The following is a 54,959-nucleotide window of genomic DNA, read 5'->3' on the forward strand; positions in this document are numbered from 1 at the left end:
AGTTCGCGCCCGGTCTTGCGCTCGTGCGTCCGGCTGGCGGCGGGGTACCGTCGCTTGCGGGTCGCTTCACGCGCGGGCGGGTCGAAGACGGCCTCGCGGCGCGGACCGAGCACGTCGCGGGCGAGCGCGTCGCACCGGCGGCGCTCGTCACCGCGTTCGACGAGGCCGACGGGGACGTCGACGAGGACGCGCGTCACCCGCTCCTCGTACCGCACCCAGACGTCACCGATGCCGTCGAACACCGCCGCGTGGTCGAACGTCGCGCCGTCGAAGACGACGGCGAGCCACGGGCCGGAACACCAGACGGCACCGACGAACAGTCCATCGTCCGTCATCGAGTGCGTGTCCGCGACGAGAGACCAAAAGCGTGCGCCGTCGTGTCGTTCGAGAGAACGAAGCGCCGGACCGACGCCCGCAGTTATTTAGCGGTGTCCTCGGACCCACCCGTATGCGCTTCGGCATCCTCAGCACGGCCGGCATCGCCCTCGAATCGGTCGTCCCCGCCATCCAGCGGAGCGAACACACGGCGTTCGCGCTCGCGTCGCGGGACGGGTCGCGCGCGGAGCGGGTCGCCCGCGAGCACGACATCCCGCGCGCCTACGGGAGCTACGAGGCCCTCCTCGCGGACGAGGACGTGGACGCGGTGTACAACCCGCTCCCGAACGCACTCCACGCGGAGTGGACGAAACGCGCCGCCGACCACGGCAAGGACGTCCTCTGTGAGAAGCCCCTGACCGGAGACGCGACGGCGGCCCGAGAGTTGTTCGACTACTGTGCGGAGCGGGACGTGACGCTGATGGAGGCGTTCATGTACCGGTTCCACCCGCGGACCGAGCGCGCCGTCGACGTCGTCGAGCGCGAACTCGGGACCGTGACGAGCGTCGACACCGCGTTCTCCTTCCGGCTCGACGACGAGGGGGACATCCGACTCGACCCCGACCTCGCGGGCGGGAGCGTCATGGACGTCGGCTGTTACGCGGTCAACGCGGTGCGGTTGTTCCTCGGCGAGCCGCGGCGGGTGTCGGCGGTGACGGTCGACGACCGGAACGCAGGCGTCGACACCGCGATGGCCGCGGTCTTCGAGCACGACGACGCGACCGCGCGGGTCGCCTCCGGCTTCGACAGGGCACAGAGCCAGTACTACCGCGTCGAAACCGAAGACGGGTGGCTCCAGGCCGACCCGGCGTTCGGGACCGACCCGACCGAGTCGGTCACGCTCGAGTGGCACGTGGATGGGCGGACGGTCGTCGAGGAGTTCGAGCCCGTCGACCACTACCGGGTCCAGGTCGAGGCGTTCGCCGACAGCGTCGACGCGGGCGAGGAGCCACGAATCACGCGCGGGGAGACCCTCGGGAACATGCGGGTCATCGACGCGATCTACGAGAGCGCGGCGTCGGGAGCAGCCGTCACGGTAACCGAAGAGGGCGACGACGAGTGAGAGCGTGCGGACGGCACGAACGCCGGTGGCCGACGCGCGGCCGGGTCAGTCACCCTCGGCACGGCCGCGTTCGGGGGCCAGCCAGGAGCCGCGTGTGCGAAGCATCGTCGAGGGGAGACAGTACGTCGAGCCGGGACGTCACACGGGGGCGAATCCAGTCGCGCCGTCGACGAGCCCGCTCGTGTGTCGAGAGAGGGACAGAACGCCGCAAGTGTTATATCCCCGCATCGTCTCCCCGTATTTGCAATGGCGACCGGTAAGGTTGATTTCTTCAACGACACTGGCGGTTACGGTTTCATCTCCACCGAGGATGCAGACGAAGACGTGTTCTTCCACATGGAAGACGTCGGCGGTCCGGATCTGGAGGAAGGCCAAGAGGTCGAGTTCGAGATCGAGCAGGCTCCCAAGGGCCCGCGCGCGAAGAACCTGACCCGCCTGTAACTGCAGAGGCACACCACCCGAGGTATCGGCGTTCGACAGCCAATTTTCGACCCATTTCGACGGCCGGCGAGCGACGGCTACCCGTCGCGGACGAACACGGTCTTCAACCGACCGCCACAGGTCGGACAGCAGAGCGTCTGCCACCGGTCGGCGTCGAGGGCACCGTACGTCTCCGTGCGGATGGCGTCGCCACGAGCGACCGTCCTCGGACACGTGTCGCAGTGGAGGGCGTCCTCGCTGGTCATCGACGGGAGTTCGTCCGCGTGGGACAAAGCGGTTCGGCATCGACTGACCGCGGCGATAGTTATCACTTAAGATAATCGTCGCACAACGCTTACGTACGGTTCAGCCGACTCTCGACCAATGCAGCGAGGTCCGCTCGCCGTCGTTCTCGTCCTCGTTATCATCGGCAGCATCCCGGCACCGGTGGTCGCAGCGGAGCCGACAGTCGACCTCGCCGTCGACGGCACGCCGGCGGCTTCGGGTGACCGAGTGGTGGTCCCCGAAGACCCCCTCCTGTCGGTGAACGCGAGCGCGCGGACCACCGTCGAGCGTGTCGTCGTCCGCGTCGACGACGCCACGGTCCGGACGTGGGTCCCGGGAACCCAGACGATGTCGGAGTCCCTGCGGCTCGACCTCGCCAACGAGCCGCAGGTGGTGCAGGTCATCGTCACCGGCTCCGACGGGAGCGTTGCGGCGAGTCAGGTCACGGTCGAGAAAGACGAGGTGGCCCCGTTCATCGGGTTCGAAGCGCCGTTCGAGAGCGACCCCCTCGGACAGCCACCGGCGTCAGTCAGCCTGTCGGAGTCGAGCGTGACGCTCTCGGGGACGCTCTCCGACGCCTCGACCGTCGAGTTCGTCCGCATCACCCGACAGCACCGCTCACAGAGTGCCATCGACTACAAGGTGGTGAGCCAGACCCACGTCGTCCGTGACCCCGGCGAGCGCTTCTCGCAGGAGCTCTTCTTTGGGCCCGGCGTGAACACGGCGCGCGTCGTCGTCCAGGACGAGTTCGGGAACAGCCGGACCTACCAGCTCACGTTCGAGATTACGGACACGACCGAGCCGGGGCTCTCGCTCGACGGCGTCCCCCGGGAGACTTCGTCGTCGACGGTGTTCATCAACGGGACCGCGACGGACAACGTCCAGGTCGGCACTGTCTCGTACGGCGTCTTCGGCGAGGTGGCTCGCCGCTCTATCGTCGTCGGACAGGGACCCGGCGCCGACCCCGCCCGCGAGCAGGTCCGATTCAGCCACGAGGTCGAACTCGTGCCGGGACCGAACCGCATCACCGTCTGGGCGACCGACACGAGCGGGAACGAGGTCAAAGAGCTCGTCGTCGTCGACTACGCCCGGAACGTCGTACCGACGGTCACGGTCGACGAGACCCGGACCCATCTCGTCGCCGACAGCGAGGTACACGTCTACGGCGCTGCACGCGACGGCCGCGTCAGCGCCGTCTCCGTCGAGACTGTCGACGAGGGTGGAGCGGTCGTCGACTTCGAGCAGGTGTACGACGGGGGGGACGTGTGGAACGACGTCGCGTTCGAGGAAGAACTCGCCCTCGCCGACGAGGGGGAGACGACGGTCGTGGTCCGTGCCGTCGACGCCGACGGCACCGAACACGTCACGCGGTACGCGGTGCCGACCACGCCAGCGGAGGGCGGTGACGGCGCTGGTGACGCCGAAGCTGCGACCGCCACCGAGCAGGTGGGAGCGGACAGCACGACGGCCGAGGAGGGTGCCGAGGCGAACAAGGCGGGCGAGACGACGCAGTCGTCGACGGCGGTCGAAGACGGCGGCTTCGGCGTGTTCGCCGTCGCAGCGCTCCTCGTCGTGGTGCTCTCTGCGGCTCGCCTGCGCGATGTGACGGTCGAGATTCCCATCGAGAAGTACGTCGATATGGACGACACGCAGGTGTCGCTGCCGTCGCTGTCGTCGTTACCCTCGCTCCCGCGGCTCCGGCGCTGAGTCCTCGTTTCAGCGGGTGGCCCGGCTGTGCATCCCGCTCACCTCGTCGACGTCGAGCGCCCAGCCGAGGATGTCCCGCATCGGTTCCGATTCGGCGAACAGCGTCGGGAACCACGCGTTGTCCTCTAGCGCGTCGCGGACGGCGGGCCACTCGTCGTCGTCGACGACGCGAAGGGTCCCCGACGCGATGACCGTCCGCCACTCCTCGCGCGAGGGGACGTCGAACGCCAGGAACGAGGCGCGTTCGGTGGCCTCGCTGAACCGCTCTTTCCTGCTCTCTTCGCCCGGTCGGAGGAAGACGAAGTAGAGCCGCTCGGTCTCGGGGTCGCAGCCGTAGCTGATCGGAATCCCGTAGGCCACCCCGTCGGCGGCGAGCGAGAGGACGCCGAACCCCTGCTCGGTGAGGAACTGCCGGGCGGCCTCGTCGTCCATCTCGTTGCCCTGGATGCTTGGGAACGTCTTCATACTGCCACAAACGTTACCGAGTGACATAAGCGAAGCTGACAGTTCTCTCGGACTGAGAGGGCGCGTGGTTTTTCTTCACGCCCGGGTAAACGGGGACGTGAGCGTCGAGACACTCCATCGACCGGCCCACCGTGACGCGCTCGTCGCCCTGGAACGGGCGTTCGACCGGGGCGACATGGTCGTGGTCTTCGGCCGCTGTACGGTGGAGTACGACGGCCGGGCATCGAGTTCGCTCGGCCCCGGTGACCGGCTCCTCGTCCTGAAACCCGACGGGTCGGCACTCGTCCACACCGACGAGAAGCGCACGCCCGTCAACTGGCAGCCGCCGGGAAGCGAACACCACGCGAGCGTCCGCGAGGGTCGACTGCGCGTCCGGTCGAAGCGGACGACCCCCGACGAACGGCTCGACGTTCGATTCGAGCGCATCGACCAGCTCTCGGCGTTCGCCGTGTCGGAGCGTGCGGAGCTCGCGTTGACTGGGAGCGAGGAGGACCTCCGGACCCGAATCCTCGACGACCCCACACTCGTCGAGGCGGGGTTCGAACCGCTCGAGACGGAGCGAGAGACGATGGCCGGTCCGGTCGACGTGTTCGGGCGCGACGACGAGGGGCGGGCGGTCGTCGTCGAGTTGAAACGCCGGCGGGTCGGGCCGGGCGCGGTCAGACAGCTCCAGGGGTACGTCGACGCCGTCAGCCGCGAGACGGGTGACGAGACGGTCAGGGGCGTGCTCGTGGCCCCCTCCGTCACCGACCGGGCGGCGGCGCTGCTGGAGGAGAACGGGTTCGGTTTCGTCGCGCTGGGGCCGGACGGCGAACGGGACGCGGACGAAGCGTCGGCCACGGGCGACTCGCCCGAGTCGTAGACCGGGGGGTCAGTCGAGGCCCGCCAAGCGACGGAAGTTCGCCACGGTGCGGGCGGCCGTGACGTCGCTGAAGTCCCGCGAGCCCACCCACCCGAAGTCGCGTTCGACTCGAGAGAGCACGTCGGCGGTGAACTCCGGGTGGTACTGCGTGGTCCAGACGGGCGCGTCGATGTGCCGCGAGGCCAGGTGCGGGTAGTAGTCGGCGCTGGCGATGGACTCCATGCCGTCGCCCAGGTCGGTGACGTGGTCGCCGTGGACCATCGGGAACGTCGGGTTCACCGCGTCGAATAGCGGGTCGTCCGCGAGGTCGGCGTCGACGAGGCGGGCGGTGAGTCCCCGATGTTCGACGCGACCGCCGAGCGCGTCGTTCACCAGCTGGTGGCCGAAGCAGACACCGAGGGTCGGAATCTCCGCGTCGACGAGCCGACGGACCAGGTCCGTCGCGTCGTGAATCCACGGCCTGTCGTCGGCCTCGTACACGCCCGCCGTGCTCCCGGTGATGACGACGGCGTCGACGCCGTCGAGCGACGGGCTCTCGCCCCGAGAGGGGTAGTGATGGTGCTCGTGTGCCGGGAGCAGTTCGCGGAGCGCCCGCGGGAGATACCCGTAGGCGTCGGGGTCGACCTCGGTGTCGCAGACCAGGAGCATCACTGCGAGAAGAGAGCGCAGGTGACGAGAGCGCTTCGATGTTCGAGACAGGGCCGATGTTCGAGACGGGGCGCGCGACACACGACCGCACGCTCGACGAGCACGGGGCCGGGCGCGTACGTTCACGATATCCTGATTTTGGGAGCCGTTAACACGTCTTAATCGGTTCATACTTAACACATCAGCTGTCGTGACTGTCTCTCATGGCATGGCGACCAGTCGAAGTCTCGTGTCCGTGCTGTGAGACGACCGTCCGGACCGACCTCGATGCGGTCCTCCCGGACGGGGGCGGAGAACAGCTCCAGGGACGCGACCTCGCGTGTCGCGTATGTGACCACGAGTTCGAAGTGCTGTACTTCTGAGCCGTCGGACCCGCTGGACGCGAGCCGTCACACGGCGAGCGCGACGGTGTCGCCTCCCGTGTGGGGGAGCGACAGTCCGGCCGAACACGGGTGTGAGACCGGGAAACCAACCCACGGCGCGAGGGCGCTTCGAAGCCCTTTTAGCCCGCGTGGACGTTCGCCAACGCAAGTAACCATGGCAGATAAACCGGCCTCCATGTACCGGGAGATCGATACGTCCGCGTACACCCGACGGGAGTACATCACGGGCGTTCCCGGCTCGAAGATCGCACAGTTCAACATGGGCAACCTCCAGACCGGCCCCGACGACTACCCGGTCCACATCAGCCTCCGCGTCGAGGAGGAGTGTCAGATTCGCCACGGCTCGCTCGAGTCGGCGCGCCTGTCAGCGAACCGCCGCATGCTGAAGCACGTCGGACAGGAGAACTACAAGATGATCCTCCACAAGCACCCCCACCACGTCATCCGCGAGAACAAGCAGGCGACGGGTGCGGGTGCCGACCGTGTCTCCGACGGGATGCGCCAGTCGTTCGGCAAACCCGTCGGGACGGCTGCCCGCATCATGAACGGCGAGGTCGTCTTCAGTATCTACTGCCAGCCCGAGCACGCCGACATCGCGAAGGACGCGCTCCGCCGCTCGTACAACAAGATGTCGCCGCCGTGCCGCATCGTCGTCGAGAAGGGCGAAGAACTCCTCGTCGCGTAAGCGCCGACGGGCCGGCCAGGGGCCGTGCACTGACCGCCGGCGAACGCCGAGAACGCGAACCGTTTTTCTCCCGTCGTTCCACCGAGCGTGTATGCTCCGGTTGGCAGTCACCACGCAGGCGGAGACGTTCGAACGGATGCGCGACCCGCTCTGTGACCGCGATATCGAGACCGTCGCGCTCCGGTCGAAAGGGCGCGCGCTTCGTCTCACCGACTCGAGCGACCTGCCAGCCGTCGACGTCGGGTTCGTCTTCCCCTCCCGGCCGATGGAGGGCGGCGCGCTCGACGCGCTGCTCGGCGTCCCGTGGGTGAACGACCGCGACGCGGTCTTGACCTCACGGAACAAGGGCGGCGTAATCGCTGCGCTCGCAGACTCGGGACTACCGGTGCCGGAGACGACCATGCTGTCGAACCCCGTCTCGGAGGCCGACCTGCTCGACGCGGTCTCGGGCCTGTCGTACCCGCTCGTCGTGAAGCCAAACTCCACGACGCGCGGTGTCGGCGTCACCCGGGTCGAAGACGAGGACTCGCTCCTCGGCGTCGTCGACTACCTCGACCTGGTCCACGACTACCGCGCGACGGGCGACAAGTCGTATCTCGTCCAGGAGTTCCTCCCTGGTGCGCGCGATTACCGCGCGATGGTCGTCGACGGCGACTGTTACGGCGGGGTCGAGCGCCGCCTCCCCGAGGCCGCACGCGAGCGTGGGCGCTGGAAGCACAACGTCCACCGTGGGGCCGAAGCCGAGTCCGTCGCCCTCCCGCCGCGGGTTCGCGACCTCGCCGAGGAGACGGCCGCGGCGCTCGGTATCGACTACCTGGGCGTGGACGTCCTCGTCTCGGAATCGCGGGTCGTCGTCAACGAGACGAACGCGCGACCGACCATCGACCACGCCGACAAGTACGACGACGGGTTCTACGACGCGCTCGCGAGGCTCGTCGAGCGACGGGCGAGCGAGTGAGAGAACGAGGAGGGCCTACTCGACGTCGATGGCGGCGGAGTCTTCGACCTTGTCGAAGGTCACCTGGAGGACGCCGTTGTTGAACGACGCGGAGGCGGAGTGCTCGTCGACGCGCGCCGGGAGTCGGATGCGCTCGTCGTACTCGCGTCGGTCCGACGCGGCCGAGACGGTGAGTGTCTCACCGTCGCATTTGAGGTCGATCGCCTCCTTCTCCACGCCCGGAAGGTCCGCGACGAGGCGAACGGTGTCACCCTCGTCGAAGACGTCGACGTGGGTCTCGGAGGCGAACCCGGTGGTATCGCCGCCAGTCATTTCGCTCATCATCCGTTCGATCTCACCGAAGATGGAGTCGAACGGATCGTCACGGTCGTCTCTTCGCATAGACAGGGGTATGGGTTTTCGTACCAAAAGCCTTCTGTAATCCGAATCATCTGCGAGAATCGGGGGCGGGCGATGGACGCGACGGACACGAACGAAGCCGCCCCGCTGAGCCCGTCGGTGTCGCGAGTGCACAGTTCCGAAACAGATTTAGTCCGTGGTTGAGGATATGTACCCGTAACTAACTCGCTTATGAGTGAAAAATCGTACCTGAGTGCCGGTGACGACGTCCCCGCGGAGGAGGTCGTCAGGGTGGGACTCAACGGCTTCGGGCGCATCGGTCGCAACATCTTCCGAGCGGTACAGGAGAACCCGCGAATCGACCTGGTCGGCATCAACGACGTCATGTCGTTCGACGACATGGCGTACCTCGCCAAGTACGACTCCGTCATGCCGCGGCTCGACGGCGTCGAACTCGACGAGGACCAGCTCACCATCGGGGGGACCTCGGTCGACCTGTACAACGTGCAGTCGCCCGCCGAACTGCCGTGGGACGACCTCGACGTCGACGTGGCCCTCGAGTGTACGGGCATCTTCCGCACGTACGAGGACGCCTCGGCACACCTCGAAGCCGGCGCGGACAAGGTCGTCATCTCGGCCCCGCCGAAAGGCGACGAGCCCGTCAAGCAGATCGTCTACGGCGTCAACCACGACGAGTACGACGGCGAGGACGTCGTCTCCAACGCCTCGTGTACGACGAACTCCGTGACGCCGGTCGCGAAGGTGCTCGACGAGGAGTTCGGCATCATCGCCGGTCAGCTCACGACGGTTCACTCGTACACCGGGAGCCAGAGCATCATCGACGCGCCGCAGGCCAAGCGCCGCCGCGGCCGTGCCGCCGCCGAGAACATGGTTCCCACGAGCACGGGCGCCGCACAGGCGACCACCGAAATCCTGCCCCAGCTCGACGGGAAGCTCGACGGGATGGCCATCCGCGTCCCGACGGTGAACGGCTCGCTCACCGAACTCGTCGTCAACCTCGAAGACGAGCCGAGCGCCGAGGAGATCAACGACGCGTTCATGGACTACGCAGCCGGCGAGATGGCGGGTGTCCTCGGCGTCACCGACGACCAGATCGTCTCCCGCGACATCCTCGGAAACCCCCACTCGTCGTACGTCGACCTCGACTCGACGAACGTCGTCGCCGGCGGCACGCAGGCGAAGATCCTCACGTGGTACGACAACGAGTACGGGTTCTCGAACCGGATGCTCGACGTCGCCGCGTTCCTCACCGACAACTGAGACGAGACCGAGCGCCGCCGCCGGGACCGACTCCCGAACCACACTTTCACCCCGACCCGAGAGCGCCGCCGCCCGCCCGAACACGGCGACCACCCCGACCGAATCCGCACACGACTAAGTGCCCGTCACGCGACGGTTCGGATACATGTTCGACACACTCGACGACCTCGACCCCGACCAGCGCGTCCTCGTCCGCCTCGACCTGAACTCCCCCGTCGAAGACGGCGTCGTCCAGGACAACCGCCGCTTCGACAGACACGCCGAGACGGTGCGCGACCTCTCCGAAGCCGGCCACCGCGTCGCGCTCGTGGCCCACCAGGGACGCCCGGGTGGTGACGACTTCGTCTCGCTCGAACAACACGCGGACATCCTCGCCGAGCACGCCGGCGTCGACGTGGACTTCGTCGACTCGACGTTCGGTGACCGGGCGATAGCGGCCATTCGTGACCTCGAGGCGGGCGACGTGCTCCTCCTCGAGAACACCCGGATGACCGACGACGAACTGCCCGAGAAGGAGCCCGAAGCCCACTCGAAGAGCGAGTTCGTCCAGACGCTCGCCCCGGAGTTCGACGCGTACGTCAACGACGCGTACTCCGCCTCGCACCGCGCGCACGCCTCTCTCGTCGGCTTTCCCCTGGTCCTCCCGGCGTTCGCCGGCCGGGTGATGGTCTCGGAGTACGAGGCCAACTCCGCCATCGCGACGAAGGAGTTCGACGGCGACGTGACGATGGTCGTCGGCGGCACCAAGGCGACGGACGTCATCTCGGTGATGAACGCCATCGGCGACAAGGTCGACACCTTCTGTCTGGGTGGCATCGCCGGCGAACTGTTCCTCCGCGCGGCGGGGAACCCCGTGGGAGAGGACATCGAGGGGATGGACCTCTTCGACGACCAGTGGGAGACGAACCACGAGACCATCGAGGAACTCCTCGACGAGCGCGGCGACCAGATCGAACTCGCCGTCGACCTCGCCTACGAGGACGAGAACGGTGAGCGCGCGGAGAGTCCCGTCGCGAGCATCACCGAGAAGGACCGCGCCTTCCTCGACGTCGGCTCCGACACCGTCGCCGAGTACGACCCGCTCATCAGAGACTCCGAGGCCGTCTTCGTCAAGGGCGCGCTGGGGCTGTTCGAGGACGAGCGCTTCGCGACCGGCACCGTCGGAGTACTCGAAGCCATCGCCGAGACGGACTGCTTCTCCGTCGTCGGCGGCGGCGACACCTCCCGCGCCATCGAGATGTACGGGCTCTCGGAGGACGACTTCTCACACGTCTCCATCGCCGGCGGGGCGTACATCCGCGCGCTGACGGGCGAACCGCTCGTCGCGGTCGAACTGCTGAAGCACACGTAAGCGGTCGAGTCGGACGCGACGCGTCGGTGATGACGCCCCAGGTTCGGTCTCGGGCGCAAGCGGCGGCGTACCGTCGGAGCGGCGAGAAACGGACGGCGACGGCGTGAGTGAGAGACGGAGGTCGCAGTGACGGCTCTCCGGGCCGTTTTCAGTCGTCGGCGGGCACGTGCTGTTGGCTAAACCCCGCCGGGTCACCGCTGATACCGACGCCCAGACGGTCGTCGGTGAGCCGCATCGACTCGTCTTGCGGTTCGAGACCCATCACGGCGCGGATGGCGTCGACGTTCTCGGGGACGACGTCGGACTCCTGGTGGATGGCCTGGAACAGGTAGAGGTCTCTTCCCCGCACACCGATGGACTCGCCCCAGATGCAGTTCTCCCAGAGGTCGCCGCGGGGACGGCCGGCGTCGAGCGCGAAGTTCTTGAGTTTGCCGACGCCGTCGATGCCCATCCCCTCGGGGATGACGTAGAGGCGGTTCTCCCCTTCGAGGAGGGCCTGGACGTGGGCGGCGGTGACGCGCTCGTCGAGCGTGACGTTCAGCGCGTGGACGTGCATCAGCGTCGCGGGCACCTTCATGCCCATCGTGTCGATGTCGAGGTCGGCGAAGATGGTCTGGACGTCGGGGCCGTGGTGGGAGGGGACTGAGATGGGATTGGGAAGGATGTCGTTGATGGGGCCGCGCGTGTTCTGGCCGGGGTCGCCACCTCTGCGGACCAGGGTACAGCGGACCTTCTCGATACCGTACTCCTCCTGAAGGGGAGCGATGACGCGAGAGAGCCCGGTGGTGTTACACGAGACGACGCGGACGTAGTCGGCGTCCGTGGCGTCGTCGAAGTTCGAGCGGGCGTTGAAACTCACGTCGGCGACGTCGGCCGACTCGCCGCCCTGAAACAGCGCGGGCGTGTCGTGGGCCTCGTAGAGCGCGCGGTTCTCGGCGCCGATACCGGAGGGCGTGGCGTCGACGACGATGTCCGCCTCGGCGACGAGTTCGTCGACCGCGCCGGCGAGGTCGAGGCCGGCCTCGGAGAACAACGGGGTCCGCTCGGGAATCGCCGCGTACAGCGGATAGCCGCGCTGGACGGCCGCGTGGGCCTCGTAGTTCGGCTGCGTCTTGGCGACGCCGACGACGGTCATGTCCGGCTGCGCGGCGACGGCGTCGGCCACGCGCTTCCCGATGGTCCCGTATCCGTTTATTCCGACCTTCAACATACTCGCTCATCCACGGGACAGGTAATTAGTTATTTCGGACAATAACGGGGAGAAATTAATTCCTACGCGAGTAACGCCTCCGATGATTTCAGGCCCTCAAAAGAGAGATTTAGCCAGCGTCGGGTGGACAGAACGGCGAACCGGACGAGGGAGAAGACCTAACCGAGTCAACCACCTTCCCGGCGGTATGGACGTATCCGACACACAGCTCTCGGAGGCCGCCGAGACGGCGGTGACACAGTGTCTCGCCGTCGCCGACGGCGAGGCGTTCGTGGTGGTCACGGACGACAAGCGCCGACGCATCGGCGAGTACCTCTACGAGGCCGGGCGCGAGCGGACCGACGACGTCGTCATCGTACAGTACCCGCCGGGCCCACAACACGGGGCCGAACCCCCCGCCGCCGTCGCCGCGGCGATGCGTGACGCGGACGTGTTCGTCGCCCCGACGACGAAGAGCGTCAGCCACACCCGCGCCCGGTCGGCCGCCTGCGAGAACGGGGCGCGCGGCGCGACGATGCCCGGCATCACCGAGGCGGTGATGGTCGCGGGGTTAGACGCGGACTACCAGACCATCTCCGACCACTGCGACGCGGTGTACGAGCAGGTCGCGGGCGCGGAGGAAGTCCGGGTGACGACCGACGCGGGAACCGACATCACCTTCGAACCGGGGAGCCGCGAGTGGCACTCCGACACGGGGCTGGTCCACGAACCGGGAGCGTTCTCGAACTTACCTGCCGGTGAGGTGTTCGTCGCGCCCGAGACGGCCACCGGAACGTACGTCGTGGACGGAACGATGCGACCGCACGGGCTCCTCGATGACGAGCTGAGATTCGAGGTCGAAGACGGCTTCGTGACCCACATCTCCGACGACGCCGTCCGCAAACAGGTCGAGGAGGGAGCCGAATCGGTCGGTCGGGACGCGTACAACCTCGCCGAACTGGGCATCGGGACGAACGTCGGCGTCACCGAACTCGTCGGCTCGGTCCTTCTGGACGAGAAGGCGGCGGGGACGGTCCACATCGCCATCGGCGACGACGCCTCGATCGGCGGCGACACCGAAGCGCCCCTGCACCTGGACGGCATCATCAAGTCGCCGACCGTGTACGCCGATGGAGAGGAGGTGGAACTGCCACGATAGCCACTATCGACGCACTGTTTCACACAGATTATGCTTCGAGTCGAAGCAGAGAACGACTAACGCGTCGGTATCAGGACAGTAAGGACCCGTTCAGGACCGTTCCGGTGGCGGCTCTACGGACTGTAGGGGCGTCACGCCCCGGTCGGCGGTCCGAACCGCGCCGGACCGTGCCACAATCCCCCATAGAAACGGCAAAACGTGCCCTTTTCACGCGTGGGCGAAGTAGACGAGCGCATATGAGCACGATTCCCGACGCCGGCGAGCGTGTGCCGCTCGCCTGTCCGTCCTGTTCGCCCGAGGAGCAGACGGTCCACGAGGTCATCAAGCCGGACGGGCACTCCACCGTCCGCTGTACGGAGTGTGGACACGTCCGCAAGGAGAAGATCGAGAAGCCCCGAGAGGTACCCATCGACGTCGTCGTCTCCCAGGACGGCGACTCGCTGTCGACGACGGTCGACGCGCCCGCCGAGGACACCATCGCCGTCGGTGAGGAGTTCATCGTCGACACACCCGAGGCGCTGATGCAGGTCCGGGTCACGGCCATCGAGGTCGGCCCCGAACAGCGTGTCGACGAGGCGACCGTCGAGGACGTCCAGACGCTCTGGAGCCGCGTCGTCGACAACGTGACAGTCAACGTCACCATCCACCCGAACGACGGCCGGAAGGACGCCTCGCGCAGCCTGAAGATGCAGGTCCCCGGCGACTACGAGTTCGTCGTCGGCGAGGTCGAATCCGCGGGAGGAGAGGAGTTCGAGATCGACGGGATCCACGTCCGCACCGACTCAGACGCCGACAACTACCGGTTCGACAAGTTCGACCACGAGGGCGATATGGTGTTCGCCAAGGACGTCAAACGACTCTACGGACGCGACACGAAGACGGCCGCCTGGTCGGCCTGGTAAGCCGGGCGTCGACCCCCCGTCGAGTGGGTCGCCTGAGGCTGGTTCTCCCTCGACTGTTTCCCGCCGACGGAGTCACTGCACGGCCAGACGCTCGCTCGCCGGCGGCGGCCGCTCACCCGCCAGCGGTCAGCGACGCTGCCGGGGGTCTCTGTGCAGGCTGACGACACCCGTCACAAACGTTTTACCACTGTATCATACAACCTAGTGGTGAGCAATGAGCTCGACCGATCGGACGTTCAGCGACGTCGGCGAAGCACAGGTGACGCGAGCTATCGGCCAGGAGTGGACGGAGGAGTTCATGGACTTCTCCGACAGCGACGTCATCGTCGTCGGGGGCGGCCCGTCCGGGCTGATGGCGGCGAAGGAACTGGCCGAGCGCGGCGTGAAGACGATGGTCGTCGAGAAGAACAACTACCTCGGTGGCGGGTTCTGGCTCGGCGGCTTCCTCATGAACAAGGTGACGGTCCGCGACCCCGCACAGTCGGTACTCGACGCGCTCGAGGTGGACTACACACGCGCCCAGGACACCGAGGGGCTGTACGTCGCCAACGGGCCGGAGGCGTGTTCGGGGCTCGTCAAGGCCACCTGTGACGCGGGCGCGAAGATGCAGAACATGACGGAGTTCACCGACATCGTCATCCGCGAAGACCACAGGGTGGGAGGCATCGTGATGAACTGGACCCCGGTCCACGCGCTCCCACGGGAGATCACCTGTGTCGACCCCATCGCGGTCGAGAGCAAGCTGGTGATCGATGCGACGGGTCACGACGCCGTCGCCGTCTCGAAACTGCAGGAGCGCGGTGTCCTCGACGCCCCTGGACTGTCGCACGCCGCCGAGCACAACACCGGGATGGACCAGACCGAAGCGGGAGCGTACGGCGCACCGGGTCACGACTCGCCCGGCCACGACTCGATGTGGGTCGGCGAGAGCGAGGACGCCGTGGTCGAACACACCGGCCTCGTCCACGAAGGACTCGTCGCCACCGGGATGGCAGTCGCGACGACGTACGGCCTGCCGCGGATGGGACCGACGTTCGGCGCGATGCTCCTGTCGGGAAAGCGCGCCGCGCAGGTCGCCATGGACGAACTCGGCGTCGACGGGCCCGCGGTCGAGATGACGACGCGAACGCCCGCGGACGACTGACACCGGTCCGAGAGCGAGGGTCGACACCGTCGTCTGCGACCGCACGTCCACGACCGCTGCGGACGACGACAAATGGTAACACAGTAGAAACCCAACGGGAGGTATGGTCCGTGACGAGGAGGACCTCGCGGCCGCCCGCGGCCGCCTAGTCGACCGACTCGTCCACCGTGGGTACGTCGAGCGCCAGTCGACGGCTCGTGCGCTTCGGGCGGTCCCGCGTCACGAGTTCGTTCCCGAAGGACGTCGGCGGGAGGCGTACGCCGACCGGCCGCTCGCCATCGGGAACGGACAGACCATCAGCGCGCCGCACATGGTGGCGGTGATGACCGACCACCTCAGCCTCGGGCGGGGCGACAGGGTCCTCGAAATCGGCACCGGCTGCGGCTATCACGCGGCCGTGACGAGCGAGGTCGTCGGCCCGGGGAACGTCTACAGCGTCGAGTACGACGCCGACCTGGCTCGGGAGGCACGGGCGCGGCTCGACCGGCTCGGCTACGACGTGTACGTGAGACACGGAGACGGGCGGGACGGGTGGCCCGAACACGCGCCGTACGACCGCGCGTATCTGACCTGTGCCCCGCGGGTCGTCCCCGGGTCGGTCGTCGACCAGGTGCGGGTCGGTGGCCGCGTGGTCGCGCCCGAAGGGGCCGGGCGACAGACGCTCGTGGCGCTGACCCCGACGGAGACAGGTGTCGAACGGACGACACACGGCGGCGTCCGCTTCGTGTCGATGCGTGGCAGCGCCGACGGCTCGTGAGCGTGTCGGCAGTGCGGAGCGTTTTCACCCGCTCGCACCGAGACTACGTCCATGCCGACCCGAGACGGCTCCGGTCCCGACCACGAGGAGTTACTGTTGTTGTGGACAGCCCGCCGAACCGGTGTTCTCGACGCGCTGACGACCGCAGCCGGTACCGCCTCGGCAGTCGCCGACGAGACGGGGCTCGACCGCGAGACGGCTGCACGCGTGGTCCGACTACTCGACGAGTACGGCTACCTCCACCGGATGGGAGACGAGTACGAGGTGACGAACCGAGCACTGGGCTTCCTCGCGACGCGTGACGTCCGCTCCATCGGGGCGACGCCGCACGCGCTCGACCGACTCGACGCACTGTCCGAACTCGGGAGCGACACCACGGGGGCATCGCCGCTTCCGCCCGGAGACCGTACGCTCCGCCACCGGCTCGGAGCGCACGCCGCGACACCGAAGGCGGTGGTGCGCGCAGGGGTCACCGCCGCGATTCACGCGGCACCTGACGCAGAGCGGGTCGTCGACGTCCGCGGCGCGTCAGGGGTAGCCGCCGCCGAGTTCGCCCGACGTGGGCACGCCGTGACGCTCGTCGAATCGGAGGCCGTCCTCGACCACGTCGGACCGATGCTCGCGGGGCAGGGTGTCGAGACGGCCGCTGCCAGTTCGGTCACGAGTGTGCCCGTCGAAGACGCCGACCTCGCGCTCTTGACAGCAGTCCTCCAGCGCTATCCGCCAGCGACGAACCGTACACTGCTAGAATCGACACGCGACGCGCTCGACGCGGGCGGAGTCGTCGTCGTGCTCGAACCGCTTCGCGGCGACTCACCGGCGGCGCGACGAGTCGCCGTCGAACGGCTCGCTAGCGGGCACGGGGACGCGTACACGGAATCGGAAATCCGGACGTGGCTCGCCGAGGCGGGGTTCGTCGACGTCGAGCGACGTGACGTCCCGGAGACGGACTGGCAGGCGGTCGTTGCCCGCCGCGAGCGTGGCGTTGATTAGGGTCGGGGGCTGAGACGAAGGTATGGACACCGCGGTGGTGCGTGACGACATGGTCGACGGCATCGAGCAGCGCGCGCCGCTCGAGGAGGCCGTCTCCCAGGCCATGCGGACGGTCCCGCGCCACGAGTTCGTCGAGGACCGCCCGTACGACAATCGCGCTTCTGAGTTCGCGGGGACGCGCGTCCTCGCGCCGGGGCTCGCCGGACGACTCGTTTCCGCGCTCTCCGTCGACCCGGACGACTCGGTCCTCGTCGTGGGCGTCGGCGTCGGCTACACGGCCGCCCTCCTGGCCGAACTCGTCGGCGACCGGCAGGTCCACGCGGTCGACATCGTTCGACCCGTCGTGTACGAGTCACGCCGGAACCTCGAACGCGCGGGGTACGGCGGCGTCCTCGTCGACTGCCGCGACGGAGCCGGCGGCCTCCCCGAGTACGCCCCCTACGACCGGATTCTCGTCGAGGCCGGCGCGGTGCGCCCGCCGAAGCGACTGCTCCGCCAGCTCACCTCCGAGGGGAGACTCGTCATGCCGCTCGGCGGCGGCGGACGGGAACAGACGCTCGTCGCCGTCGAGAACGACGACAGTGAGGGAGCAGTGGTCGACGAGTTCGGCCCGGTCAGGTTCCGGCCGCTCCTGGTCGACGGCGAACAACGGAGTTCACCGCGCAACCGGACCGACCGCGAGGACGCCGAGTTCGCGAAGCAAGGCTACTTCGCGCCCACCGGCTGGGAACAGGAGTGGATCGACTGGGACGAACACCTGTGAGCGCCGCTCACGCTTCTGCCCCGCGGACGACGAGTATCTCCGTGTTGCCGCGGCGGTCGACGTACTGACTCCCCGCGGGCGGCTTGACCTCGACGACGACCGTTCCGTCCTGTTGGTGTGCGAGGAGCGACGGCGTGATTTCCACGCTCGCGACGCCGCGCTCGTCGGTCTCTCCGGTCACGACTCCCTCGTCCAGCGAGGCACCGCCGCCCGTGACGACGACCGTCGCGCCCGGGACCGGGTCGCCGTCGGGGTCGACGACGACGAGGTCGACGGCCTCGGACCCGGGGCCGATGACGTCTGGCTGCGGGCGGACGTCCAGTTCCGCGACGGCGAGTCCCTCGACACCGGTGAGCATGTTCAACATCAGGCTGAGACTCGCGACGCCGACGACCAGTGCGACGACGAGTCGGACGGGCAGTCCCTCGATGGCCCGCTCGTCCCGCCGGAAGCGCGACAGCCCGAGCGCGCATCCGAACACGTCGAACACGTCGCGTCCGTTGCGTGGTGGGTGTACCATACCGCTCGGTGGCTGCCTGTTCGTATTTGAAGCCTCGTCCGAACGTTTAGATACGTGGACGAGCCCACCCCGGGACGATGCCCACACACGTACTCGGACGGTCCGACATTCGAGTCGAGGCGGCGAACGGACCGGTCGGTGCGCTCGGGCGGTACCGGGCGCGCGACGGGAGCCACGGTGCGGACGTCGCCGTCGACCTCGACCGCCCGCACGCGGTCCTCGTCGTCGGCAAGCGGGGCTACGGCAAGTCGTACACGCTCGGGGTACTCGCAGAGGAGTGTGCGCGAACACCGGGTGTCGCGCCGGTCGTCATCGACCCGCTTGGCGCTCTCCGTGGACTCGGCGCGTGGGGGCGCGTCGTCTCGGACCCGGCGGTGTGCGCGTCAGCCATCCCGCCGCAGTCGTGGCCCGAGCTCGTCGGTCTCGACCCGACTGCGCCCGCCGGAGCACTCGTCTGGCAGGCGGCGGCGGCTGCGGACACGCTCTCGGGGATGCGGGAACACGTCGAACGGGCGGACGGGGAGCCCGGGGCGAAGCGAGCGGCGACGAACCATCTCGGCCTGGCACAGACGTGGGAGGTGTTCTCGCCGACAGGGCTGGACGCGGCGGCGCTCGTCGCGGACGGGGTGACGGTGCTCGACTGTGCGGGGCTGCCGCCGAGCGCCCGCGACGCCGTGACGTTCGCCGTCGCGCGGGCGGTGTACGAAGCGCGCGTCGCGGACGACCTCGACTGCCTCCCGTGGCTGTTCGTCGACGAGGCGCACGTCGCGTTCGACGGTGTGGCCGGGGCGGCACTCGAAACCCTCCTCACCCGGGGGCGCGCGCCCGGCGTCAGCCTCGTCTGTGCGACCCAACGACCCGGGGCGCTTCCTCCGGTCGCCCCTTCGCAGGCCGACCTCCTCGTCGCCCACCGCCTCACCGCGGAGTCGGACGTGTCGGCGCTTCGAGCGTGCGAATCGACCTACGTCGACGGGACCCTCCGAGAGCGCCTGCCGACGGAACGGGGAGAGGCGCTCGTCGTCGACGACTGCACGGAGTCGGTCCACGTCGTCCGCGTCCGCGAGCGCGAGACGGAACACCGGGGAGCGAGCCCGCGAGCGAGTTCGCTGTGAGCGCCGAGACCGACGCGGGGGCGCGAACCGAAAACGCCGAGTGACGGCGACCGGTCCGGGGAGGTATGAGACCAATCGACCCGCTGTACGTGGGCGTCGGCGGGTTCGTCGGAGCGGTCCTCCGCTGGGGGGTCGGCGTCCTCGTCCCGGGTGCGCCGGGGACGCTCGTGGTGAACGTCCTCGGGAGCGTCGCACTCGGTGCGCTCGTCGCCGTCGCCCCCAGCCATCGGACGCGGGTCCTCGTTGGGACGGGGCTGCTCTCCTCGTTCACCACCTACAGCACGTTCGCCGTCGAGACGGCCGCACTCGTCCCGACGATGGGCCTCCTGAACGTCGGCGCGAACTACGTGCTCGGTATCGCCGCGGCCTTCCTCGGCATCGCCTGGGGGAGTCGGCGATGACGCCGGACCCGTCGCTCTCGACGGCGCTCCTGGTCGGCCTCGGTGGGACGCTCGGCGCACTGGCGCGCTTCGGCGTCGACACCGTCCTCGGCGGCCCTCGAGGGGTGTTCGTCGTGAACGTCCTCGGGAGCGTCGCGCTCGGCGCGCTCGTCACGGCCCCCGTCGACGGTGCGCTCCTGCTCGTCTTCGGCACCGGGTTCTGCGGCGCGTTCACCACCTTCTCGTCGTTCGCCGTCGGCGTCGTCGAGCGTGCACGGACGGGCGAGCGACTGGTCGCAGTCGGCTACGCGCTCTGGATGCTCGTCACCGCGCTCGTCGGGGTCGGACTCGGCGGGAGCGTGGTCAACGCCCTGTGCTGACTCGGCCTCAGCCGTCCGTGTCCGTGTCCGAGCGCCACACGAGCCCCGCGATCTCTCCGCGGAGGACGACTCGCTCCTCCGCGTCGGCCCACGCACTCGCGGTGCGGCGGCACTCGACAGTCGCCGTCAGGTCGTACCGGTCCGTCCGTGTCTCGACGCGCTCCGTCGTCCACTCACAACGGACGGTGTCGCCGGCGTAGACGGGGGTGAGGAACTCGAACGTCATCGTCCGGGCGAGGACCGCGAGTTCACCGCCGATCTCCGTCGAGAGCGTCGCCGTCAACAGTCCGTGGACCATCGGCGGGTCGCGGTCGGTGTGGATTGCCTGTGTGTCGCGCGAGAGGGCGGCGAACTCACAGACCTCCTCGCGGTCGAACGTGCGCTCGACGACGTGGACGTCGCCAGCTTCGGGGGGAGACATCGAACGGGGCGGGATTCGAGGGTGGGGGAGAAAGGTTGTGGGGTCGGCAGCAGCGGGCGGGCGAGGGGTCGCGAACGGCAGGTGCGAATCGGCCGGGGAGGTCGTCGTGACTCGCTCCGCTCGTCTCGCAGGGTCACATCTCTTCGTCGCGTCTGTGCGACTCTACAGGTGGCGAGCGACACGCACAGCGGTCGCTTGCTGTGTTGTGTTCGGCAGAAACGCCCGGAGCGGGATTGTGAACCACGGTCGTTCCGCTCACTGCGTTCGCTCTACTCCCTGTTTCAAACCCGCTCGCTCGGCTCACAGTCCGAACTCGCTTTCGCTCGGCGATGAAACGCCTCGCTGGGGAGTTTGGAACAAAGAGCGCCCGGAGCGGGATTTGAACCCGCGTCACGACCGTGACAGGGTCGTATGATGGGCCACTACACCATCCGGGCTAGCCAGTCCGCAAGTGAAACGACAGCGCCCGGAGCGGGATTTGAACCCGCGTCACGACCGTGACAGGGTCGTATGATGGGCCACTACACCATCCGGGCACTACGCACTCTCCAGTATCCGGGTTTCGTAAATAAGACTTCCCATCTGAACACGGCGTGTGAGACGCTATCGTCGGTCGCTCCGTAAGGCATTTACTTCCGGTTTCCGTGTGTGTAGCTACCAGTCCGCTCGTGGTCGGTGAGCGGCGCTACCCGCACCAGTTGACAAGCGTTAAATGGCTGGCCCAAGAATCCCGCTGTAGTATCTCGTGAGAGCTTCTTCCCATCCACCCCGACATCCATGGTCAACGTAAGCGAACACACCCTAGTCCCAGAGCATACCATCCTCGACGAACCCGAAGTCGAGGAGATGATGGCCGAGTACGACGTCGAGCGGGTGAATCTCCCGAAGATCCGCACGTCCGACCCGGCGCTTCCCGACGAGGCCGAGGTCGGCGACGTCATCGAGATCGTCCGCGACTCGCGAACGACAGACACAGCGGTCGTCTACCGATTGGTGATCGAATGAATCGACAGTCACGACGCACAATCTCCAGAGAGTACTTCTCACAGGAACGGCTCGCAGAACACCACTTCCGCTCGTTCAACAACTTCCTCGACCGCGGCATGCAGGAAGTCGTCGACGAGAAAGAGACCATCGACACCGACATCGGCGACAAAGAGGGCGAAGAGCCGGTGTGGGTCGAACTCGGTGACATTCGTGTCGAGACCCCGCGCGTTCGCGAGGCCGACGGCTCGGAGGAACTCCTCTTCCCCCAGGAGGCCCGCCTCCGCAACATCACCTACGCCGCGCCGGTGTTCATGGAGATGTCCATCGTCCGCGGCGGCGAGGAGGAAGAGGAGGTCGTCCTCGACTCCACCGAGACCAAGGTGGGCCGGATGCCCATCATGGTCGGCTCCCGGAAGTGCAACATCTCGGAACTCTCGGACGCCGACCTCGTCGAGATCGGCGAGGACCCCGTCGACCCCGGCGGCTACTTCATCGTCAACGGCTCCGAGCGCGTCCTCATGACCTCGGAGGACCTCGCACCGAACAAGATCCTCGCCGAGTACGACACGAAGTACGGCGACGAGATCCAGGTCGCGAAGACGTTCTCCCAGCGCCGCGGGTACCGCGCGCTCGTCCTCTGTGAGCGCAACCGCGAAGGGCTGCTCGAAGTCTCGTTCCCCTCGGTTTCGGGCTCCGTGAACTTCGTCACGCTCGTCCGTGCACTCGGTCTCGAGTCGGACGAGGAGATCGTTCACCGCGTCTCGGACGACCCCGAAATCGTGAAGTTCATGCTCGAGAACTTAGAGGAAGCGCCGGTCCAGACCGAGGAAGAGGCCATCGAGGCGCTCGGCAAGCGCGTCGCCGGCGGGCAGGGCAAGAACTACCAGCTCAAGCGCGCCAACTACGTCATCGACCGCTACCTCCTGCCGCACCTCCACGAGGAGGGCGTCGAGGAGGAGGAAGTGCGTATCAACAAGTCGTACTACCTCTGCCGGATGGCCGAGGCGTGTTTCGAGCTCGCGCTCGGCCGCCGCGAGTCCGACGACAAGGACCACTACGCGAACAAGCGGCTGAAAGTGTCGGGCGACCTGATGCGCGACCTCTTCAGAACAGCACTGAACAAGCTCGCACGCGACGTGAAGTACCAGCTCGAGCGGGCGAACATGCGGAACCGGAACCTCACCGTGAACACCGTCGTCCGCTCCGACGTGCTGACCGAACGCCTCGAACACCCCATCGCCACCGGGAACTGGGTCGGTGGGCGCTCGGGCGTCTCACAGCTGGTGGACCGGACGGACTACATGGGCGTGCTGTCGCACCTGCGGCGGCTGCGCTCGCCGCTGTCGCGCTCGCAGCCGCACTTCGAGGCGCGCGACCTGCACGCGACCCAGTGGGGTCGCATCTGTCCCTCCGAGACTCCCGAGGGGCCGAACTGCGGGCTGGTGAAGAACTTCGCACAGGCGATGGAACTGTCACAGAACGTCGAGGACGAGAAGGCGCTCAAACGGGAGCTCGCACACATGGGCGTGCAGGGCATGCCTGGGCTCGAGGGCGTCGAACCGACGACACCGGCGGACGATTAAACAATGGCGCAAGCACGAGAAGCGAAAGTATACGTCAACGGGAGCCTGGTCGGGACCCACGAGGACCCCGACGAGCTCGCAGAACAGATCCGCGAAGCACGACGACGGGGAGACGTCTCCCAGATGGTCAACGTCTCGGTGAAAGACCGGACGCGCGAGGTCATCATCAACGCCGACGCCGGACGCGCCCGGCGTCCACTCATCGTCGTCGAGAAGGGCGAACCGCTGCTCGACGACGAACACATCGAGGCGGTCGACAACGGTGACATCGCGTTCGACGACCTCGTCGACCGCGGCCTCGTCGAGTTCATCGACGCCGAGGAGGAAGAGGACATCCTCGTCGCCGTCGACGAGGAGGACATCGAGTACCACCCCGACGACCCCGACAAGCAGAACACGACGCACCTCGAGATCGACCCGCAGCTCATCTTCGGGATCGGTGCCGGGATGATTCCGTACCCCGAGCACAACGCGTCGCCGCGCATCACGATGGGTGCCGGGATGATGAAGCAGTCGCTCGGGCTGCCCGCGGCGAACTACCGCATCCGGCCCGACACGCGCCAGCACCTCTTGCACTACCCGCAGCTGGCGATGGTCAAGACCCAGACCACGGAGCAGATCGGGTTCGACGAGCGTCCCGCGGCGCAGAACTTCTGTGTCGCGGTCATGAGCTACGAGGGTTTCAACATCGAGGACGCGCTCGTCATGAACAAGGGCAGCGTCGAACGCGGTCTCTCCCGCTCGCACTTCTTCCGGACCTACGAGGGCGAAGAGCGCCGGTACCCCGGCGGACAGGAGGACCGCTTCGAGATTCCGAGCCAGGACGTCCGCGGCGCGCGCGGTGAGGACGCGTACACCCACCTCGACGAGGACGGCCTCGTCAACCCCGAGACGGTCGTCGACGAGAACTCCGTCCTGCTCGGGAAGACGTCGCCGCCGCGCTTCCTCGAAGAGCCGGACGATATGGGCGGCTTGAGCCCACAGAAGCGGCGCGAGACCTCGGTGACGATGCGCTCGGGCGAGTCCGGCGTCGTCGACACCGTGACGCTGATGGAAGGTGAGGACGGCTCCAAGCTGGCGAAGGTCTCGGTGCGCGACCAGCGTATCCCCGAACTCGGCGACAAGTTCGCGTCCCGTCACGGCCAGAAGGGCGTCGTAGGACACCTGGCACCACAGGAGGACATGCCCTTCACCGAGGACGGCGTCGTGCCCGACCTGGTGCTCAACCCCCACGCCCTCCCGTCGCGCATGACGGTCGGGCACGTGCTGGAGATGCTCGGCGGAAAGGTCGGCGCACTCGAGGGACGGCGCGTCGACGGGACTGCCTTCCAGGGCGAGAACGAGGAGGAACTCCGCGGCGCGCTCGAAGACCACGGCTTCAAGTCGTCGGGCAAGGAGGTCATGTACTCCGGCGTCACCGGCGAGAAAATCGAGGCCGAAATCTTCGTCGGCACCATCTTCTACCACAAGCTGTACCACATGGTGTCGAACAAGCTGCACGCCCGTTCGCGCGGGCCGGTGCAGGTGCTCACCCGCCAGCCGACCGAGGGACGCGCCCGCGAGGGTGGCCTCCGTGTCGGCGAGATGGAGCGTGAGGTGCTCATCGGTCACGGTGCCGCGATGGCGCTCAAAGAGCGCCTGCTCGACTCCTCCGACAGAGAGGACGTCTACATCTCCGCCGATACCGGGATGGTCGCCGTCGAGGACGTCGACCAGCGCCGCATCTACGACCCCATCACCGGCGACGAGGACAACATCCACGAGATCGAGGTGAGCTACGCGTTCAAACTCCTCCTCGACGAGATGGTCGCGCTCGGCATCCGACCGCGGCTCGAACTCGAAGACGCAGTCTAACCCTCCCTCCACCCACACACCCACAACACATGTCAATGCAGACACCCAAGGAACTCGGCGGCATCCACTTCGGGCTGATGGACCCCGAGACGTACCGCGATATGTCCGCGACGAAGGTCATCACCGCGGACACCTACGACGACGACGGCTACCCCATCGACATGGGGCTCATGGACCCCCGGCTGGGCGTCATCGACCCCGGCCTGCAGTGTCGGACCTGCGGGCAACACTCGGGATCGTGTAACGGCCACTTCGGCCACATCGAACTCGCCGCCCCCGTCATCCACGTGGGCTTCACGAAGCTCATCCGCCGCCTGCTCCGGTCGACCTGCCGCGAGTGTGGTCGACTCGCGCTCATCGAGGAAGAGCGCGAGGAGTACCGCCAGCAGCTGAAGCGGGCGAAAGAACTCGGCGAGGACCCCAACGACGCGCTGAAGGCAGCCGTGCGACAGGCGCGGAAGGCCAAGCGCTGTCCCCATCCCGACTGCAGCGCCCCACAGCACGACATCAAACACGAGAAGCCGACCACGTACTACGAGGTCCAGGACGTGCTCGCGGCGGACTACTCCGAGCGCATCGCCCAGGCGATGCAGCCCGACCCCGACGACGAGGACGACCGCGGGATGGCTCCGCAAGAGTTGGCAGAGAAGACTGACATCCCGCTCGACCGTGTCAACGAGATCCTCTCGGGGACCTTCCGCCCCAAGTCCGACGCCCGCAAGAAGATCGAGAAGGCGCTGAGCGTCGACCTCACCGAGGAAGACATGAACAAGCTGATGCCCTCGGACATTCGGGACTGGTTCGAGGACATCCCGAACGAGGACATCGAGGTGCTCGGCGTCGACTCCGACCGCGCGCGGCCGGAGTGGATGATCCTCACCGTCCTCCCCGTCCCCCCGGTCACCGCCCGTCCCTCCATCACGCTGGACAACGGCCAGCGGTCGGAGGACGACCTCACCCACAAGCTGGTCGACATCATCCGCATCAACCAGCGGTTCATGGAGAACCGCGAGGCCGGTGCCCCGCAACTGATCATCGAGGACCTCTGGGAACTGCTGCAGTACCACGTCACTACGTTCATCGACAACGAAATCTCGGGCACGCCGCCGGCGCGACACCGCTCCGGGCGGCCGCTGAAGACGCTCAGCCAGCGCCTCAAAGGCAAGGAAGGGCGCTTCCGTGGCTCGCTGTCCGGGAAGCGCGTGAACTTCTCGGCTCGGACCGTCATCTCGCCGGACCCGACCCTCTCGTTGAACGAGGTCGGCGTCCCCGAGCGCGTCGCTCGCGAGATGACGCAGACGATGAACGTCACCGAGCGCAACATCGACAACGCGCGACAGTTCGTCCGCAACGGTCCCGAGGGCCACCCCGGCGCGAACTACGTCCGACGGCCGGACGGCCGTCGGCTGAAGGTGACCGAGAAGAACTGCGAGGAACTCGCGGAGAAGGTCGAACTCGGCTGGGAGGTCAACCGTCACCTGATCGACGGCGACATCGTCATCTTCAACCGACAGCCGTCGCTGCACCGGATGTCCATCATGGCCCACGAGGTGGTCGTGATGCCGTACAAGACGTTCCGGCTCAACACCGTCGTCTGTCCGCCGTACAACGCCGACTTCGACGGCGACGAGATGAACATGCACGCGCTGCAGAACGAGGAGGCGCGTGCGGAGGCGCGCGTCCTGATGCGCGTCCAAGAGCAGATTCTCTCACCCAGGTTCGGTGAGAACATCATCGGTGCCATCCAGGACCACATCTCGGGCACGTACCTGCTGACCCACGAGAACCCCCACTTCTCGGAGACGCAGGCGCTCGACCTGCTTCGAGCGACGAGCATCGACGAACTGCCCGCACCCACTGGCGAGGAGGAGGACGGAACCCCCTACTGGACGGGGCGACAGCTCTTCTCGGAGCTCCTGCCCGACGACCTGAACCTCGAGTTCGACTCGTCCGCGGGCGACACGGTCGTCATCGAGGACGGCCAACTCGTCGAGGGGACCATCGACGAAGACGCCGTCGGTGCCTTCGGCGGCGAGGTCGTCGACACCATCACCAAGGTGTACTCGAAGACGCGTGCTCGCGTGTTCATCAACGAGGTCGCGGCGCTGGCGATGCGCGCCATCATGCACTTCGGGTTCTCCATCGGGATCGACGACGAGTCCATCCCGGAGGCGGCGAACCAGCAGGTCGACGAGGCCATCGCCTCGGCGTACGAGCAGATTCAAGAGCTCATCGAGGTGTACGAACAGGGCGAGCTCGAGTCCTTACCCGGAAGGACGGTCGACGAGACCCTCGAGATGAAGATCATGCAGCGCCTCGGCAAGGCGCGTGACTCCGCCGGTGAGATCGCGGAGGACCACTTCACCGACGACAACCCGGCCGTCATCATGGCTCGCTCGGGCGCGCGTGGGTCGATGCTGAACCTCACGCAGATGGCCGGCTGTGTCGGCCAGCAGGCAGTCCGCGGCGAGCGCATCAACCGCGGCTACGAGGACCGCACGCTGAGCCACTACCAGAAGGACGACCTCTCGGCCGACGCCCACGGCTTCGTCGAGAACTCCTACCGTGCGGGGCTCACCCCGCGGGAGTTCTTCTTCCACGCGATGGGTGGCCGCGAGGGGCTGGTCGACACGGCAGTCCGGACCTCGAAATCCGGCTACCTCCAGCGCCGACTCATCAACGCCCTGTCCGAGTTGGAGGCGCAGTACGACGGCTCCGTCCGAGACACCTCGGGTACCGTCGTCCAGTTCGAGTTCGGCGAGGACGGCACCTCGCCCGTGAAGGTCTCCTCGAAGGAGGAACACAGCATCGACATCGAGAACATCGCCGACCGCGTCATCGAGGCCGAGTTCGCCTCCGACGAGGAGAAGGCGCGCTTCCTCGGTGAGTCGGAGCCGCCGACGAACCTCTCGGAGTACGCGGGGCCAGGACTCGACAAGGCGCAGGGCCTGGGGGTGGAGTCGGATGACTGACGACGTCGACCCCACCACCGAGTACGAGTACGTCACCGAGGACATCGAGGTCGTCGTCGAGGACACCGAACTCCCGCGTCGGCTGAAGACGCAGGTGTACGAGGTCGTCGAGCGACGCGAGGGTGTCACGGTCGAGCAGGCGGACGAGATCGCCCGCGCCGCCGAGACGCGGTACCTCGACACGCGGGTCGACCCGCTCGACCCGGTCGGGACCGTCTCGGCGCAGTCCATCGGCGAGCCCGGGACGCAGATGACGATGAACACGTTCCACTACGCGGGCGTCGCGGAGATCGACGTGACGCAGGGGCTCCCCCGGCTCATCGAACTGGTGGACGCGCGGAAGACGCCGGACACCCCGATGATGACCGTCTACCTCGACCCCGACCACATCGAGGAACGAATCGCGGAGGTCGACGACCCCGACTACGGCGAGCGCGACGTGGCCCACGAGGTCGTCTGGCAGATCGAGGCGACGAAGATCCTCGCGCTGGGTGACGTGTCGACGAACGTCGCGGACATGCTCGTCAACATCGACCTCAACGAGGACACCCTTCGAGAACGGTGGCCCACGGCGGACGACGTCGGAACCGTCGCCCAGGAGATCGCCCAGGAGATCGAAGACGCCCTCGGCGTCGAGACGACGCGGATGGGGACGGTCATCGAGTTCGGCCCGAAGCAGCCCTCGTACCGTCAGCTCCTCCAGTTGGTAGAGGAACTGCGCGACATCGTCTTCAAGGGTATCGAGGAGGTCTCCCGCGTCGTCATCCGTCGTGAGAAGACCGAGGCGGACGACGACGAGGAGGAGTTCGTCCTCTACACCGAGGGGTCGGCGTTCGGTGACGTGCTCACCATCGAGGGCGTCGACGGCACCCGCTCGACGTCGAACAACATCCACGAGGTGTACCGTCAACTCGGCGTCGAGGCCGCCCGCGAGGCCATCATCAACGAGACGATGGAGACGCTGGAAGAACAGGGGCTCGACGACGTGAACGTCCGCCACCTGATGCTGGTCGCGGACATCATGACCAACCGGGGGACCATCGAGTCCATCGGTCGCCACGGCATCTCGGGCTCGAAGGACTCCGTCCTCGCCCGCGCGGCGTTCGAGGTGACGGTCAACCACCTCCTCGACGCGGCCATCCACGGCGAGATGGACGACCTCGACGGCGTCATCGAGAACGTCATCGTCGGCAAGCCGGTCGCCATCGGGACCGGCGACGTCAACCTCCGGATGGGCTCTATCGACGCCGACGTCGAGACGCCCGAGACCGACGCGACGGCCAGTCCCGAGCCGTCGGACGACTGACCAGGAGTCGAGACAGCGATGCGCGTCACCCTCTCTGACACCGCCCGGCAGTTCATCGCCCTCTTCGAGGACGTCACGGGCGCGACCGCACGGGACTGTCTCGTCCACGAGGACGACGGTGGGCGCGTGACGTTCCTCGTCGCGGCGGGCGAGATGGGCCAGGCCATCGGTCCGGGAGGGAGGCGCGTCCAGCAGGTCGAAGAGAAACTCGGCCGTGAGGTCACGCTCGTCGAGGACGCCGACACCGCCGAGGCGTTCGTCGCGAACGCGCTGGCCCCGGCCGTCGTCACGCACGTCACGGTCTCAGAGCAGAACGACCGCGTGGCGTACGTCGAGGTCGACGCCGCCGACCGCGGCGTCGCCATCGGTGCCGGCGGGAAGAACATCCGGACCGCCCGGGAGTTGGCGCGGCGGCACTGGGACCTCGACGACGTCCAGTTGACCTGAACGCCACACGGTTCCGATTCGAATCGCCGAGCGTCCCGTTCGTGAGCGGACGGTCCGGCGAGTCCGCACGGAACAGACCGGCCGCGAGAGTCGGGACGAACGGCGTCGTCTCCGCCTCGCCATCGCCGCTGCTCGACGGACACACACCTGACAGGTTTTTGCTCCCGGCGGGGCCAGAGGCTCTATGGAACACGTCCTCGTCGCACAGACGGTCCCGGGAGTGCCGGTCGGCATGGAGTCGTTCGAGGAGGCCGCGGTCCGGACGCTGGGGTTCTTCGTGGGGGCGATACTCGTCTACGTCGTCGGGCGACTCCTCGTCCTGCCGACGGTCACGAGACTCGTCCACGCGCGGAACCAGAACAACCCGACCATCGAAACCGCCACCGAGACGTACGTCCACGTCCTCGTCGTCGTCTTCGCGATAGTCGCGGGGGTCGTGGGGGCCGGGTACGGTGGGGTGTTGACCGATGCGTCGATCATCATCGCCGCTGTCTCGCTCGTCGTCGGCGCGGCGAGCCAGAACGTCATCGGCTCGCTCGTGTCGGGGCTCTTTCTCATCGCGGACCGCGACTTCAACGTCGGCGACTGGATCGCCTGGCCGGGGGGCGAAGGCATCGTCGAGGCGGTCGACTTCCGCGTCACTCGCGTCCGGACGGTGAACAACGAGACCATCACCATCCCCAACACCGAGCTGACGACGAACGCGCTCACACGACCCTACGGGAGAGAGCGGTACCGCATCACCGAACAGCTCGACATCGCCTACGCGGACGACGCCGAGTTGGCGCTGATGACGCTCGTCGAGACCGCCCGCGAGGACGAGCGGGTGCTCGACGAGCCGTCACCCACCTCGCGCATCGTCGCGTTCGGGGGAACCTCGCCCACGCTCCAGGTGGAGTACTGGGTGTCCGACCCGATGGACGTGAACCTCGTGGAGGTCAAGTCGGACTTCCGCCGCCGGGTGAAACGGCGGTTCGACGAGGAGGGACTCACACTGGGACCGGCGTCGGGACACGAGCTCTCGGGTGAGCTGTCTGTCGACGTGCGCGAGCGCGAGAGAGAACGGAGCTGAACGGCGGGGCTGAGCGGAGAGCCGAGAGACGATTTCTCCCGGCGGCTCGTCACCTGCGCGCCGCGGAGAGCGCGTCGTTCTGGCCGTTCGAAACGGCCTCAGAATCCTCCTCAGGGGGTCCTACGCGTCGCTGCGGGCGTCTCGCCGAGTTCGAAAGAGGAGGCTTAAGTAGCTCCATCAGGAAGTGGAGGCTACCATGGCGAACGGCAAATACGCCGCGCGCAAACTCAAGCAGGACCGCCAGCAGCGTCGGTGGTCCGACTCGAAGTACGCGCGACGCGAACGCGGTCTCCGGAAGAAATCGGACCCGCTCGAGGGTGCCCCGCAGGCGCGAGGCATCGTCCTCGAGAAGGTCGGCATCGAAGCGAAGCAGCCCAACTCGGCCATCCGAAAGTGTGTCCGGGTGCAACTCATCAAGAACGGCAAACAGGTGACCGCCTTCTGTCCCGGCGACGGTGCCATCTCGTTCATCGACGAGCACGACGAGGTCACCATCGCGGGCATCGGTGGCGCGAAGGGTCGTGCGATGGGTGACCTCTCGGGCGTCAACTACAAGGTCGAGAAGGTCAACGGCGTCTCGATGATCGAACTCGTGCGCGGGAACGCGGAGAAGCCAGTCAGATGAGCGACGCGGAAGCCCCCGAGCCGGAGTCCCCTGCCGACAGCGAGGAGGCGCGTTCGAACGCCCTCCTGTTCGGCGTCTGGGACGTCTCCGAGATCGAGTACACTGACCCGTCGACGAAGCGATACATCGCGGTGACCCCCATCGCCCACACGATGGGCCGCCACGCCTCGAAACAGTTCAAGAAGTCCGAGATCAGTGTCGTCGAGCGGCTCATCAACCGTCTGATGCAGACCGAAGACAACACGGGTCACAAGCAGAAGACGATGAAGATCGTCCGTGAGGCGTTCGAGATCATCCACGAGCGCACCGAGGAGAACCCGGTGCAGGTGCTCGTGACCGCGATTCAGAACGCCGCACCCCGCGAGGAGACCGTCCGCCTGAAGTACGGTGGCATCTCCGTCCCGCAGGCCGTCGACGTCGCCCCCCAGCGCCGTGTCGACCAGGCGCTGAAGTTCATCGCCGAGGGCACGAAGCGCGGCTCGTACAAGTCGAAACAGAGCGCCGCCGAGGCGCTCGCCACCGTCCTCATCGGCGCGGCCGACTACGACATGCAGTCGTACGCCATCAGCCAGAAGGAAGAGCGCGAGCGCGTCGCCGCCGCCGCCCGCTAACCTCGTCTCTCGTCTTTTTCGTTCTCGCTCTCGGGTGGTGAGCGGCCGCTCAGTCCGCGGCCTGCTGTTCGCGGATGCAGTAGTCGCGGGTGACGTCGACCAGCGCCTTCCGATAGTCGCTCGCGGTGGGGTCGTCGGCGAGTGACGCGAAGTGCGATTTGAACCGGTCGAGCCCCACCTCGGGCGCGTCGTCGGCGGCGGCGTGCGCGAGGTCGTAGAGGCGGTGGCCCGGTTCGAGGAGGTCGTGACGCTCACAGAGCGCGAGCGCGAAGGCCGCGTTCACGGCGGTGATTTCGGGGTCGGCGGCCGGGGAGATACGCCGGGAGTCGGGGCGGGGGGCCGCCGGTCGGTCCGACAGTGCCGCCGCGAGTTGTGACTCGAAGAAGAGCACGAGTTTCTCCGCGGGCGCGACCGAGAGCGTGAGGTCGTCGGCGTAGATGTCCTTCATGTGATTCGCGATCTGATAACAGTGCGCGAGCTTTCGCCGTTCGACGGAGCGCCCCGCGAGCGCGAGGAAGAGCGCCTCCTCGGTCTGTTGGACGTGAGAGGGGTGTGACTCCTCGTAGCGCGCCATGTGGGCGAGTTCGTGGAGGGCGAGTTCGCGCGCCATCGCACTGGTCGCCGCCTGCTGGGAGATGTTGAGGACGTGGTGGTCGGGGTAGTGGCCCGCCCAGGTCCGCTCGTCGGGGTCACCGCGCACGTGGACGCGCACGGGCAACTCGAGGGAGAACTCGGTCTCGAACAGGTCGGCCGCACTCAGAAACGGGTCCGGCGGGGCGGAGCCCAGTACTCGGATATCCATGCGTACCGGTACCACGGTCCGCGCGGGTATGATTCTTCTGCCCCCCGTCGGCGGACGGAACAGGCGAGTCGGTGACGGCCTGGGACCTGTCAGAGTGCCTCACCGAGGGTCGTGCTAAACACCGGCACAGGCCCGCAGCGTGGCTCCAGACCCTCGATTTCGTCTCCGGCAAAACACTACCCTTTTGTCCCTCCTTTCGGTAAGACTCGGTAATGGGCCGACGAAAGAAGATCGTACAAGAGTGCGAGAAGCTGATGGACAAACCGGAGAACATCCGGAACATCGCCATCGCTGCGCACGTCGACCACGGGAAGACGACGCTCTCCGACAACCTCCTCGCGGGCGCCGGCATGATCTCCGACGAGACGGCCGGCCAGCAGCTCGCGATGGACACGAAGGAGGACGAGCAAGAACGCGGAATCACCATCGACGCGGCGAACGTCTCGATGACCCACGAGTGGAACGACCAGAACCACCTCATCAACCTCATCGACACGCCGGGCCACGTCGACTTCGGTGGCGACGTGACGCGGGCGATGCGCGCCGTCGACGGCGCGCTCGTCGTCGTCGACGCCGTCGAGGGCGCGATGCCGCAGACCGAGACGGTCGTCCGGCAGGCGCTCCGCGAGGGCGTCAAGCCGGCGCTGTTCATCAACAAGGTCGACCGCCTCATCAACGAGCTCCAGGAAGGGCCTCAGGAGATGCAAGAGCGGCTCCTCGACGTCATCTCCGACGTCAACGAGCTCATCCGCGGGATGACCCAGGACTACGAGGACCGAGACTGGACCGTGTCGGTCGAAGACGGCACCGTCGCGTTCGGGTCCGCCCTCTACAAGTGGGGTGTCTCCGCGCCCTCGATGGCCGAGACCGGCGTCGGCTTCTCGGAGGTCATCGAGATGGAGCGCAACGACCAGCGGCAGGAACTGCACGAGCAGACGCCGCTGTCGGACGTCGTGCTCGACATGGTCGCCGAGCACTTCCCCAACCCGCTCGAAGCACAGCCACGCCGTATCCCGACCATCTGGCGCGGTGACTCCGAGTCGGAACTCGCCATCCAGATGCGCGACGTCGACGACGACGGCGAAGTCGTCTTCATGGCGACGGACATCTCGATGGACCCCCACGCGGGCGAAATCGCGACGGGTCGCGTCTTCTCCGGGACCATCCGCAAGGGCCAGGAGCTGTACGTCTCCGGTACCGCTGGCAAGAACCGCGTTCAATCAGTGGGCGTGTTCATGGGCGGCGAGCGCGAGGAACTCGACCGTGGTGTCCCCGCCGGGAACATCGCGGCCGTCACCGGCCTGCGCGACGCTATCGCCGGCTCCACGGTTTCGAGCGTGGAGATGACGCCGTTCGAGTCCATCGAGCACATCTCCGAGCCGGTCATCACCAAGAGCGTCGAGGCGACGCGCATGGACGACCTGCCGAAGCTCATCCAGACGCTCCAGCAGGTCGCGAAGGAAGACCCGACCATCCGCGTGGAGATCAACGAGGACACCGGCGAGCACCTCATCTCCGGGCAGGGTGAACTCCACCTCGAGGTCATCACCCAGCGTATCCAGAAGAACCAGGGCATCCCGGTCAACACCGGTGAGCCCATCGTCGTCTACCGCGAGGCCCCGACGCAGGAGTCCCGCGAGGTCGAGGGCGTCTCGCCGAACCGTCACAACAAGTTCTACATCACCGTCGAGCCCCTCTCGGAGGACATCGTCGACGCCATCAAGCTCGGCGACGTCGCGATGGACATGCCCGAACTGGAGCGCCGTGAGGCGCTGCAGGAACTCGGCATGGACAAGGACACGTCCCAGGACGTCGAGCACATGTTCGGGACGAACATCCTCATCGACGACACGAAGGGTATCCAGCACCTCAACGAGACGATGGAACTCGTCGTCGAGGGGATGGAAGAGGCGCTCGAGGACGGTCCGCTCGCCGGCGAGCCGGTCCAGGGTGCGCTGCTTCGCCTCCACGACGCCCGACTCCACGAGGACACCATCCACCGCGGTCCCGCACAGGTCATCCCGGCCGTTCGCGAGGCCGTCCACCGCGCGCTCATCGACGGCGAGGTCCGCCTCCTCGAGCCGATCCAGGACGTCCGTATCGACGTCCCCTCGGAGTACATGGGCTCCGCCTCGGGCGAGATTCAGGGCCGCCGCGGCCGCGTCGACGACATGTACCAGGAGGGCGACCTCATGGTCATCGAGGGCATCGCGCCCGTCGAGGAGATGATCGGCTTCTCCTCGGACATCCGCTCGGCCACCGAGGGCCGTGCCTCCTGGAACACGGAGAACGCCGGCTTCCGCGTCCTCGCGGACAACCTCCAGACGGAGAAGATCACGGAGATCCGCGAGCGGAAGGGCATGAAGCTCGAACTGCCGCCCTCCGTCGACTACATCTAACGCCGACGACTGGCCGGTCCGCTCGGACCCGCCGCAGACGTTTCGACCGTCGTTCTCTTCTCACAGCGACCGACGCGTTCGCGTGTCGGTGCGGCCGACACAGCAGTCGCGAAGTCGTCTCTCCGAGCGCCCCGAACGGAGCCTACTATCCGTGGTTTCGACAGTCGAGAGCTTCGATGGACCGTAGTCGTCGTCCACACGGGTGTCCGCGACACCGGCGACGGCGTGCCGGACCCGAGGCCGCCGTCGTCGGAGGGAGACGGACGTCACGCCGCCGACCCACGTGAGCGGGCGTGGGCTGTGGCTCGCACAGTCGACCGCGGAGGCGAACAGCGGAGCGGGGCGGGTCGAGGCGGACGCGGGCGGTGACCGTGCCGACGCCGTCACACCGGCGCTGTCACACCGGCGTGGAACGTCCAGGGGACGTGAGGGCAGCGCGGTCCGCAACCGACGGAGGCTTATACCGCGACGCAGAACACCCTGCTACAATGCGAACGGGTACGTACTCCCCGAGACGCATCGGCACGGAGCGACGACCAGCGGGCTCCCTGCCGGGGACAACAGGGGGGAGCCGTACCCTCCTGCGGGGAGGTGAGCGGCGGTGACCGAAGCCACGAGCGAACCCGACGAGGCCGGCGAGGCCGACGCGCCCCGTCAGGAGCCCGAGACCGACGGCGGGGAGCGCCCACAGGCACACACCGTCCGTCTGGAGCTCGCCGACGAGCCGGGACAGTTGCTCGCCGCGCTCAAACCCATCGCGGACAACGGCGGGAATCTCCTCTCGATCTTCCACGAGCGGGGGAACATCACTCCGCGCGGGCGGATTCCCGTCGAGGTCGACCTCGAGTGCCCACCGGACCGCTTCGAGGGTATCGTCGACGCACTGCGGGGTGAGGGAATCAACGTCATCCAGGCCGGAGCGGAACGCTACGGCGAAGAGCTGAGCATCCTGCTCGTCGGTCACCTCGTGGATACGGACCTCTCGGATACGCTCCACCGCATCGAGGAGTCGACGGCAGCGTCGCTGTCGGACCTGTCGCTGTCGGCCCCGGAAGGGACCGACGAGCCCTCGAGCGCGCGGCTTCGACTGGCGACGCGACCCGGCCAGACCGAAGCGGCACTCGAGTCCGTCCGGGAGATCGCGGCCGAGAAGGAGCTGAACGTCATCGAACCGCTCACGGAGGGCGCGAAATGAGCCTGCGACTCGCCGTGCTCGGTGCGGGTGCCGTCGGCGGCAGCGTCGTCGAACTCGCCGCGGAGTACGGCCACGACGTGGTCGCTTTCGCCGACTCCTCCTCGGGCGTCGTCGACAGCGACGGTGTCGAGGGTGAAGCCGCGTTAACGCGGAAGAACCGCGAGGGCGTCGTCGGCGACGCCGACCCCGACGACGTGCTGTCGGCCGACTACGACGTCCTCGTCGAGGCGACGCCGACGACCCTCGGTGACGCCGAGCCCGGCTTCTCGCACTGTCTGCACGCGCTCGAACGCGACCGCCACGTCGTGCTCGCGAACAAAGGGCCGGTCGCCGAGCGCTACGCGGACCTCCGGGCTGCCGAACGAGACAGCGCCGGTGACGTGCTGTTCGAGGCGACCGTCGGCGGGGCGATGCCCGTCCTCTCGACGATCGCCGACTACGGTCCGGCACACATCTCCGCCGCCCGCGGCGTCCTCAACGGGACGGCGAACTTCGTCCTCTCGCGGATGGCCGCGGAAGGACTGGGCTACGAGCACGTCCTCGCGGAGGCACAGGACCTCGGGGTCGCCGAGGCGGACCCCTCCTTCGACGTGGAGGGGACCGACGCGGCGCTGAAGTGCGTCATCCTCGCGAACGTCCTCAGCGAGGCACGCGGCGGTGACGTCTTCAGTCTCGACGACGCCGAGGTGTCGGGTATCAAGGACATCCCCGGGAGCGCGCTCGACCTCGCGACGGAGGACGGGCGGACCATCCGCCTCATCGGCGAGGCGACGCCCGAGCGCGTGCGCGTCGGGCCGCGACTCGTCCCACAGCACGGCGCGCTCGCGGTGACGGGAACGCAGAACATCGTCCAGTTCGAGACCGAACACGCAGGGCAGCTCAACGTGAGCGGCCGCGGCGCGGGCGGACCGGAGACGGCGACGGCCGTCCTCGCGGACGTCACGCGACTGGACCGGTAAGCAGCGCCGCGTTTCCAGCGTTCTCTCCGCACGTTCCCGCCCGACAGCGGCCGGCCCCAGTACCGGCGGCGAACGTACGAACCGGTCGCTGGCGGGGGGACGCGAGTCATCCGACAGCTCGTCGAGAGCAACGGCCACAGCGACGAGAGTGGGGTGCTGAGTCGACCATCGCTCGGGGGCGGAGGACACTCCGTGGCGGGCGGTGTGAGGACCCTTCCGTGACGTATGCGGACGGGGCACAAACCGCCTGACAGCGCCGGAATCGGCCGTGTGGCGTATCGAAATCGTTTTACGGGTCACAGGCAAAAGCTTCCCACAGAGCGCCTTAGCGCGTGACTTCACCATGAGTGACAAACCGCATCAGAACCTGGCCATTATCGGCCACGTTGACCACGGAAAGAGTACGCTGGTCGGCCGCCTGCTGTTCGAGACAGGCTCCGTACCAGAGCACGTCATCGAGCAGTACCGAGAAGAGGCCGAGGAGAAGGGCAAGGGTGGCTTCGAGTTCGCCTACGTGATGGACAACCTCGCCGAGGAGCGCGAGCGTGGTGTCACCATCGACATCGCCCACCAGGAGTTCGACACGGACGAGTACTACTTCACCATCGTCGACTGCCCGGGCCACCGTGACTTCGTCAAGAACATGATCACGGGTGCCTCGCAGGCCGACAACGCGGTCCTCGTCGTCGCCGCCGACGACGGTGTCGCACCGCAGACCCGCGAGCACGTCTTCCTCGCCCGCACGCTGGGCATCAACGAGCTCATCATCGCGGTCAACAAGATGGACGTCGTCGACTACAGCGAGGACACCTACGGAGAGGTCAAAGAGGAAGTCCAGAAGCTCCTCAAGCAGGTCCGCTTCAAGTCCGACGACGCGACGTTCGTCCCCATCTCGGCGTTCGAGGGCGACAACATCGCCGAGCGCACGGGCAACATGAGCTGGTACGACGGCCCGATCCTCCTCGAGGCCCTCAACGACCTGCCCAAGCCGGAGCCGCCGACGGACGCGCCGCTGCGACTCCCCATCCAGGACGTCTACACCATCTCGGGCATCGGTACCGTCCCCGTCGGCCGTATCGAGACGGGAACGCTCAACCCCGGTGACAACGTCTCCTTCCAGCCGTCGGACGTCGGCGGCGAAGTGAAGACGGTCGAGATGCACCACGAAGAGGTCCCGCAGGCCGGCCCCGGTGACAACGTCGGGTTCAACGTCCGTGGCGTCGGTAAGGACGACATCCGCCGCGGCGACGTCTGTGGCCCTGCCGACGACCCGCCGACGGTCGCCGAGACGTTCAAGGCGCAGATCGTCGTCATGCAGCACCCCTCGGTCATCACCGCCGGCTACACGCCGGTCTTCCACGCCCACACGGCGCAGGTCGCGTGTACCATCGAGGCCATCGACCAGAAGATCAACCCCAAGACGGGCGAGGTCGCAGAGGAGAACCCCGACTTCATCAAGTCGGGTGACGCCGCGGTCGTTACCGTGCGTCCCCAGAAGCCCCTCAGCATCGAGCCGTCCGGCGAGATTCCCGAGCTCGGCAGCTTCGCCATCCGCGACATGGGTCAGACCATCGCCGCCGGCAAGGTGCTCGAGGTCAACGAGCGATAACAGATGCAGCAGGCACGCGTCCGACTCGCCGGTACGAGTCCCGAGGACCTCGACAGCATCTGTGGCGACGTCCGCGAAATCGCCAACAAGACGGGGGTCAACCTCAGCGGGCCCATCCCGCTGCCGACGAAGACGCTGGAAGTGCCGACCCGCAAATCCCCCGACGGGGAAGGGACCGCGACGTGGGAGCACTGGGAGATGCGTGTCCACAAGCGTCTCATCGACATCGACGCCGACGAACGCGCGCTGCGGCAGCTGATGCGCATCCAGGTCCCCAACGACGTCTCCATCGAGATCGTCCTCGAGGACTGAGCGCTAAGGCAACCTCGTCTCTCGATTTCTCTCTCCGTTCGAACGACGCGGAGCGTCAGCGCTCCCGACGGCACGCACGCGAATCGACGCACGCTGACATCGAGAGGGGTTCGCATCCCTGCGATGAAACAGAACGCTCAAGTGCCGTGCCGGACTTTCGTCGAGTGCGGGCTCGTAGATCAGTGGCAGATCGCTTCCTTCGCAAGGAAGAGGCCCCGGGTTCAAATCCCGGCGAGTCCACTACTTTTCGCGGCGTAACGCGACGAGCGGAGCGAGTCGCCAGCGCCGCGTGACGGAGTGTCTGTTCGAGACGGGGTTTGAACCCTGCCAGTCGCGCGCAGCAAACGAAGTGAGCGAGCACGTCTGGCTCCGGTTCAAATCCCGGCGAGTCCACGATTGAACGAACAGAGTGAGTGAAGAAGTGGACTCGCCGTAGTCCCACTCGCTTCGCTCGCGGGGCTCCCGGCGAGCCAGTCTGCGTTGTCGTATGACTGACGACCGGTTTCGGCCCCGTGGCGTAACAGTAACCCCTACCGACGCCCTAGCAAATCCATGGTTCCACTCGCGATGGGCTGGCGACATCTGCTCTTCGCCAACTATCCCGTTCCACCCGAAACCGTCGCCGCGCATCTGCCCGACGCCCTGACCGTCGACACCTTCGACGGCGACGCGTGGCTCTCCGTCGTTCCGTTCACCAACGTCGACGTTCGCCCGAAGGGGCTCCCCGCGTCGGTCGGTGTCGACCTCCCCGAACTCAACCTGCGGACGTACGTCACCTGCGGCGGCGAACCTGGCGTCTACTTCTTCAGCCTCGACGCACAGGGTCTCCTCTCGGTGCTCGGCGCGCGCCTCTTCCACCGCCTGCCGTACTACTACGCCCGCGTCTCGCTCACGAGTGACGGGGACGGCGGCGTCCGCTTCGAGAGCCGCCGCCTCCACCCCGGTGACAGGCCGGCGCACTACACGGCGACCTACCGGCCGAGCGGCCCGGCGTTCGAGTCGAGCGAAGACCCGAGAGCGGCGTTTCTCACCGAACGGTACCGCTTCTACACGCAGGGGGCGGACGGCGCGGTGCGCTACGCGAACGTCGACCACGAACCGTGGACGCTGTATCCGGCGACGGCCACCGAGGAGACGAACACGCTGTTCGCGGCCGACGGCTTCGCCCACCCCACGTCGGAGCCGACCTACTACTACAGTCGCGGCGTCGACGTCCACGCCTCGCGCAGCCGGCGGTGGGACGGGGCGGCAGAGCGGGTCGGCGTGGAGGTCCAGCCGTGACCGAGGACGAGGCCGGTGCGCGCGACGACACGGTCGAGACGGAGACCGACGCGCGTGCCGCCCGTGAGTCGGTCGACCTCGAAGCCGCCGTCGCCGAGGGGCCCGTGCTCTTCTTCGACGGCGTCTGTAACCTCTGCAACGGGGCCGTCCAGTTCGTCATCGAGCACGACCCCGAGGGACGGATTCGGTTCGCGTCGCTGCAGTCGGACGTCGGGCGTGCCGTACTCGACAGCGTCGGCCTCCCTGACGACGAGTTGGAGACGGTCGTCCTCGTGGAGGGCACGCGGGCCTACACGAAGTCGGCCGCGGCCATCCGGGTCTGTGAGTTGCTCGGCGGCGTCTACCGGGCGGCGAGCGTCGGGTGGCTCCTCCCGCGACGGCTCCGCGACTGGCTCTACACCGTCGTCGCCGAACGCCGCTACGAGTGGTTCGGGCGGAAGGACCAGTGTATGGTGCCGACCCCGGAGCTGCGTGAGCGGTTCGTCGAGTGAGTGGCCGTCACCCCCGTCGACGGAGGTGACGCTGACGCCGAGTTCGCGAGCCATCAGCGACCGTCGGAGTGGCGGGCGACGTACAGCGTCTCCGCGTCGAGCGTCACTCGTTCGACGGGGACGGTCGGCTGGTCGCCCCCGAGCGTCGTGAAGAGGAAGTCCGCACCGGCGGCGTGAGCGACGTCGCGCGCAGGACGGTGGAGTTCGGGGGGGAGGTTGAGCGCGTAAACGGCGTCGACGGCGTACAGCGAGTCGACGCCCGCGCCGCGTTCCGCGCGGGCGACGACGTCGTCGCGGACGAACCGCACGCCGTCGGGGACCGACCGGGCGTAGAGGTCCGTCGCGGTCACGTCCGTCCCCCGGTCGACGAGCGCTGCGGCGACGTCAGTCCGTCGCCCGACGCCGACCTCGACGACCCGGGCGTATCGGGAGAGATAGTCGGCGAGGGCGGCAGTCGTCGGACGGCTCACGGCGGGATGTTTATGACCGACCCCTGCTTAACTCCGTCCATGCTCGTCGATATCGTACCGATCGGGGACGTCCCCGCGCAGGTCAAACGGGAGGCCTCCGCCGCGCTCCGGTCCGTCTACGACTGCGACGTGACCGTCCACGAGGAGCAGTCGCTCCCCGACGGTGCGTACGACCGCAGCCGAAACCAGTACCGGGCCGAGGAGTTCATCGAACTCGCCTCCCGAACCGGCTCCGCGGAGAAGAACATCGGCATCACGACCCAGGACCTCTACTACCGCCGGCGCAACTACGTCTTCGGACTCGCGTACCTCAACGGCAACGGCTCCGTCATCTCGACCGCACGTCTGCAGACCTCTTCCGACGGCGGCATCTCGACGAAGCCCTCCAGCGAGGTGTTCGCCGACCGCGTCCGCAAGGAGGTCGTCCACGAGATCGGCCACACGCTGGGATTAGAACACTGTGACAACTCCAAATGCGTGATGTCCTTTTCCCCGACGGTCCGCGAGGTCGACGTGAAAGAGGAGAACCTCTGCGGCACCTGCTCTCGCCTCATCCGCTGACCGTCACCGCTGTTCCGCTTCACCTCCCGTCTCGCCCTCCACGCCGAGACATCTCCCCGACGGGAGCGTCCGCGAAGCGCCGGGGGACAGTCGGTTCGTCTTCAGCCCGTGAGAACCGCCGACAAGTAATTGTCCACCGGTGGGCTATCATCTCGCATGACATTTCTAGTGGCGGTCGACGGGTCGGAGGCGAGCAAGCACGCCCTCGCGCACGCGACAGACCTCGCCGAACGGCTCGGTGAGAGTCTGCTCGTCGTCCAGGCGGTCGAACCGGCGGTCGTCGACGTCGGCGGAGACGAACCCGACGGGTTCGACGACACCGCTGGTCGACTCGTCGCGAAGGCGGTCGAAGACGCCGAGGCGGACGCCGAGCGGGTCCTCGAAGCGGCGAGAGACCACGCGGCGAACGCGGGCGTGGAGGTCGAGACCGAACTGCTGTACGGGTCGCCGCTGCAGGTCATCCCGGACGTGACCGAGCGCGCGGACGTCGAGGGCCTCTTCGTCGGCCACCGCGGCCTCTCGGGGCGGTACGAGGGGCTCGTCGGGAGCGTCGCGAAGGGGCTCGTCGAGCGCTCGCACGTCCCCGTGACGGTCGTCCGGTAATCGGAGCACGAGACGAGTGACCACCTCGCTCGACCTCGACGGCTCCGAGGGCGGCGGCCAACTCTTCCGGACGGCGCTGACGCTCTCGTGTCTCGGTGACCAGCCGTTCGAGATGGTCGGTATCCGCGGTGACCGGCCGAACCCGGGGCTGCGACCGCAACACCTCGCCTGTGTCGACGCGGCCGCAGCGCTCACCGACGCGACGGTCGATGGGGCCGAGGTGGGCTCCGAGCAGTTGCGCTTCGCGCCGACACACGAGCCCCGAGGGGACGTCACCGTCGACGTCGGCACGGCCGGGAGCGTCGCGCTCGTCTTCGACACCGTTCTCCCGCTCGGTGCGGGCATCGACAGTTCCCTCTCGCTCACCGCTACCGGCGGGACCGACGTGAAGTGGGCACCGACGTTCGCGTTCCTGCACGCGGTCAAACTGCCGCTCCTCGCCCGTTTCGGGCTCGCCGCAGACCTCACGCTCGAGCGCCGCGGCTTCTATCCGACGGGTGGTGGGCGGGCGACACTACGCGTCGCACCCTCGACGCTCCGCCCGTTCACCCTCGACACCCGGGGTGCCCTCGTCGCGAGCGTCCACGCCGTCGCCGCGCGTGACCTCGCCGACGCTGAGGTCTGCGAACGCGCGCTCGAACGAGTCCGCGAGCGGCTCTCGGTCCCGTTCGTCGAGACCACGGCGACGTACGCCGAGACCGACTGCCCCGGCTTCGCACTGTGTCTCGCCGTCGCCGGCGAGACGCGAGCGGGGTTCGACGCGCTCGGGGAGAAGGGATTGCCTGCCGAGGACGTCGCCGACGACGTCGTCGACGCGTTCGAGGCGTGGTGCGACGGGCCGGGCGTCGTCGACGCACATCTCGCGGACCAACTCGTCGTCCCGCTGGCGCTCGCCGGCGGCGTCGTCACGGCGCCCCGAGTCACGACACATCTCGAAACGAACCGCTCGCTGGTCGATACCTTCGGCTACGACCTCCGACTCCGGACGGGCGACGCGGGCGTCGTGATTCAGGGGTAGAACACGAACGAACCGCGGACGGGGGACACGGGGAGGGACGGAGAGCCGACGGGTGGACCCGAGCGGCACGAGCGCCCCGTGGCGTGGGTAGGCTGGCTGTGAATACGGCGCTCGGGCATCCCATCGGACCCGTCCATCTGGACGTTCGACTCCAGGCCCCTGAATGTGTTGGCAGAGCTACACCTGAACGCGCGTCACGGCGCGTACGTCCCGGTGAGTCGTGCCTCTGCGAGGACGTGTCCCTCGACGGCCGCTTCCAGCGCCGCCTTCGTCTCGCCGCTGTCGAGTGCGAGCGTCGTGTCGAGCGCGCGTGCGACGAACCGGTAGGTGTGCTCGCGGTCCGGCGGGTTCGGCCCGCCGTAGCCGACCTCGCCGTAGTCGTTTCGCCCCTCGACACCGCCGGCGCTCGGCGGCTCGAAATCGACCGGAATCGACGTCGTCGCTGCCGGCAGGTTCCACACGACCCAGTGGTCCCACACCTTCCCCGCCGGTTCCACGGCGTCCGGGTCGTCGACGACGAGTGCGAGCGTCTCCGCCTCGTCGGGCACGTCGTGGATATCGAGCGGCGGGTTCACGTTCGCCGCCCGGTAGCCGTACTGTTCGGGAATCGGGTCGCCATCGTCGAACGCGTCGCTGGTGAGTCGCATCCCCTTCGATGTACAACAGTTGACAGTATGGGTGTTACGCCCACCGGGGGTCGACCGACCCTGGCCGTCTCAGGGGGCGTAGTAGTACTCGCCCGCGCGCTTCTGTTTCCGATCGAGTTGAGAGTCGGGCTTGTTGATGCGCGGCCGACCCGTCCGTTCGTCGCGGCGGAAGGTGATGTCGAGGTCCGAGAGGAAGTCGTTCATCCCGTCGCGCATCTCCTGTGGCGTCTGGGCGTGACCCTCCTCGGCGGGTTCACCGTCGAACACCATCAGGCGGTCGGCGAGCAGGTCGATCATGTAGATGTCGTGGTCGATGACCATCACCGTCGCGTCGTGGTTCTCCGCGTAACGGCGGATAGCCGTCGTCGCGCGCACCCGCTGTTCGACGTCGAGGTGTGCGGAGGGCTCGTCCAGCACGTAGAGGTCGGCGTCTTCGGAGAGCGTCGCGGCGATGGCGACCCGCTGGCGCTCCCCGCCGGACAGGTCCGAGAGGTGCTGCTCCATGATGCGTTCGAGCTGGAGCGGGCCGGCGATTTCGGTCTTCCACAGCGAGGTGCCGAAGTCGTTCGTGATAGAAGACAAGAAGGCGTCGACGCGCATCGGCTGGTCGATTTCGATGTACTGGGGCTTGTAGGCGATGTCCAGTCTGAAGTCGAGTTCGCCCGCGTCGGGTTCGAGCTGTCCGGCGAAGAGCTTCGCCAGCGTGGACTTCCCGATGCCGTTCGGGCCGACGATGCCCAGCACCTCGGAGTGGTAGATGGTGCCGCCGTCGACGGTGAGCGAGAACTCCCCGTCACCGTACGATTTCGCGAGGTCCGGGTACTCCACGAGCGGCGCGCTCTTGGTCGTCTCACGCGGGGCGTGCTGCTCGAAGGTGATGGCGTCGGGCCGGATACGCATGTTCTCGTTCGTCAGGTACCCTTTCAGGTACTCGTTGATGCCGTTCCGGACGCTCTTGGGGTCGGTGATGACACCGAACGCCCCCGGTCGCCCGTAGCCGATGTGGAGCGAGTCGGCGAGCAGGTCGAGGATGGCCAGGTCGTGCTCGACGACGAGCACGGCACGGTCTTCCTCCGCGGCGAGTTCCTGGACGAGACGGGCGGCGGTGACGCGCTGGCCGATGTCCAGATAGGGTGTAATCTCGTCGAGGAAGTAGAAGTCACGGTCTCTCGCCAGCGTGGCCGCGAGCGCGACCCGCTGGAGTTCGCCGCCAGAGAGCGTGTCGATGGGCTGGTCGACGACGGGCCGGATGCCCAGTCTGTCGACGAGTTCGTCGAGGGCGCCCCGCTCGTCGGTCGCCGTCAGCAGTTCGTTCGTCTTCCCGTCGAACTGCTTGGGAATCTGGTCGACGTACTGCGGCTTGCGGGCGACGGTCACCTCGTCGTCGAGCAACGCCTCGATGTAGTTCTGGAGACCGGAGCCGCGGTAGCGGTCGAGGACGGCGTCCCACCCCGGTGCCTCGCCGTAGTTCCCCAGGTTAGGGACGAGTTCGTCCGCGAGGATGTGCACGGCCGTGGACTTCCCGATGCCGTTCGGGCCGAGGATGCCGGTCACACTGCCCGCGTCCGGGACGGGAAGGCCGTACAGCGCGAAGGCGTTCTCGCCGTAGCGGTGGACGGGGTCCTCGTCGAGTTCCGTGGGGAGGTTGATGATCTCGATGGCGTCGAACGGGCACTTTTCGACGCAGATGCCGCAGGTCTCGCCCAGACAGATCTCTTCCGAGATGCGGACCTGGTCGGGGTCGCCCTCGTAGGGTTCACCCTCCTCGTAATGGTCGCCGCGGGTGACGATGCAGTCCTTGCCGGTGCGGTTCGGCGGACAGTACTTCGCACACTCGTAGTTGCACCGGTCGGGCTGGCAGCGGTCGAGGTCGACCACCGCGATACTGTCGTCGGCCATTACAGGGTCACGCCCGCGGTGAGCATGATCGCGAAGGTGATGAACCACAGCGTGAACGTCATGAATCCGACGTAGAGGTAGTCTTTCGCCCCGAAGTCGGAGACGTCCACCCCGACGACGCGCAGGACGGGAAGCTGCAGAGCGATGAAGCCGGCGAGGATCCCCAGCGTCAGCCGGTTCGTGGCCGACGCGGGGTCCGTCCCGACGACGACGCCCGACGCGACCGCCGCCGCGACGCCCGCGAGACACGCGAGCGTGGTGACGGTCACTCCCCGGAGGTGTTTGGAGAGGCCGGTCTGCGTTTCGGTAGCCATACGTGCCCGTGCGAGAGCGCGCGTCAAAAGCCGTTCGTTGTTCGTTCCGCTGTGTCACAGCCGTCTATCAACCTTTATGCCCGTGGCCCGTCTCGAACGACGTAATGGCTGGATCCGACGAGGAGAGTCTCGACGACCTCCCACCGAGCGCGAAACTCGTGTTCAAAGTTCTCGAATACAACGGCCCGCTGACGCAGAAGGGAATCGTCGAGGAGTCGATGCTGTCGGCCCGCACGGTTCGGTACGCCCTCGAACGGCTGGAAGGCATCGGCATCGTCGACGAGGACGTCTACTTCGCCGACGCCCGACAGAACCTCTATCAGCTCAACGAGACCGCCGACGAGTTCAAAAGCGGCGACGAGGCCGACGCGGAAGCCTGCGCCGCCGAGTAACCACCCGCTCCGTTCTCCTGTTCGGCCTCGCGGCACCAGACCGCGTCACGGTGAGTGCGACGGCGCGTCCGATGACTAAAACGCCCGTCGTACTCACGGGGAGCTACTTTTCGGGGAGCGACGAGTGTCCGGCATGGACGGCGAGTCACCGCCCCCGGCCGACGCCGGTGACGGCGCGCCCCGAACCGAAGACGCGGCACACGAACGAGAAGCGAGGTGGCAGCCACCGCGGACGTCACTGCTCGGCTCGCGCCCCGCGTGGACCCCCCGCCGACTCGTGGTCGCACTTACCTGCGTGGCACTGTTGCTCCGACTGCCCGCCCTGGGCCAGCGCGTCGCACACTTCGACGAGGGACGCGTCGCGTACTGGGCGCTCCGCTACCACGAGACCGGCACGATATCGTACCGGTACATCGTCCACGGCCCGCTCGTCCAGTACGTCGACGCGGCGCTCTTCGCACACCTCGGAGCGAGCGACGCCGTCGCTCGGCTTCCCGTCGCCGTCGTCGGCGGTCTCCTCCCGCTTGCGGCGCTTCTCTTCCGCGAACGACTGCGTGACGAGGAGGTCGTCGCGCTGGCCGCGCTCTTGAGTTTCAACCCCGTCCTGCTCTACTACTCGCGCTTTCTCCGGAGTACGCTCCTCGTCGCCGCGTGCGCGTTCGTCGCCTTCGGCGCGCTCGTCAGAGCGGTCGACACGCGCCGAGTTCGGTACGTGTACGCCGCCGCCGTCCTCGTCGCGCTGGGGTTCGCCGCCAAGGAGAACGCGCTCGTCTACCTGCTCGTCTGGGTCGGGGCGACCGCGCTGCTCGTCGATCACGAACTCTTCCGCCCACACGTCGCGGAGACGGGCACCGACCGCGTGAGGCGGTACGGGCAGGGCGTCGTCGACGCGCTCCGCGGTCCGGGTCGCCGTCACCTCCGTGTCGGCGGTCACGCCGTCGGCGTCGTCGGCGTCGCCCTGGTCGTCACGCTCTTCTTTTTCGCCCCGCGGACCAGTGCCGGGGCCGACGCGGTCGGACTGTGGGACGCCGTCGCCCGGCCGGGGGCGTTTCCGGCCCTCGTCGATGCGACGGTCGACGACGTCCGACGCGGGCTGTCGTACTGGTTCGGCGGGACGACGGAACCCGGCTGTCACAAAGAGAGCGTCGTGACCGCCTACGGCTGCTTTCTCGGACGGTTCCTCGAGACGCTCGCACTGGGTGCCGGCGTCCTCTCCGTCTTCGCCCTCGGCGGCGTCCTCGTCGAACGGTACGCGACATCGCGTCCCCGACCCGTGGTCCTGTTCACTGCCTACTGGGGGCTCGTCAGCGTCGTCGGCTATCCGCTCGGGACCGACATCTACGGGGCGTGGATCACGGTGAACGCGCTGGTGCCGCTGGCGGTCCCGGCGGCCGTCGGACTCGGATTCGTCTTCCGCCGCGCTCGGGCGGCGCACGCGACGGGCGACCGGACGCGGGCGGCCGTCGTCGGCGTCGTGCTCTTACTCGTGGCCGGGCAGGTCGGGGTGACCGCCGCCGCGACAGTCTACCACGAACCGACGGCGGCCGACAACCCACTCGTCCAGTACGCCCAGCCCACCGACGAGTTCCGGCCCGTCTTCGACCAACTCCGGGCCGGGCCCGACGGGCTGGACGGGAACGGCGCGACCGCCGACGTCGTCTTCTACGGCGAGACGTTCGTCGCCGAGAGCGCCGACAGCGCCATCCCCCCAGCCTGTGCCGACCTCCGGACGGCCCTGCCGCTGCAGTGGTACGTCGCTCGGGCCGACGCGGACGCGACCTGTGCGGCCGACAGGCAGGCGCTCGCGGCACACCTCACTGACGCGGACGCGAGGCCGACGCTCGTCGTCTCGACGGTGGCGGACGCCGACGCGGTTCGACCGATGCTCGACGGCTACACGACGCGGACGGCGTCGCTCCGAGCGCCCGGCCGGGAGACGGTGTTCTTCGTCCGTCGTGACGCGAACGCGTCCGTGGTGTCTCGTGAGCGCGGTCAGGCCTGAACGACGGTGATCTGTTGCTTGCGGTCGATGGCCTGTTCGAGTTCGTCCGCGATGGCGCTGCCACGTGAGACCTGGATGTCCCCGCCTCGGCCCACCGTGGCGGTGAACAGGTACTCGCCGTCGGCGCGGACCTCGACGGTCTCGCCGACGTGTTCGTCCATCCGGATGACGACGTGCCGGGAGGTGACCTCGGGGGTGACGATGGTCCCGTCGACCGGCCCCGCTCCACCGCCACTGGGTCCGGAACCGGCTCCGGACGCACTCTGTGGCTTCTCGTCGTGGGTCCGAACGTCGATGTCGATGCCGAGTCGGTCTTCGACGTCGGAGATGCGCCCGCCGCCCTTCCCGATGACGTAGGAGATGTCGTCGTCTTCGACGTAGACGACCGCCTTGTTCTGCCCCTGCAGTTGGACGTCGACGTGGCCGCGAGCGATGGAGCGAATCTCGCGTTCGATCTCCTGCCGGGCGAGGCGGTCGACGCCGGACTCGTCGCGCTCGCCCTCGGTGAGCGGGACGGTGACGACCTGGCGGTTGAACGTGTAGATCTCGTACTCGGGGCGGCCCGTCTCGAAGTCCTTGACCTGAATAACCGGTCGAGCGAGGTCCTCGGCGGTGAGGCCCTCGGGGACCTTCACTTCGGTCGTCACGTCGTACACCGTGTGGACCTTCCCGGCCTCGATGTAGACGACGGTGTCGACGACCTGGGGGATCATGCCGAGTTCGACCCGTCCCACCAGCCGCTGGAGGGCATCGATTCCCCTGGTGGCGTGGACGACACCGACCATACCCACGCCCGCGAGCCGCATGTCGGCGAAGACGGAGAAGTCGTTCGTCTTCCGAACTTCGTCGTAGATGGTGTAGTCCGGACGAACGAGGAGGAGCGAGTCGGCCGTCTTCTCCATCTGGCCGTCGAGGGCCGTGTACTGCGTGATCTCGGGGCCGACCTGGAGGTCGCGCGGCTTCTCCATCGTCTTCACCGCGTAGTCAGCGTCGTTGAGGAACTCCGCGACGGCCTGGGCGAACGTCGACTTCCCTGCTCCCGGTGCGCCCGAGATGAGGACGCCGCGCTGGCGCTCTTTGAGTCGAGACCGGAGTTCGTCGGCGAACTCGTAGTCGTCGAGTTCGGTCTTGGCGATGGGGCGAACGGCGGTGATCTCGATGCCGTCCGCGAACGGCGGGTGCGCGACGGCGATCCGGTAGTCGCGGAACTGGACGATCTTCATCCCGGGCTCGTCGAGTTCGATGAACCCGTCGGGCGAAGAGCGCGCGGAGTTGACGATGTCGTCGGCCCACGCCTTCATCGTCTCCTCGTCGCTCACCTCGTCGCGGATGGTCTCGTAGTGCATCTCGCCGAGCGCGCCGCGTTTGGCCTTGGGACGGGTGCCGGTCTTGAGGTGGACCGACATCGTCTCGTCGTCGAAGAACTCCTCGATGACCAGCCCGCCCGAGCCTCTGACTCTGGCCTCGACGAACTCGACGTCGACCTGTTTCGCCCGGGCGACCTCCGCCTGGACCGCGTCGCTAGTGAGGAGCGTCGCCTCGTACTCGGTCGCGAGGTCGCGGATGAGCGCGTCGATATCACCCTCGTGTGACGCGCGTTGTTCGGTTGCCGACGGGCGTCGGCCGACGTACTCGAGGGTGACATCACCCGCGTCGGCGTGGTCGGCGAGTCGCTGGAGTTCTTCGAGTCCCTCCCATCCGGTGTCGCGGCCGTCGTTGGCCTGCGACTCGAGTTCGCCGACGACGGCCTCGGGGACGTAGACGGTCGCCCCGTCGTACGTTCCGTCGTCGACGCGCTCGGACACGCGGCCGTCGATGACCGCGCTCGTGTCCGGCAGTATCTTCATATGCGCTGTTCGAGCGGCGTGCGGATAAGGGTGTTCAAGCCGGGTCGAACTTCGACAGGCCACGGTTCTCGCGTGTCGGCCCTCGAGTCGGCCGAACGAATTATCAAAGACGAATATCGGTTGAAAAGGGATATACCAGTGAGTCATAAAATAGCCGAGGATGGCTGACTCAGGGGGTGACACCGGGCCACGGGAGGAGCTCATCAACGTGCTCTACGTGGACGACGAACCCGACTTCGCAGCCCTCGCCGCCGAGTTCCTCCACCGCGAGAACGACCGATTCGTGGTCGAGACGGAGGAACGAGCGGGAGAGGCGCTCGACCGCCTCGTGGCGGGAGGCTTCGACTGCGTCGTCAGCGACTACGATATGCCCGAGATGAACGGGCTCGAACTCCTCGAGGCCGCCCGCGAGCGCTCGGTACAGCTCCCGTTCGTTCTCGTCACGGGGAAGGGGTCGGAGGAAATCGCGAGCGAGGCGGTCTCGGCGGGAGTCACGGACTATCTCCGGAAGCGCGGGGGTCGCGAGCGGTACGTCATTCTCGCGAACCGCATCGAGAACGCCGTCTCGCAGTACCGTGCCGAGCGCGAGGCGGCCCACCACCGTCGGGTGAGTGAACTGGTCAGGGACGTCACGCGGGCGCTGGTCGGAGCGACGTCGCGCGACGAGGTCGAGCAGGCAGTCTGCGACCGCGTGGCCGGGTCGGAACCGTACCGGTTCGCGTGGATCGGCGAGCCGGACCCCGAGACGGAGCGTATCAGGCCGCGGACCACCGGCGGCGACGACAGCGGCTATCTCGACGCGATTACCGTCACCGTCGACGGGCCGCGGAGTCGCGGGCCGGCCGGAACCGCTCTCCGCGAGAACCGGGTCGTCGTCGCACAGAACGTCGACGACGACCCGTCGTTCGAACCGTGGCGCGAGGACGCGCTCGAGCGTGGGTTTCACTCCGTCGCGGGCATCCCGCTGGCGCACGACGGGACGGTCTACGGCGTCTTGCTCCTCTACGCCGCGTACGCGAACGCGTTCGACGAGACGGAGCGGGCGCTCGTCGCAGACCTCGGCGACGCGGTCGGCCACGCCATCGAGGGAATCACCGTCCGTGAGCGGCTCGAACGCCAGTACCAGGACCTCTTCGAACTGGCACCCGTCATGTACGTCCTCACCAGCGAGCAGGACGGCCACCCCGTCGTCACGGACTGTAACCAGCGTGTGCTCGACCGACTGGGGTACGAGCGCGACGAGGTGGTCGGTGACTCACTCGCCGACCTGTACACCGAGGAGTCGGCGACGCTGCTGCTCGACGAGGGAGGGTACGACCGCGCGCTCGACGGCGAGTTCACACGCGAAGAGCGACAGCTCGTCGCGAGCGACGGCTCGGTAGTCGAGACGCTGCTCCGGGCCGTCCCCCGCTACGACACCGAGGGACGGACCGTCGGGACCCTCACGCTGTTCGTCGACGTCACCGAGCGCCGACGAGCACGGACCATCGCCACGCAGGCGGCGGCGATGGACGCATCTATGGACGGCATGGCCGTCTTCGACGACCAGGGGGTCTACCACTACGTCAACGATGCCCACGGACGAATCTACGACCGCGACGCCGCCGACCTGGTCGGCGAGACCTGGCGGACGCTGTACGACGACGCCGAGGTCGAGCGACTCGAACGGGAGGCCATGCCGCTGCTCGCCACGGGCGAGTCGTGGCAGGGCGAGGCTGTGGGACGGCGGGCCGACGGGAGCCGGTTCCCGCAGGAACTGTCGCTGAGTCCGCTCGACGACGGCCGGTTCGTCTGCGTCATCCGCGACAGTACGGAACGGCGGAAGGCGAAGCGGGAACTCGAGCGGCAGAACGTCCGACTCGACGAGTTCGCCTCTCTCGTGAGTCACGACCTCCGCAACCCGCTCAACATCGCCAGAGGGAACGTCGAACTCGCCCGGACCGACGACGCGACCACGGACACCAGTCTCGACCGGGCCGAGACGGCTCTCGAACGGATGGACCGTCTCATCGACGACGTGCTCGCGCTGGCACGCGGCGTCGACGAGGCGGACCTGCGTCCCGTCTCCCTCCGACGAACCGCCAGGTCGTGCTGGCAGGGGGACGACGGGTCCATCGAGGTGGTCGGCGACCTCCGGTTCCTCGCCGACCGCGCCCGTCTTCAGCGACTGCTCGAGAACCTGTTTCGGAACAGCGTCGAGCACGGCTCGACGAGCAACCGGTCAGAAGCCGGTGACAGCGGGGACCACGGAGGGACGGACGGTCAGTGGGAAGCCACAAGCGGCGACACGGTAACACGTGCCGACAAGAGAGGCGGACGTCCGGACGGCGACGCGACGGTCAGGGTTCGCCTCGGCCCGCTCGGGGACGAGGCCGGGTTCTTCGTCGCCGACGACGGCCCGGGCGTCCCACCCGAGAAACGCGACGCTGTCTTCGAGTTCGGGCACAGCACGGCACAGGAAGGAACGGGACTGGGGCTCGGCATCGTCGAACGTATCGCCGACGCACACGGCTGGGAGTGTCGGCTGACGGAGGGCACCGAGGGCGGCGCCCGGTTCGAGTTCGCTGGCATCACGGTCATCGAGGGTGACAGACCGCAGCACCCGGAACCGAACACGAGCGGCTGATCACCGGCGTCGGGCGAGAGGTTTTCACCACCCACCGAGGAGGGAGGGTATGGACGAACTGGGCGAACTCACCCACGACCTGGTGTCGATTCCGAGCCACGAGGACGAGACCGACGCGGGCGACGCCATCGAGCGGTGGCTCCGCGAAGAGACCGACGCCGACGTCCGACGCGACGAGTCGGGGAACGTCGTCGCACGTCGTGGGAGCGGCGACACCTCGCTCGCGCTCGTCGGCCACCACGACGTCGTCCCACCCGCAGCCGAGCAACTCGACGGCGACGAGTACGTCGTCGAGGAGCGCGATGGCCGGTTGTACGGCCGCGGGACGGCGGACATGAACGGCGCGGTCGCGGCGTCGATGTGCGCGTTCCGGGACGCGGAGGTGGGGGACGCCGAACTCCTGTTCGTCTCCTTCGTCGGCGAGGAGCAAGGTGGCGTCGGCGCGCGGGCGGCACTGGACGCCGGGTTCGACGTCGACTACGCCATCGTCGGGGAAGGCTCCACGGGGTACTCCGCGCCCGGGGTGACCGACGTCGCCGTCGCGCACAAGGGACGGCGAGGGAGCACGCTCATCGCGCACGGCGAGGCCGCCCACGCGAGCGAGGTCGAGTCGGGGACGAACGCCGTCTACCGCGCCTGCGACGCGGTCGACGTCGTTCGCGCCATCGAGTTTCCCGAGGCGGAGGTGCTCGGCCACCACCTCCGGGGGAGCGTCGCAGTCACCGAAATCGAGGGTGGAACGGCGTGGAACGTCATCCCCGAACGGTGTGCGGTGACGGTCGACGAGCGGACCGTTCCGGGAGAACGAGCGCCGCTGGAGCGGGCGGCGGACGTCGACGGCGTCGAGTGGCGCGTCGACCAGGACCTCCCACCGATGGCCTGCGACGACGCGGCGTTCGCCGACCTGGTCCTCGACGCCGCGGCCGCGGCACAGGAGGGAGCCCCCGAGCACGTCGTCAAGCCGCACGCGACGGACGCGGGGTGGCTCGCGGACGCGGGGACTACCTGCGTCGTCTGCGGCGCGGCAGAGCCGGGCGAGGCACACACGAGAGACGAGTCCGTGAGCCTCGCCGTCGTGGAGCGGTGTTATCGCATCTACCGGGATGCGGCGGAGCGGTTCGAGTGAGCCGGGGGGTGGAAGCACGGAGTTGATAGCCCCGGCCGCCAAGAGACGAGTATGGCGACGGAATCCTCCACAGCCGAGACGCCCGAAGCGTACGACCAGCTGCTCTCGAAGGTCAGACGCATCAAGAACGTCGAGGCCGCGTCGATGCTCCTCTCGTGGGACCAGCAGGTGATGATGCCCGCGGAGGGGACGCCGGCGCGCTCACAGCAGCTGTCGACGCTGTCTGCGCTCCAGCACGAACTGCTCACCGAAGACGAAGTCGGCGGCCTCTTGGACGAACTGGAGGGGGAGGCGCTCTCGCCCGAGCAGGCGGCGGTCGTCCGCGAGGTGCGACGCGAGTACGAACGGGCCGTCCGCGTGCCGACCGACCTGGTCCAGCGCATCTCACAGAAGACGTCGGAAGCACT

The 54,959-nt window shown here is 67.6% G+C and carries 56 protein-coding genes and 3 tRNA genes (2 of these 59 running past the window's edge); 43 read left to right on the plus strand and 16 right to left on the minus strand.

Going from position 1 to position 54,959, the window contains the following annotated elements:
• Window positions 1-335 carry the 5' end (the start) of a DUF429 domain-containing protein gene (locus E6N53_RS13570; protein ID WP_142860078.1) on the minus strand. 412 nt of this gene lie to the left of the window's left edge, so the window shows 335 of its 747 coding nt (coding positions 1-335); its start codon is at window positions 333-335; its stop codon lies beyond the left edge, outside the window.
• 113 nt (window positions 336-448) lie between these two features.
• Here E6N53_RS13570 and E6N53_RS13575 point away from each other — a divergent pair, with 113 nt between their 5' ends.
• Together E6N53_RS13575 and E6N53_RS13580 are read left to right on the plus strand one after the other, a co-directional pair.
• Entirely contained in the window at window positions 449-1,438 is a 990-nt protein-coding gene (locus E6N53_RS13575) for a Gfo/Idh/MocA family protein (RefSeq protein WP_142860080.1), read from the plus strand.
• Window positions 1,439-1,684: 246 nt separating this feature from the next.
• A complete protein-coding gene (locus tag E6N53_RS13580; protein WP_136590639.1) occupies window positions 1,685-1,879 on the plus strand; it encodes a cold-shock protein in 195 nt (64 codons plus the stop codon).
• A 77-nt stretch (window positions 1,880-1,956) separates the two neighbouring features.
• Here the strand turns inward: E6N53_RS13580 and E6N53_RS21075 are convergent, their stop codons facing one another.
• A complete protein-coding gene (locus E6N53_RS21075; RefSeq protein WP_201741152.1) occupies window positions 1,957-2,124 on the minus strand; it encodes a hypothetical protein in 168 nt (55 codons plus the stop codon).
• Between the two features lie 118 nt (window positions 2,125-2,242).
• On the opposite strand from E6N53_RS21075, the gene E6N53_RS13585 reads away from it, so the two are divergent.
• Window positions 2,243-3,850, plus strand: a complete 1,608-nt coding sequence (locus tag E6N53_RS13585) for a hypothetical protein (RefSeq protein WP_142860083.1) — start codon at window positions 2,243-2,245, stop codon at window positions 3,848-3,850.
• A gap of 9 nt (window positions 3,851-3,859) precedes the next feature.
• Here the strand turns inward: E6N53_RS13585 and E6N53_RS13590 are convergent, their stop codons facing one another.
• Window positions 3,860-4,315 carry a pyridoxamine 5'-phosphate oxidase family protein gene (locus tag E6N53_RS13590; protein ID WP_236639747.1) on the minus strand — a complete coding sequence of 152 codons (456 nt, stop codon included), beginning with the start codon at window positions 4,313-4,315 and terminating at the stop codon, window positions 3,860-3,862.
• 97 nt (window positions 4,316-4,412) lie between these two features.
• Between E6N53_RS13590 and nucS the strand changes: the two genes are divergently transcribed.
• On the plus strand, window positions 4,413-5,177 hold the full coding sequence (gene nucS, locus E6N53_RS13595) for an endonuclease NucS (protein WP_201741153.1): 765 nt from the start codon (window positions 4,413-4,415) through the stop codon (window positions 5,175-5,177).
• Between the two features lie 9 nt (window positions 5,178-5,186).
• Here nucS and E6N53_RS13600 read toward each other — a convergent pair whose 3' ends face one another.
• Window positions 5,187-5,825 (minus strand): type 1 glutamine amidotransferase, encoded by a 639-nt coding sequence (locus E6N53_RS13600; protein ID WP_142860087.1) that lies wholly within the window; start codon window positions 5,823-5,825, stop codon window positions 5,187-5,189.
• A 203-nt stretch (window positions 5,826-6,028) separates the two neighbouring features.
• On the opposite strand from E6N53_RS13600, the gene E6N53_RS21080 reads away from it, so the two are divergent.
• From E6N53_RS21080 to E6N53_RS13610, 3 genes are all read left to right on the plus strand, one after another.
• A complete protein-coding gene (locus E6N53_RS21080; RefSeq protein ID WP_201740194.1) occupies window positions 6,029-6,187 on the plus strand; it encodes a hypothetical protein in 159 nt (52 codons plus the stop codon).
• 175 nt (window positions 6,188-6,362) lie between these two features.
• Window positions 6,363-6,893, plus strand: a complete 531-nt coding sequence (locus E6N53_RS13605) for a 50S ribosomal protein L16 (RefSeq protein WP_136590644.1) — start codon at window positions 6,363-6,365, stop codon at window positions 6,891-6,893.
• 91 nt (window positions 6,894-6,984) lie between these two features.
• Window positions 6,985-7,851: an ATP-grasp domain-containing protein gene (locus E6N53_RS13610; protein WP_136590645.1), complete on the plus strand. Its 867-nt coding sequence runs from the start codon at window positions 6,985-6,987 to the stop codon at window positions 7,849-7,851.
• 15 nt (window positions 7,852-7,866) lie between these two features.
• Here E6N53_RS13610 and E6N53_RS13615 read toward each other — a convergent pair whose 3' ends face one another.
• Window positions 7,867-8,232 carry an Hsp20/alpha crystallin family protein gene (locus tag E6N53_RS13615; RefSeq protein WP_136590646.1) on the minus strand — a complete coding sequence of 122 codons (366 nt, stop codon included), beginning with the start codon at window positions 8,230-8,232 and terminating at the stop codon, window positions 7,867-7,869.
• A 189-nt stretch (window positions 8,233-8,421) separates the two neighbouring features.
• Here E6N53_RS13615 and gap point away from each other — a divergent pair, with 189 nt between their 5' ends.
• On the plus strand, window positions 8,422-9,471 hold the full coding sequence (gap, locus tag E6N53_RS13620) for a type I glyceraldehyde-3-phosphate dehydrogenase (protein ID WP_136590647.1): 1,050 nt from the start codon (window positions 8,422-8,424) through the stop codon (window positions 9,469-9,471).
• Between the two features lie 145 nt (window positions 9,472-9,616).
• Window positions 9,617-10,822 (plus strand): phosphoglycerate kinase, encoded by a 1,206-nt coding sequence (locus E6N53_RS13625; protein ID WP_142860090.1) that lies wholly within the window; start codon window positions 9,617-9,619, stop codon window positions 10,820-10,822.
• 148 nt (window positions 10,823-10,970) lie between these two features.
• Here the strand turns inward: E6N53_RS13625 and E6N53_RS13630 are convergent, their stop codons facing one another.
• Window positions 10,971-12,032, minus strand: coding sequence for a type II glyceraldehyde-3-phosphate dehydrogenase (locus E6N53_RS13630; protein WP_136590649.1), 1,062 nt, complete (start codon window positions 12,030-12,032; stop codon window positions 10,971-10,973).
• Between the two features lie 187 nt (window positions 12,033-12,219).
• Here E6N53_RS13630 and E6N53_RS13635 point away from each other — a divergent pair, with 187 nt between their 5' ends.
• From E6N53_RS13635 to E6N53_RS13660, 6 genes are all read left to right on the plus strand, one after another.
• Window positions 12,220-13,170, plus strand: coding sequence for an aminopeptidase (locus E6N53_RS13635; RefSeq protein WP_142860092.1), 951 nt, complete (start codon window positions 12,220-12,222; stop codon window positions 13,168-13,170).
• Window positions 13,171-13,406: 236 nt separating this feature from the next.
• Window positions 13,407-14,072 (plus strand): HVO_0476 family zinc finger protein, encoded by a 666-nt coding sequence (locus E6N53_RS13640; protein ID WP_136590651.1) that lies wholly within the window; start codon window positions 13,407-13,409, stop codon window positions 14,070-14,072.
• A 214-nt stretch (window positions 14,073-14,286) separates the two neighbouring features.
• Window positions 14,287-15,216, plus strand: a complete 930-nt coding sequence (locus E6N53_RS13645) for a sulfide-dependent adenosine diphosphate thiazole synthase (protein ID WP_136590652.1) — start codon at window positions 14,287-14,289, stop codon at window positions 15,214-15,216.
• A gap of 103 nt (window positions 15,217-15,319) precedes the next feature.
• On the plus strand, window positions 15,320-15,973 hold the full coding sequence (locus E6N53_RS13650) for a protein-L-isoaspartate(D-aspartate) O-methyltransferase (protein WP_142860095.1): 654 nt from the start codon (window positions 15,320-15,322) through the stop codon (window positions 15,971-15,973).
• 51 nt (window positions 15,974-16,024) lie between these two features.
• On the plus strand, window positions 16,025-16,966 hold the full coding sequence (locus E6N53_RS13655; RefSeq protein WP_142860097.1) for a methyltransferase domain-containing protein: 942 nt from the start codon (window positions 16,025-16,027) through the stop codon (window positions 16,964-16,966).
• Window positions 16,967-16,988: 22 nt separating this feature from the next.
• On the plus strand, window positions 16,989-17,729 hold the full coding sequence (locus E6N53_RS13660; RefSeq protein ID WP_142860099.1) for a protein-L-isoaspartate O-methyltransferase family protein: 741 nt from the start codon (window positions 16,989-16,991) through the stop codon (window positions 17,727-17,729).
• 7 nt (window positions 17,730-17,736) lie between these two features.
• Here E6N53_RS13660 and E6N53_RS13665 read toward each other — a convergent pair whose 3' ends face one another.
• Window positions 17,737-18,249 carry a DUF7382 domain-containing protein gene (locus E6N53_RS13665; RefSeq protein ID WP_236639850.1) on the minus strand — a complete coding sequence of 171 codons (513 nt, stop codon included), beginning with the start codon at window positions 18,247-18,249 and terminating at the stop codon, window positions 17,737-17,739.
• A gap of 77 nt (window positions 18,250-18,326) precedes the next feature.
• On the opposite strand from E6N53_RS13665, the gene E6N53_RS13670 reads away from it, so the two are divergent.
• The 3 genes from E6N53_RS13670 to E6N53_RS13680 all read left to right on the plus strand — a co-directional run bounded on the left by E6N53_RS13670 (window position 18,327) and on the right by E6N53_RS13680 (window position 20,121).
• The gene (locus E6N53_RS13670) at window positions 18,327-19,361 is read left to right on the plus strand and encodes an ATP-binding protein (protein WP_142860101.1); all 1,035 of its coding nucleotides are present in this window, start codon (window positions 18,327-18,329) and stop codon (window positions 19,359-19,361) included.
• Window positions 19,362-19,426: 65 nt separating this feature from the next.
• Window positions 19,427-19,762 carry a fluoride efflux transporter FluC gene (locus E6N53_RS13675; RefSeq protein WP_136603084.1) on the plus strand — a complete coding sequence of 112 codons (336 nt, stop codon included), beginning with the start codon at window positions 19,427-19,429 and terminating at the stop codon, window positions 19,760-19,762.
• A complete protein-coding gene (locus E6N53_RS13680) occupies window positions 19,759-20,121 on the plus strand; it encodes a fluoride efflux transporter FluC (protein WP_142860103.1) in 363 nt (120 codons plus the stop codon). The genes E6N53_RS13675 and E6N53_RS13680 overlap by 4 nt, the downstream gene beginning before the upstream one ends.
• Window positions 20,122-20,128: 7 nt before the next feature.
• On the opposite strand, the gene E6N53_RS13685 is transcribed toward E6N53_RS13680, so the two are convergent.
• The 3 genes from E6N53_RS13685 to E6N53_RS13695 all read right to left on the minus strand — a co-directional run bounded on the left by E6N53_RS13685 (window position 20,129) and on the right by E6N53_RS13695 (window position 21,078).
• Entirely contained in the window at window positions 20,129-20,542 is a 414-nt protein-coding gene (locus E6N53_RS13685; RefSeq protein ID WP_142860105.1) for a MaoC/PaaZ C-terminal domain-containing protein, read from the minus strand.
• A 364-nt stretch (window positions 20,543-20,906) separates the two neighbouring features.
• Window positions 20,907-20,979: transfer RNA gene (locus E6N53_RS13690), tRNA-Asp, on the minus strand.
• Window positions 20,980-21,005: 26 nt separating this feature from the next.
• Window positions 21,006-21,078 (minus strand) — tRNA-Asp (locus E6N53_RS13695).
• Between the two features lie 241 nt (window positions 21,079-21,319).
• On the opposite strand from E6N53_RS13695, the gene E6N53_RS13700 reads away from it, so the two are divergent.
• From E6N53_RS13700 to E6N53_RS13740, 9 genes are all read left to right on the plus strand, one after another.
• Entirely contained in the window at window positions 21,320-21,547 is a 228-nt protein-coding gene (locus E6N53_RS13700) for a DNA-directed RNA polymerase subunit H (RefSeq protein ID WP_142860107.1), read from the plus strand.
• Entirely contained in the window at window positions 21,544-23,112 is a 1,569-nt protein-coding gene (locus E6N53_RS13705; protein ID WP_136590661.1) for a DNA-directed RNA polymerase subunit B'', read from the plus strand. Before E6N53_RS13700 ends, E6N53_RS13705 begins: the two co-directional genes overlap by 4 nt.
• Before the next feature lie 3 nt (window positions 23,113-23,115).
• Window positions 23,116-24,966 carry a DNA-directed RNA polymerase subunit B gene (gene rpoB / locus E6N53_RS13710; protein ID WP_136603088.1) on the plus strand — a complete coding sequence of 617 codons (1,851 nt, stop codon included), beginning with the start codon at window positions 23,116-23,118 and terminating at the stop codon, window positions 24,964-24,966.
• Between the two features lie 35 nt (window positions 24,967-25,001).
• The gene (locus E6N53_RS13715) at window positions 25,002-27,938 is read left to right on the plus strand and encodes a DNA-directed RNA polymerase subunit A' (protein WP_136590940.1); all 2,937 of its coding nucleotides are present in this window, start codon (window positions 25,002-25,004) and stop codon (window positions 27,936-27,938) included.
• Complete coding sequence (rpoA2, locus tag E6N53_RS13720) at window positions 27,931-29,244, plus strand: DNA-directed RNA polymerase subunit A'' (protein ID WP_142860110.1); 1,314 nt, start codon at window positions 27,931-27,933, stop codon at window positions 29,242-29,244. Before E6N53_RS13715 ends, rpoA2 begins: the two co-directional genes overlap by 8 nt.
• An 18-nt stretch (window positions 29,245-29,262) precedes the next feature.
• A complete protein-coding gene (locus E6N53_RS13725; RefSeq protein WP_142860112.1) occupies window positions 29,263-29,691 on the plus strand; it encodes a NusA-like transcription termination signal-binding factor in 429 nt (142 codons plus the stop codon).
• A 184-nt stretch (window positions 29,692-29,875) separates the two neighbouring features.
• Window positions 29,876-30,763 carry a mechanosensitive ion channel family protein gene (locus E6N53_RS13730; RefSeq protein ID WP_142860114.1) on the plus strand — a complete coding sequence of 296 codons (888 nt, stop codon included), beginning with the start codon at window positions 29,876-29,878 and terminating at the stop codon, window positions 30,761-30,763.
• 196 nt (window positions 30,764-30,959) lie between these two features.
• The gene (locus tag E6N53_RS13735; protein ID WP_103424116.1) at window positions 30,960-31,388 is read left to right on the plus strand and encodes a 30S ribosomal protein S12; all 429 of its coding nucleotides are present in this window, start codon (window positions 30,960-30,962) and stop codon (window positions 31,386-31,388) included.
• Window positions 31,385-31,999, plus strand: a complete 615-nt coding sequence (locus tag E6N53_RS13740; RefSeq protein ID WP_142860116.1) for a 30S ribosomal protein S7 — start codon at window positions 31,385-31,387, stop codon at window positions 31,997-31,999. The genes E6N53_RS13735 and E6N53_RS13740 overlap by 4 nt, the downstream gene beginning before the upstream one ends.
• 49 nt (window positions 32,000-32,048) lie before the next feature.
• Here E6N53_RS13740 and E6N53_RS13745 read toward each other — a convergent pair whose 3' ends face one another.
• Window positions 32,049-32,801, minus strand: a complete 753-nt coding sequence (locus E6N53_RS13745; RefSeq protein ID WP_142860119.1) for a DUF5781 family protein — start codon at window positions 32,799-32,801, stop codon at window positions 32,049-32,051.
• A gap of 212 nt (window positions 32,802-33,013) precedes the next feature.
• On the opposite strand from E6N53_RS13745, the gene E6N53_RS13750 reads away from it, so the two are divergent.
• From E6N53_RS13750 to E6N53_RS13785, 8 genes are all read left to right on the plus strand, one after another.
• Window positions 33,014-35,200, plus strand: coding sequence for an elongation factor EF-2 (locus tag E6N53_RS13750; protein ID WP_136590668.1), 2,187 nt, complete (start codon window positions 33,014-33,016; stop codon window positions 35,198-35,200).
• Between the two features lie 601 nt (window positions 35,201-35,801).
• A complete protein-coding gene (locus tag E6N53_RS13755; RefSeq protein WP_142860122.1) occupies window positions 35,802-36,395 on the plus strand; it encodes an amino acid-binding protein in 594 nt (197 codons plus the stop codon).
• Window positions 36,392-37,354 (plus strand): homoserine dehydrogenase, encoded by a 963-nt coding sequence (locus E6N53_RS13760; protein WP_142860124.1) that lies wholly within the window; start codon window positions 36,392-36,394, stop codon window positions 37,352-37,354. Before E6N53_RS13755 ends, E6N53_RS13760 begins: the two co-directional genes overlap by 4 nt.
• 343 nt (window positions 37,355-37,697) lie before the next feature.
• The gene (gene tuf, locus E6N53_RS13765) at window positions 37,698-38,963 is read left to right on the plus strand and encodes a translation elongation factor EF-1 subunit alpha (protein WP_136590671.1); all 1,266 of its coding nucleotides are present in this window, start codon (window positions 37,698-37,700) and stop codon (window positions 38,961-38,963) included.
• 3 nt (window positions 38,964-38,966) lie between these two features.
• Complete coding sequence (gene rpsJ, locus E6N53_RS13770; RefSeq protein ID WP_103424097.1) at window positions 38,967-39,275, plus strand: 30S ribosomal protein S10; 309 nt, start codon at window positions 38,967-38,969, stop codon at window positions 39,273-39,275.
• 168 nt (window positions 39,276-39,443) lie between these two features.
• A tRNA-Ala gene (locus E6N53_RS13775) sits at window positions 39,444-39,515 on the plus strand.
• 312 nt (window positions 39,516-39,827) lie between these two features.
• Entirely contained in the window at window positions 39,828-40,556 is a 729-nt protein-coding gene (locus tag E6N53_RS13780; RefSeq protein ID WP_201741154.1) for a YqjF family protein, read from the plus strand.
• Entirely contained in the window at window positions 40,553-41,047 is a 495-nt protein-coding gene (locus tag E6N53_RS13785) for a DCC1-like thiol-disulfide oxidoreductase family protein (protein WP_142860126.1), read from the plus strand. The genes E6N53_RS13780 and E6N53_RS13785 overlap by 4 nt, the downstream gene beginning before the upstream one ends.
• Window positions 41,048-41,100: 53 nt before the next feature.
• On the opposite strand, the gene E6N53_RS13790 is transcribed toward E6N53_RS13785, so the two are convergent.
• Complete coding sequence (locus E6N53_RS13790; protein ID WP_142860128.1) at window positions 41,101-41,517, minus strand: UPF0146 family protein; 417 nt, start codon at window positions 41,515-41,517, stop codon at window positions 41,101-41,103.
• Between the two features lie 39 nt (window positions 41,518-41,556).
• Between E6N53_RS13790 and E6N53_RS13795 the strand changes: the two genes are divergently transcribed.
• From E6N53_RS13795 to rtcA, 3 genes are all read left to right on the plus strand, one after another.
• A complete protein-coding gene (locus E6N53_RS13795) occupies window positions 41,557-42,078 on the plus strand; it encodes an archaemetzincin family Zn-dependent metalloprotease (RefSeq protein WP_136590676.1) in 522 nt (173 codons plus the stop codon).
• 156 nt (window positions 42,079-42,234) lie between these two features.
• The gene (locus tag E6N53_RS13800; RefSeq protein WP_136603098.1) at window positions 42,235-42,681 is read left to right on the plus strand and encodes a universal stress protein; all 447 of its coding nucleotides are present in this window, start codon (window positions 42,235-42,237) and stop codon (window positions 42,679-42,681) included.
• Between the two features lie 16 nt (window positions 42,682-42,697).
• On the plus strand, window positions 42,698-43,699 hold the full coding sequence (gene rtcA / locus E6N53_RS13805) for an RNA 3'-terminal phosphate cyclase (RefSeq protein ID WP_142860130.1): 1,002 nt from the start codon (window positions 42,698-42,700) through the stop codon (window positions 43,697-43,699).
• Between the two features lie 194 nt (window positions 43,700-43,893).
• Here rtcA and E6N53_RS13810 read toward each other — a convergent pair whose 3' ends face one another.
• The 3 genes from E6N53_RS13810 to E6N53_RS13820 all read right to left on the minus strand — a co-directional run bounded on the left by E6N53_RS13810 (window position 43,894) and on the right by E6N53_RS13820 (window position 46,559).
• Window positions 43,894-44,346: a YbhB/YbcL family Raf kinase inhibitor-like protein gene (locus E6N53_RS13810; protein ID WP_142860132.1), complete on the minus strand. Its 453-nt coding sequence runs from the start codon at window positions 44,344-44,346 to the stop codon at window positions 43,894-43,896.
• A gap of 69 nt (window positions 44,347-44,415) precedes the next feature.
• On the minus strand, window positions 44,416-46,245 hold the full coding sequence (locus E6N53_RS13815; protein WP_142860134.1) for a ribosome biogenesis/translation initiation ATPase RLI: 1,830 nt from the start codon (window positions 46,243-46,245) through the stop codon (window positions 44,416-44,418).
• On the minus strand, window positions 46,245-46,559 hold the full coding sequence (locus E6N53_RS13820; protein ID WP_136590681.1) for an EMC6-like membrane protein: 315 nt from the start codon (window positions 46,557-46,559) through the stop codon (window positions 46,245-46,247). Before E6N53_RS13820 ends, E6N53_RS13815 begins: the two co-directional genes overlap by 1 nt.
• A 104-nt stretch (window positions 46,560-46,663) precedes the next feature.
• On the opposite strand from E6N53_RS13820, the gene E6N53_RS13825 reads away from it, so the two are divergent.
• Both E6N53_RS13825 and E6N53_RS13830 read left to right on the plus strand, forming a co-directional pair.
• Window positions 46,664-46,951, plus strand: coding sequence for a MarR family transcriptional regulator (locus tag E6N53_RS13825; RefSeq protein ID WP_136590682.1), 288 nt, complete (start codon window positions 46,664-46,666; stop codon window positions 46,949-46,951).
• Between the two features lie 133 nt (window positions 46,952-47,084).
• Complete coding sequence (locus E6N53_RS13830) at window positions 47,085-48,953, plus strand: flippase activity-associated protein Agl23 (protein ID WP_142860136.1); 1,869 nt, start codon at window positions 47,085-47,087, stop codon at window positions 48,951-48,953.
• Here the strand turns inward: E6N53_RS13830 and E6N53_RS13835 are convergent.
• Window positions 48,944-50,800, minus strand: coding sequence for a PINc/VapC family ATPase (locus tag E6N53_RS13835; protein ID WP_142860138.1), 1,857 nt, complete (start codon window positions 50,798-50,800; stop codon window positions 48,944-48,946). The genes E6N53_RS13830 and E6N53_RS13835 overlap by 10 nt on opposite strands.
• A 160-nt stretch (window positions 50,801-50,960) precedes the next feature.
• Here E6N53_RS13835 and E6N53_RS13840 point away from each other — a divergent pair, with 160 nt between their 5' ends.
• The 3 genes in view from E6N53_RS13840 to E6N53_RS13850 are tightly spaced (at most 51 nt apart) and all read left to right on the plus strand, a layout consistent with a single transcriptional unit that may run on beyond the window.
• On the plus strand, window positions 50,961-53,426 hold the full coding sequence (locus tag E6N53_RS13840; RefSeq protein WP_142860141.1) for a PAS domain S-box protein: 2,466 nt from the start codon (window positions 50,961-50,963) through the stop codon (window positions 53,424-53,426).
• Window positions 53,427-53,475: 49 nt separating this feature from the next.
• A complete protein-coding gene (locus tag E6N53_RS13845) occupies window positions 53,476-54,552 on the plus strand; it encodes a M20 family metallopeptidase (RefSeq protein WP_142860143.1) in 1,077 nt (358 codons plus the stop codon).
• Window positions 54,553-54,603: 51 nt separating this feature from the next.
• On the plus strand, window positions 54,604-54,959 hold the 5' portion of the coding sequence (locus tag E6N53_RS13850) for a carboxypeptidase M32 (RefSeq protein ID WP_142860145.1). The gene runs 1,171 nt beyond the window's last position; the window shows 356 of its 1,527 coding nt (coding positions 1-356); the start codon lies at window positions 54,604-54,606; the stop codon falls past the right edge of the window.

The organism is Salinigranum halophilum, assembly GCF_007004735.1.
Lineage (GTDB): Archaea > Halobacteriota > Halobacteria > Halobacteriales > Haloferacaceae > Salinigranum > Salinigranum halophilum.

Excerpts from the sequence above, each read along its gene's own strand:
- E6N53_RS13575 (WP_142860080.1), top strand. The coding sequence starts at position 449 with ATGCGCTTCGGCATCCTCAGCACGGCCGGCATCGCCCTCGAATCGGTC.
- E6N53_RS13580 (WP_136590639.1), top strand. The coding sequence starts at position 1,685 with ATGGCGACCGGTAAGGTTGATTTCTTCAACGACACTGGCGGTTACGGT.
- E6N53_RS21075 (WP_201741152.1), bottom strand. The coding sequence starts at position 2,124 with ATGACCAGCGAGGACGCCCTCCACTGCGACACGTGTCCGAGGACGGTC.
- E6N53_RS13585 (WP_142860083.1), top strand. The coding sequence starts at position 2,243 with ATGCAGCGAGGTCCGCTCGCCGTCGTTCTCGTCCTCGTTATCATCGGC.
- E6N53_RS13590 (WP_236639747.1), bottom strand. The coding sequence starts at position 4,315 with ATGAAGACGTTCCCAAGCATCCAGGGCAACGAGATGGACGACGAGGCC.
- E6N53_RS13600 (WP_142860087.1), bottom strand. The coding sequence starts at position 5,825 with ATGCTCCTGGTCTGCGACACCGAGGTCGACCCCGACGCCTACGGGTAT.
- E6N53_RS21080 (WP_201740194.1), top strand. The coding sequence starts at position 6,029 with ATGGCATGGCGACCAGTCGAAGTCTCGTGTCCGTGCTGTGAGACGACC.
- E6N53_RS13605 (WP_136590644.1), top strand. The coding sequence starts at position 6,363 with ATGGCAGATAAACCGGCCTCCATGTACCGGGAGATCGATACGTCCGCG.
- E6N53_RS13610 (WP_136590645.1), top strand. The coding sequence starts at position 6,985 with ATGCTCCGGTTGGCAGTCACCACGCAGGCGGAGACGTTCGAACGGATG.
- E6N53_RS13615 (WP_136590646.1), bottom strand. The coding sequence starts at position 8,232 with ATGCGAAGAGACGACCGTGACGATCCGTTCGACTCCATCTTCGGTGAG.
- gap (WP_136590647.1), top strand. The coding sequence starts at position 8,422 with ATGAGTGAAAAATCGTACCTGAGTGCCGGTGACGACGTCCCCGCGGAG.
- E6N53_RS13625 (WP_142860090.1), top strand. The coding sequence starts at position 9,617 with ATGTTCGACACACTCGACGACCTCGACCCCGACCAGCGCGTCCTCGTC.
- E6N53_RS13630 (WP_136590649.1), bottom strand. The coding sequence starts at position 12,032 with ATGTTGAAGGTCGGAATAAACGGATACGGGACCATCGGGAAGCGCGTG.
- E6N53_RS13635 (WP_142860092.1), top strand. The coding sequence starts at position 12,220 with ATGGACGTATCCGACACACAGCTCTCGGAGGCCGCCGAGACGGCGGTG.
- E6N53_RS13640 (WP_136590651.1), top strand. The coding sequence starts at position 13,407 with ATGAGCACGATTCCCGACGCCGGCGAGCGTGTGCCGCTCGCCTGTCCG.
- E6N53_RS13645 (WP_136590652.1), top strand. The coding sequence starts at position 14,287 with ATGAGCTCGACCGATCGGACGTTCAGCGACGTCGGCGAAGCACAGGTG.
- E6N53_RS13650 (WP_142860095.1), top strand. The coding sequence starts at position 15,320 with ATGGTCCGTGACGAGGAGGACCTCGCGGCCGCCCGCGGCCGCCTAGTC.
- E6N53_RS13655 (WP_142860097.1), top strand. The coding sequence starts at position 16,025 with ATGCCGACCCGAGACGGCTCCGGTCCCGACCACGAGGAGTTACTGTTG.
- E6N53_RS13660 (WP_142860099.1), top strand. The coding sequence starts at position 16,989 with ATGGACACCGCGGTGGTGCGTGACGACATGGTCGACGGCATCGAGCAG.
- E6N53_RS13665 (WP_236639850.1), bottom strand. The coding sequence starts at position 18,249 with ATGGTACACCCACCACGCAACGGACGCGACGTGTTCGACGTGTTCGGA.
- E6N53_RS13670 (WP_142860101.1), top strand. The coding sequence starts at position 18,327 with ATGCCCACACACGTACTCGGACGGTCCGACATTCGAGTCGAGGCGGCG.
- E6N53_RS13675 (WP_136603084.1), top strand. The coding sequence starts at position 19,427 with ATGAGACCAATCGACCCGCTGTACGTGGGCGTCGGCGGGTTCGTCGGA.
- E6N53_RS13680 (WP_142860103.1), top strand. The coding sequence starts at position 19,759 with ATGACGCCGGACCCGTCGCTCTCGACGGCGCTCCTGGTCGGCCTCGGT.
- E6N53_RS13685 (WP_142860105.1), bottom strand. The coding sequence starts at position 20,542 with ATGTCTCCCCCCGAAGCTGGCGACGTCCACGTCGTCGAGCGCACGTTC.
- E6N53_RS13700 (WP_142860107.1), top strand. The coding sequence starts at position 21,320 with ATGGTCAACGTAAGCGAACACACCCTAGTCCCAGAGCATACCATCCTC.
- E6N53_RS13705 (WP_136590661.1), top strand. The coding sequence starts at position 21,544 with ATGAATCGACAGTCACGACGCACAATCTCCAGAGAGTACTTCTCACAG.
- rpoB (WP_136603088.1), top strand. The coding sequence starts at position 23,116 with ATGGCGCAAGCACGAGAAGCGAAAGTATACGTCAACGGGAGCCTGGTC.
- E6N53_RS13715 (WP_136590940.1), top strand. The coding sequence starts at position 25,002 with ATGCAGACACCCAAGGAACTCGGCGGCATCCACTTCGGGCTGATGGAC.
- rpoA2 (WP_142860110.1), top strand. The coding sequence starts at position 27,931 with ATGACTGACGACGTCGACCCCACCACCGAGTACGAGTACGTCACCGAG.
- E6N53_RS13725 (WP_142860112.1), top strand. The coding sequence starts at position 29,263 with ATGCGCGTCACCCTCTCTGACACCGCCCGGCAGTTCATCGCCCTCTTC.
- E6N53_RS13730 (WP_142860114.1), top strand. The coding sequence starts at position 29,876 with ATGGAACACGTCCTCGTCGCACAGACGGTCCCGGGAGTGCCGGTCGGC.
- E6N53_RS13735 (WP_103424116.1), top strand. The coding sequence starts at position 30,960 with ATGGCGAACGGCAAATACGCCGCGCGCAAACTCAAGCAGGACCGCCAG.
- E6N53_RS13740 (WP_142860116.1), top strand. The coding sequence starts at position 31,385 with ATGAGCGACGCGGAAGCCCCCGAGCCGGAGTCCCCTGCCGACAGCGAG.
- E6N53_RS13745 (WP_142860119.1), bottom strand. The coding sequence starts at position 32,801 with ATGGATATCCGAGTACTGGGCTCCGCCCCGCCGGACCCGTTTCTGAGT.
- E6N53_RS13750 (WP_136590668.1), top strand. The coding sequence starts at position 33,014 with ATGGGCCGACGAAAGAAGATCGTACAAGAGTGCGAGAAGCTGATGGAC.
- E6N53_RS13760 (WP_142860124.1), top strand. The coding sequence starts at position 36,392 with ATGAGCCTGCGACTCGCCGTGCTCGGTGCGGGTGCCGTCGGCGGCAGC.
- tuf (WP_136590671.1), top strand. The coding sequence starts at position 37,698 with ATGAGTGACAAACCGCATCAGAACCTGGCCATTATCGGCCACGTTGAC.
- rpsJ (WP_103424097.1), top strand. The coding sequence starts at position 38,967 with ATGCAGCAGGCACGCGTCCGACTCGCCGGTACGAGTCCCGAGGACCTC.
- E6N53_RS13780 (WP_201741154.1), top strand. The coding sequence starts at position 39,828 with ATGGTTCCACTCGCGATGGGCTGGCGACATCTGCTCTTCGCCAACTAT.
- E6N53_RS13795 (WP_136590676.1), top strand. The coding sequence starts at position 41,557 with ATGCTCGTCGATATCGTACCGATCGGGGACGTCCCCGCGCAGGTCAAA.
- E6N53_RS13800 (WP_136603098.1), top strand. The coding sequence starts at position 42,235 with ATGACATTTCTAGTGGCGGTCGACGGGTCGGAGGCGAGCAAGCACGCC.
- E6N53_RS13810 (WP_142860132.1), bottom strand. The coding sequence starts at position 44,346 with ATGCGACTCACCAGCGACGCGTTCGACGATGGCGACCCGATTCCCGAA.
- E6N53_RS13815 (WP_142860134.1), bottom strand. The coding sequence starts at position 46,245 with ATGGCCGACGACAGTATCGCGGTGGTCGACCTCGACCGCTGCCAGCCC.
- E6N53_RS13820 (WP_136590681.1), bottom strand. The coding sequence starts at position 46,559 with ATGGCTACCGAAACGCAGACCGGCCTCTCCAAACACCTCCGGGGAGTG.
- E6N53_RS13825 (WP_136590682.1), top strand. The coding sequence starts at position 46,664 with ATGGCTGGATCCGACGAGGAGAGTCTCGACGACCTCCCACCGAGCGCG.
- E6N53_RS13830 (WP_142860136.1), top strand. The coding sequence starts at position 47,085 with ATGGACGGCGAGTCACCGCCCCCGGCCGACGCCGGTGACGGCGCGCCC.
- E6N53_RS13835 (WP_142860138.1), bottom strand. The coding sequence starts at position 50,800 with ATGAAGATACTGCCGGACACGAGCGCGGTCATCGACGGCCGCGTGTCC.
- E6N53_RS13840 (WP_142860141.1), top strand. The coding sequence starts at position 50,961 with ATGGCTGACTCAGGGGGTGACACCGGGCCACGGGAGGAGCTCATCAAC.
- E6N53_RS13845 (WP_142860143.1), top strand. The coding sequence starts at position 53,476 with ATGGACGAACTGGGCGAACTCACCCACGACCTGGTGTCGATTCCGAGC.